Here is a 57,671-nt window from a genome sequence, read left to right on the forward strand (position 1 = left end):
ATGCTCTACACTGTGGTGAATGGAAAATAATCGTATGCCAAAGGGCGGAAAGGAGGTCTGTTATGGAGCAGGATCCCCGTGTGCGGCCGATGAGCCGCGAGGAGAACGCAGCCTATCGGGGCGTGACGGTCGAGGAGGACGGAGCGGAGGCGCCGCGCGGCGAGGACGGCATATACGGGCGCGCGCAGCGCGGCTCTGTGCGCTATGTCCGCATCGGCGGCGCGCCGCAGCGCTCTCTCCTAGGGAGTATCGTGTGGGCGGCGATCCTCGCGGCGCTGCTGACATTCGTCATCTTCATCGTGCTGCCCACGATGGCGATGGCGATTGTCGGCGTCTGCATCCTCGGCGCGATCGTCGGTCTCGTCGGCAGGAGCCGCGTGCTCGCATGGCTGACGCGCTATTTGTATGGGAGATAGGAGGAAGACGGCTGTGAAATCATGTGAAAAATGCGGAACCTCGATGGAGGAAGAGGCGCGGTTCTGCGCGCACTGCGGCGCGGCGCGGGACACGGGAGAAGAGCGGACGGAGGGAACGGTCCCCGCGCACGGAGAAGACGCGTCTCACGCCGCGCCTGCGGCCGCGGATGAGCAGGCGGAGAAGGATGCGGTACGAAAGGCGCAGCTGCAATTCATGCCTTACGGCAGTGCGTTGCTCATTATTGTGTCAGTATTTACGCCGTGGGTCTCGCTCGGGCACATGTTCGACGTCACGATAATGGACGTCAGCAAGTCGCTCATGCTCGGCATCATTGCGATCGCGTGCGCCGCGGCCTATGCGCTCGCGAAGCGGCGCAGGTACGCCGTCGGACTTGCGATGGCGCAGAGCTTTGTCCTTTTTGCGGCCGCCGCGTTTTTTAAATATGAGAGCATGATCTCCGAACTCAAACGCGGATTTCTCGGCGCGATGGCGGGGGCGGCGATTTCTCTCGACTGGGGCGCGGGCATATTCGTCGGCGGCGCGCTTTGCCTGGCGGTCGACAGCGTCTTTCTCGCGACGGCCGCTGAGGGCGAGCCCTTCCTGATGAACATCCTCATCGCGCGATGGAAGGAACTCGCGACGGAGAAAGTGAAACTCGCGTCGATTGAGGTTCCCGCGTGGGCGTACTCGATCGTTCTCGCCGCGTTGCTCTTCCTGTTGTTTTCGCAGTCGAAAGTCAGCCGGATCATGCATTGAGAAAATAGGCCGCGTGGGGCTTTACAAAGCTTTCGGCGTATGTTATACTCAGATAAATTCATTTAAAACGTGGAAAGAGTGGGTGAAAGCCCACTCTTTCATTCATGTAGGAAAGAAGCAGGGCGGTTTGTCGTCGTGCTTTCTTGTGCGGCGCGGCCGGGACGGAGAGAGGAATACGATGAACGCAAAGATTGAGGAGCGCGTCGAGGAGATTGTGCGCGGGCTCCTGCCGGCGCAGCCGGAACTGGAACTCGTCGATGTGGAATATGTGCGCGAACGCGACCGGTACCTGCGCGTTTACATCGACAAGGAGGCCGGCATCGACATCGAGGACTGCCGGACGCTCAGCGAGCGTCTCGAGGAGATCCTCGACCGCGAGGATTTTATCGCCGACGCCTATATCCTCGAGGTCTCCTCGCCCGGACTCGACCGCGTGCTGCGCAAGCCGCGGGATTTCGACCGCGAGCGCGGCAAGACCGTCGATGTGACGCTCTATGCGCCGCATGCGGGCAAAAAGAATTTTACGGGCGTGCTCGCGGGACATGACGAAACGGCGCTCATACTGGACGGCGATGTGCGCATCCCGATGGAGCAGGTATCGCAGGTGCGCCTGCACGTCGAGTTTTAGGGAGGATTTGGGTTTTGGCAAGAAAGATCACAAAGGGGCAGAACGCCGGGAAGGAGTTCCTTCAAACGCTGAAGGAGCTCGCGTACGAAAAGGGGATCGATGAAGAACTCCTCTTCGAGACCATCGAGGCGGCGCTGATCTCGGCCTATCGGCGCAATTTCGGCTCCGCGCAGAACGTACGGATATCGCTTTCGCGCGAGACGGGCGCATTCCATGTCTTTGCGATCAAGACGGTGGTAGAGCAGGCGGAGAACGGCATCACGGACATCTCGCTCGCGCAGGCGCGCGCGATGAACCCGGATTATGCGGTCGGCGATGTGATCGAGATTGAAATGACGCCCGCGAACTTTGGCCGCATCGCCGCGCAGACCGCGAAACAGGTCGTCATGCAGCGCCTGCGCGAGGCGGAGCGCGGCATCGTCTACGAGGCCTACATGAACCGCTCCGCCGACATCGTGACGGGCATCGTCCAGCGCGTCGAGGGCCGCAGCGTATACGTCGACATCGGCAAGGCCGAAGCCGTGCTGATGCCGACCGAGCAGATGCCGACCGAGACATATAACTACGGCGATACCATTCGCGCGTATATCATCGAGGTCAGACGCTCGCCGCGCGGCCCGCAGATCATGCTCTCGCGGACCCATCCGGGGCTGCTGAAAAAACTGTTTGAACTGCAGGTCCCCGAAATGCAGGAGGGCATCGTCGAGATCAAGGCGATTGCGCGCGAGGCGGGCAGCCGCTCGAAGGTCGCGGTCTGCTCTGCGGAGGAGCGCGTCGACCCCATCGGCGCCTGTGTCGGCCCGCATTTCATGCGCGTGCAGGCGGTCGTCGACGAACTCGCGGGAGAGAAGATCGATATCGTGAAATGGAGCGACGACCCCGCGGCCTATATCGCGAACTCGCTCAACCCGGCGAAGGTGATCTCGGTCGCCGTGAGCGAGACGGAGAAAATCTCCCGCGTCATCGTGCCGGATTATCAGCTCTCCCTCGCCATCGGCAAGGAGGGGCAGAACGCCCGCCTTGCGGCAAAGCTGACGGGATGGAAAATAGACATCAAGAGCGAATCTCAGGCGGCGCAGGAAGGGCTGAGTCCCGCAGAGGACGCGCACGAGGCGCCCGCGGCGCCGGAGCCCGCTGCGGAGGAGGCCTAAGCGGTGCCGGCGGAACGGCCCGAGCGGCTGTGCGTCGGCTGCCGGGAGAAGCATCCGAAGGCAGAACTCCTGCGTATTGTGCGCAGTCCGGCGGGTGAAATTTCCGTCGACGCGACGGGTAAGAGCCCGGGGCGCGGGGCGTATCTCTGCCCCCGCGCGGAATGCCTCCGGGCCGCGCGCAGGCATAACGGCCTTGCGTGGTCGTTCAAGGGGCGGGTCGCACCCGCCGTCTACGACGCCCTTGCCGAAGCGCTGCGGGCGCGTGCGGAGGACTAGCGTATGGACGCGCGGATGGAGAGCCGCATAGAGAATTTGCTGAGCATGGCGGCGCGCGCGCGGCGGATCGTCTCGGGCGCATTCATGGCGGAGGAAACGCTGCGCAAGGGGCGGGGGAAATACCTCCTTCTCGCCGCGGATGCGGCGGAAGAGACGAAGCGTAAATTTTTGGACATGGCCGAGCGGGACCGTGTCCCCCATGTGGAACTGATGACAACGGAACGGCTGGGACGGTGCCTCGGCAAAGAGTACCGCGCGGTTGCCGTACTGATAGATAGCGGGTTTGCAGAGAGGCTCGGCGCCTACCTGCATGAAATATCGACGGGGGTGGATTGATGTCGGAATCGAAATACAGAATCACCGATTTGGCAAAGGAATTCAAGACGGACAAAAATACCATTATTGATATCCTAAAGAGCAAGAACTACAAAGTAAAGAACATGTTCAGTGCGGTCGGTGAGGAAGAGCGCGCCGTTGTGAAGACGGAGCTTAGCCGCGTGGCGAAACCTGTGCGGAAGGAGTCCCTGCAGAGCAAAGCCCCCGCTCCGCAGCAGGAGCGCCCCGCGAGAAAGGAACCGCGCGCCCGTGCCGCGGCGGACAAGGCGGAGACGTCCGCATCCGAGACGGAGCGGCAGGTGCTGCGCGCGCGCACGAAGGCGCCGGGCGTCGTAATCGTGCGTGAGGCGCCGGCCAAGACGCGCGCGGAGGGCGCCGGACGTTCCGCGCGCGGCGCTGCCGGGAGGGCGGCGGGCGGCCGCACCGCGGGCGGCAGAATATCCGCCGCGGCAATCCCCGCGCCGCCGCCCTCGGAGAGCCGCGAGACCGGCCGTCGGCGCGGCGGCCGCGGCGGCGAGAATGCGGGCGGCGGAGACCGCGGCCGCGGCGGGCGCGGCGGCGCGCGCCGTGACCGCGAGGAGCGGACGGATCTGTCCCGGGCAGGGCGCGGCGGATCGCGCAAACAGCGCAAGGGCCGCACGCAGGCGGCGCCCGCGCCGAAGGTGGAGATCGCGCGCCCCAAGCACATTAAGCTGCCGGAGACGATTGCCGTCAAGGATCTCGCGTCCAAGATGAGCTATACGGCGTCCGACATCATCAAGAAACTCCTTCTCATGGGCGTCATGGCGAGCATCAATCAGGAGATCGACTTCGACACCGCAACGCTTGTCGCCGCCGAGTTCGGCGTAACGACCGAGGAACTGCCGCCGGATGTCGATCCGACGCTGATCCCCGAGATCGTCGACGATCCCAAGACGCTCAAAGAGCGTCCGCCCGTCGTCACCGTCATGGGACACGTCGACCACGGCAAGACCTCCCTGCTCGACGCCATCCGCAACACGTCCGTCAGCACGCACGAGGCGGGCGGCATCACGCAGCACATCGGCGCGTATCAGGTCGTCTGCAAAGGCAAGAAGATCGTCTTTCTCGACACGCCGGGACACGAGGCGTTCACGGCGATGCGTGCGCGCGGCGCACAGATCACGGACGTGGCGATTCTCGTCGTCGCGGCGGACGACGGCGTCATGCCGCAGACTGTCGAGGCGATCGACCATGCGAAGTCGGCGAACGTGCCCATCATCATCGCCATCAATAAGGTCGATAAGCCGGGCGCCAACCCCGAGCGCGTCAAGCAGGAACTCATGGAGTACGGCCTCGTCGCCGAGGAATACGGCGGCGAGACGATCATGGTGCCCGTTTCCGCAAAGCAGCGCACGGGCATCGACGACCTCCTCGAGAACATCCTGCTCGTCGCCGAGGTTGAGGAGCTGAAGGCCAACCCGAACCGAGAGGCACGCGGCGTCATCATCGAGGCGAAACTCGACAAGGGACGGGGCTCTGTCGCAACCGTGCTCGTGCAGAGCGGCACGCTGCGCATCGGCGACTCCATCGTCGTCGGCACGGCGTACGGCCATGTGCGCGCGATGATCAACGACCGCGGGGACAGCGTCAAGAAGGCGGGACCCTCCATGCCGGTCGAGATTTTGGGCCTCAACGACGTGCCGTCGGCGGGCGACATCCTCGCCGCCGTCGATGAGAAACAGGCGCGCTCCATCGCGGAGGCGCGCCTCGGCAACCAGCGCCGCGACCTCATCAAGTCCAAGAGCGTCACGCTTGACGCGCTCTTTAGCCAGATCCGGCAGGGCGATATCAAGGACCTCAACATCGTCGTCAAGGCCGACGTGCAGGGCTCCGTCGAGGCGCTGAACAGCGCGCTTCTCGGCCTTAACAAGAACGACGAGGTGCGCGTCAACATCGTCCACTCGGGCGTCGGCGCGGTCAGCGAGTCCGACATCATGCTCGCGACGGCGTCGAAGGCGATTGTCATCGCGTTCAACGTCCGGCCGGATGCGAATGCGCGCCGTCTTGCGGACACCGAGGATATCGACATCCGCACCTACCGCGTCATCTACGACGCGCTGAACGACGTCAAGGACGCCATGAGCGGCATGCTCAAACCGAAATACAAAGAGGTCGTTCAGGGGCGCGTCGAGATTCGTCAAGTCATGCGGTTCTCCAAGGCGCTCGTCGCGGGTTCCTACGTCCTGGAAGGAAAGATTTTCAACAACTCCAGGATTCGCATCCTGCGCGACAACGTCGAGCTGTTTGACGGGGAGATCGATTCGCTGCGCAGGTTCAAGGACGAGGTGAAGGAAGTCGCCGCAGGGTATGAGTGCGGCATCTCCATCGTCGAGTACAAAGATTTTCAAGAGGGCGACATCATCGAGGCATACACGATGGAGGAGATTGAGACCTCCATCGCGGAGGCGAATAAGGCTGCCGAGGAAAAACGCGAGGCGCAGGCGGCCGCCGCGGCCAAAGCGGAGACTGCGGCTGAGGAAGAGGAGTAGAGAGAGGAGCGTGACGGCTTGAGCAAGGTTCGCGTTGAAAAAGTCCGGGAACTGATGAAACAGGAGATCAGCGACATTATCCTGCATGATTTGAAGGATCCGCGCATCGGCTTCGTGACCGTCACATCCGTCTCCTGCACGGAGGATCTCCGCGAGGCGAAGATCTACGTCAGCGTCATGGGCGACGAGCAGAGCGTTCGGGATACCCTCGCGGGGCTCGGCCACGCGCTCGGATTCGTCCGCCGCGAGATCGGCAGGCGCATCCGCCTGCGCTTTACCCCCGAGATCAGCTTTGCCCTCGATACCTCGCTGGAGTACAGCGACCGTATCCGGCGCATTCTGGACACGATTCACGATGAGAAAGACGCGGACGCGCGGGAGGAGAGCCGATGAAAATCAATTTGACCGAAGCGGCGCGTCTCCTGCATGAGGCGCAGACCGTCATCCTGACGTCCCATATCCGCCCCGACGGAGACTCCGTCGGCTCGACCCTCGGGCTGATGCATTTCCTCCGCGGTATCGGCAAGGACGCGCGCGTCATGATCGACGACGAGATCCCGCGGATCTTTCGCGTTTTGCCGGGGATCGACCGTATCGAGCGCCCCGCGGAGGGGCGGCGTTATGCCGCCGACCTCCTCGTCGTCTGCGACGTCGAGATGAAACGCACGGGGGCGGTCGTGCCGTCGGTCGACGCGGCGCGTGTGCTCAACATCGACCACCATGTGACGAACGACGAGGCAGCGGAGTACCTCTATCTCGACCCGAGCCGCGCGGCGACCTGCGAGATCATGTGCGAGCTCATCCGCGCGATGGGCGGGACGATCTCGCTCGACGCAGCGACCTGCCTCTACACGGGCATCGCGACGGATACGGGATTCTTCCGGTTCTCCAACACGACCCCGCATACCATGCACACGGCGGCGGAGCTCATTGAGATAGGGGTAAAACCCAACGTCATCGCCGTCGCGATGGAGATGAAATCCTACGACGAGGTCATGGCGCAGGTGCGCGCGATTGAGAGCCTCGAGATGTTCTGCGACGGCAGGGTCGCCGCGGTCTTTATCGACGAGGCGCGCGCACGCGAGGTGAAGACGACCGAGGGACTGCTCGACAGCCTGCGCGTCATCGAGGGCACGCAGATCGTGTTCTTCATGAAATGGCTGGAGCCCGACACCTACCGCGTCAGCATGCGGTCAAAGGGCGTGAACGTCTCGCGCATCGCGCAGACCTTTGACGGCGGCGGACATATCCGCGCGGCGGGCTGCACCCTGCACGCGCCGTTTGACGAGGCGCGCAGGATGATCCTCGCCGCCATAGGGAAGGAATTAAACGCATAACATGGACGGATTCGTCAACGTATTGAAATCGCCGGGACTGTCGTCGCACGATGTCATCGATATCGTGCGGCGTCTTTTTAAGCAAAAACGCGCGGGACACGCGGGCACCCTCGACCCCGCGGCGGCGGGCGTTCTCCCCGTCGCGCTCGGACGCGCGGCGCGCCTCATCGAGTATCTTGAGGGCGCGGATAAATCCTACCGCGCGGAGATCTCCTTCGGATGCGCGACCGATACGGGGGACGTCTACGGCGCGGTGACGGAACGCCTTTCATCGTTTGATTTCCCGTCCGAGGAAGAAGTGCGCGCCGCGCTTGCGCGCTTTGTCGGCGTCATAGAGCAGCGACCGCCCGCGCATTCCGCGATTAAGATCGGCGGCCGGAGAGCCTATGATCTCGTACGCCGCGGGCGCACGGTTGACATGCCCGTGCGCCGCGTGGAGATTCGGGGGATTTCGCTCCTTCGATATGACGCGGCGCAGCGCGGTATCCTCATCGATGTGGACTGCGGCAAGGGGACATACGTCCGCACCCTCTGTGCGGACATCGGCGCGGCGCTCGGACTGCCCGCCCTGATGCGGTTCCTTCTGCGTACCCGCGTCGGCGCGTTCTCGGTCCGGGACGCCGATACGATCGAAGAACTCGCGGATGCCCGTGCGGCGGCGCTCCGCGCACCCGACGCCGTCCTCTCCCATATCCCGCGTTACGACCTCGACGCCGCGCGGGTCAAGGCGTTCTACAGCGGCCTCCCCACCGGGGAGCGCCGCCTACCGCTCGCGGAGGGCGTCTACCGCGTTTACGGCGGAGACATATTCCTCGGCGTCGGGCGCTATGATGCGCAGACGCAGGAGATGCGCCCGGAGAAAACCTTTCCGCCGATATGACGGGGAGTGCGTACCCGCGCTCGGACGATGCCCCGCGTAAAGACCCGCGCAGGCGCGGGCTCTATCGAGCCGCATTGTGCGAATGCCGCCGGGCTCTGCCTCGTCATGGCGGCATATTTTCTGCGGCAGGTGCCTTCCCAATATGATTGATATTGGGAAGGCGTTTTTTATTTAAAGATATCCGAAACCGCCCCGATAAGAGATTATCTTTTCCTTAAATATTTCTCCCGCGAATGCCCGCAGCCGCCGTCATTACTGGGAGACGAATATTATTAGGACTTTTGTGTCTGATTGTTGTATCGTGAGAATTATTGTAAAATAGAAAAGTAATATAGAGTCGAATGAGAGGAACCCATATGAAACGTCGGATCTGCGGAATGATGCTTTGCTCGTTGATTTGCTTCGGCGGCGGATACGTTCACGCCGCGCCGGGCGACGAGAGTCGGCAGGAACAGCTGGACGAGGCGCGGCGCCGGGAAGCCGAGCGCGAAGCGCGGCGCCTCGAGCCGTCGGTCCATCTGACGCCCGGAGACGAGGGGACGCAGCCCGCGGAGACAGAACCGAGCGGCCGAGCCTTTCCCATCCGTGAAATCGCGCTGCGCGGCTCCGACGGCGATCAATGGAACTTCCTCACGCGCATCACGAAACGGTACGAGGGCAGGGAACTGGATCTGAGCGCTGTGAACGCACTGCTGCGCGAACTCAATCAAAAGTTGAGATGCGCGTCGGCGGCAATCTGAATATCGAGAGCCTGCAGGAAAAAGACGACTACAGAGAAAAGAACTCCTCGTCGGGCTTTAACATCAGCGCATCCGTAACCGGCGGGAAGATCAATGTCAAAGATCCCGACATCGGCGCCTCCTACAGCAGAGGGAAGATCGACTCCCGCTGGAAGAGCGTCACGGGACAGGCGGGCATCTACGCGGGCGCAGACGGCTTCGACATCCGCGCAGAGAAGAACACCGACCTCAAGGGCGCCGTTATCGCAAGCGAAGCGACCCCCGAAAAGAACAAACTCACGACGGGAACCCTTACCTATGACAATATAGAGAACAGCGCCTCCTACAGCGCAGGCAGTAAGGGAGTCTCCTACCGTAAATTCGCAAACGGCGCGTACGGCGCAGGAGAAGGCTACAACATGAAAGGGCTGACGCCCGTCCTTTCTGTTCCCGCGAGAGGCGATGCAGACAGCACAACCAAATCTGCGATTGCCCCGGGGAGTATTGACGTGCGCGAAAACCCGCATCAAGACCTCTCCGCACTCAATAGAGACACGAGCAACGCGTTGAACGAGCTCGGGAGAATCTTTGACAAAAAGAAAATAGAAGAACAGCAGGAGCTGGCAAGCGTCTTTGGAGAAGAGGCGTTTAAACTCGCGCATAAACTCCCGAACGACGGCAAAGGAACGAAAATCCTTGTCCACGCGGCCATCGGCGGCATCATGAGCAGCATCACGGGGGCGGGCTTCACATCGGGCGCCGCAGGTGCGGGCCTCAACGAAGCCGTGATTAAAGAAATTGACAAGATTGCCAAGCATGATCCCGGCGCGGCACAAATCGTCAGTGCTATCGTCGGTGCAGCGGCAGCCAGAGCAGCCGGTGGGAACGCGGCAGCAGGCTCCGCAGCGGCGGCAAGCGGGACGAAGTGGAACTACTTTCTCATAGAGCACCCGGAGGCATTTGACTTTGATAAATTGGCGCAAAAAACGTTAAAAAGAAAAGATGGCAAAGAGCTTTCTGAAGATGAAGTCTTGAGACTGCTCCAAGGTGTATCTGATGTCTTTGCGGAACATGAACCAACCCTTTCAAACACTTTGAATGCTCAATCAGAAAGTGTAAAAAATTATAAGTATGCAGTTCAGTATCTAATGAACCAAGGTATAACTGGGGAAAGTGCAAATGAATTCTTAAAGGGGTATAACAAATATCTCCGAGAGCAGATGGACTGGGAATCATCTTATAATCCAATTGGAGAGTTTGATGGTAGGGGAAATTATGTACTAAAGCGGGCATACACTCATGGTATTCAAGCATATCGACCTCAGAAATTTTGGGGGATTGATCTCAAAACAATGGAGTTGATAGAACCTCCTGTAGGTGACAAAGATAATGATGGGAGTAATGTAAACCCAAAGGATACTCCCCCAAAAAAAGATACAGAATCCATTCATAACATTCTGGATGCCGCCGGTTTTATTCCCGGAATCGGAACGCCGGCAGGCTTGATAGACGCAGGCATATATACGTTTAAGGATGGGGATTATACGTCTGGGTTTATTGCTGCTGCGACAAGTATCCCCGGTCTAAAACAGGCAAAAGGTGTAGCGTCCATAGTAAAGAGAACGATGCCGATACTCACAAAAGCCGAAAAGATCGCAAAAGAAAGTAAGCTCCTGACGTCGGCAGGAAAATTCAGAGAAAAGGAGTTGGAAGAAGGCTACCTGACCTATGTTGCCAGAAAGGAAAAACAGGGCGCCCCTCCGCGCGATCGTATCGATTGGAAAGAAGCACGCGACTATTTCCTAAACGACTCGCCCATGGCACGAGGGAATAAATTCAATAACACGGCAAACGAAAAGGAATGGTATCCGTATAATGAAGTAAATTTGGAAAATAGGAAGCGGCTCGATTCCTATAATCCGGAGAAAGGAGAGATTGTATCGCGCAAAGCGACGGATCTGGAGATGATAGATATGAAGACCTTTGAATCTTATCTGCGGGAATTGAAGAATAAATACCCGCCCGGCACGAAGATACGGTCGAACAAATATGACCAGATAGACGGACAAGAACTGCACGGCACGCAGATCTTGGAGATTCCCGCATCCAATCGAAATTTTGAAAGGATTGATGAATATGTAGCGTTGGCAAGAGATAAATATGGCATTACAATTAGATTTCGGGAGGAATAGATCATGGAACGTTTTCCGAACACCGCAATGAGAGATGTTTTAAGCAGCATCAACTTCGTGGAGCGCTATCAGTCCCTCTGCGCACAATACGATTTCAGTGTAGAAGAGGGATTCGGAAATTATGATAATCAACGCGTACTAGAGATTCTTTCGGAGGTGGGGTATCAAAATGTAAAATTTTGGAAGAGCGAAAACTTCTTTCGCTCGACAAACAAGCACGGGATTTATGAGTTTCGGTATCACATAGAGACAAAATCCGGTATGATTGATTTGATGTGGTATGCTAGGAGAGACAAGAAGTATTATGCCGGTGATCGGCTTACCAATTTAGAGAACTTTCTGTTCAACCCGGAAAAAAGGCACACGAGACCCGTCTTTCGTAATTATGAAGAACTCAAAGATTTTCTTATCATCGGGCATCAGCTGCAAGAGGACATAACGGCGGCTTTCTTGAAGGCGCAAGGAATATCCGATTGATACCAATTTAATCCGAAAATCTATTTACCTGTCTCGGTACGGCAGCGTACTAGGCAGTATTGACGTGCGCGAAAACCGGGATCAAGACCGGGCCAGTCTCAGCAGAGACACGAGCAATGCGCTGACCGAGCTCGGGAGAATCTTTGACAAGAAGAAAATTGAAGAACAGCAGGAACTGGCAGGCGTATTCGGTGAGGAAGCGTTTAAACTCGCGCATAATCTCAAGGATGACGGCAAAGGAACGAAAATACTTGTCCACGCGGCCATCGGCGGCATCATGAGCAGCATCACGGGGGCGGGCTTCACATCGGGCGCCGCGGGGGCAGGCCTCAACGAAGCCGTGATTAAAGAAATTGACAAGATTGCCAAGCATGATCCCGGCGCGGCACAAATCGTGAGCGCCATCATCGGTGCGGCCGCAGCAAAGGCTGTTGGTGGAACAGCAGGAGCGGGCGCGAGTGCGGCCGCAAGCGGGACGAAGTGGAACTTGGAACTTGATTTCCATGCCATAGATATCAGAAAAAATAGTGAAGATACTATGTTAAAACAATTCGATGAAGAGTATCGTGCACAAAGTGAAGAAGGCGGTGATTACCCTGAAGAAGATATACCATTCGCTTTACATAGATTACAATCTGCGAACGATACAGCCAAGTTTCTAGGTCAAACACCGTTAGCCGCAGAATTGGTAGATGTCTTTTTAGATCAAGAATTTAGCGAACATGGTATTACAGATGTAGAGTATACAGAACATGGGTGTCCTGTCCTAACATTTGGCCATGATTCTGTTGTTAATCGTGTTTTAAGAGAAGCACCTTTTAATAAGGAACTCGTTAAAGATATGATGGAAACTGAAATATATAGAAATGGGCGTGTAGATATTCCAACAATTTTTACTTCATATAATTTTTATACTAAGGGACTTGATGCCGCTCTTGGCTTGGGGACGGCGGCAGTAATAGTTTCTTTACGTAAAGGTGAGGAGAAGGTAGAGGCAAAAATCGAAATAATGGATAATTGGAATCATGATCTGAAAGAAGCCTTTTTAGGTGGATTTTTCTTTAAGGATGCCTATGTTTTACAGCAATCAGGGGCAAGGTCGACGTTTGCATATAGAACAACTTATGATGTAGAGTATCCTCTAGATGAATTGAATTAAAATGGAGACAATAAATGAAAAATCGTATAGGGCTTATTTTTCTTATCATAGCATGTTTGCTGAGTGTTTCTATAGCCTTTTTATACCGATTTCCTTTTAGGATTCAAGACCCTTGGAATAGCCTATATGTGGGATTCTTTCGCTATGAGATGCCGTTTAGTCAGCATATGTTATGGGATAAGGGTAAATCGGTTTCATTGGAATCATTTTGTTTTTCTTATCGCTATGAGTATCCCAATATTTATACTTATGGTGCAAGTGGGTATACTAAACTGTGTATTTCCCCTTTCAGAGAGTACGTAGAAAAAGTCGTGAATAGCGTATATTATAAAAATAATCCAGAACTGTATGGGAGTAATGCATATAGTTCGTTAGAGGAATTACAATACGCATATGGAGATAAATTACGGATTAAAATAAATCTAAAAAACCTATCTAGTGAAGATCAAAATATTTTTCTTGAACTCAAAAAAGAGGTAGAGGAGACGCCGATGAAAATGGAGCGCTATTTGAAACGATATAATTACGATGAAAAAAAGGATAGGGAAGTGATAGAAGCGTTAAAATGGTTGTAGAAAAATATGAGAAAACATAATGAACTTACTTTGATTTAAACTTTGCAGGAAATAAATATCTATACAAAGCAAATAAAATAACAGATCAAACATATAAAATTTCCTAAGCCCTATTGATGCCAACGATCCCGACATCGGCGCCTCCTACAGCAAAGGGAAGATCGACTCCCACTGGAAGAGCGTCACGGGACAGGCAGGCATCTACGCGGGCGCAGACGGCTTCGACATTCGCGCAGAGAAGAACACCGACCTCAAGGGCGCCGTTATCGCAAGCGAGGCGACGCCCGATAAGAACAAACTCACGACGGGAACCCTTACCTATGACAATATAGAGAACAGCGCCTCCTACAGCGCGGGCAGCAAAGGGATTTCCTACCGTAAATTCACAAACGGCGCGTACGGCGCAGGAGAAGGCTACAACATGAAAGGGCTCATGCCCGTTCTTTCCGTTCCCGCAAGAGGCGATGCAGCGAGCACAACCGAATATCATAAAGATAAAGACCGTCTCGCCGCCAAAAAATTTTATAGGAAAACAATCGAATATGCCGCCATGGGGGCGGCTTTTTCTTTTGCCGTATATCTTAAATGCCCGCCGTATCCTTCGGCGAGAGGTTTTGAGAATCACCCTCCCTGTGATATAATGGCAGGGACTGCGAAGGAGGAAAATATATGAAGATAGATGACGTCATGCACGGATTTCGGCTGCTGCATTCGGAGGCAATCAAAGAGGCGAACGGGACGGGACATACCTTCCGGCACGAGAAGACGGGGGCGCGTCTTTTTTTCCTAGAGACGGCGGACGACAATAAGGTCTTTTCGATCAGTTTCCGCACGCCGCCGACGGACGACACGGGCGTGGCGCATATCATCGAGCACTCGGTGCTCTGCGGGTCGCGCAAATATCCGCTGAAGGAGCCGTTCGTGGAGTTGGTGAAGGGCTCGCTCAATACGTTCCTCAACGCGATGACGTTCCCGGATAAGACGATGTACCCCGTGGCGAGCCGCAACGCGCGCGATTTTCAAAATCTGATGGACGTCTATCTCGACGCGGTATTTTACCCCGCGATGCGCGAGAATCCGCAGGTGCTCATGCAGGAGGGCTGGCATTACGAACTGGACGATGCCGAGGCGCCTCTGCGTTACAGCGGCGTCGTCTACAACGAGATGAAGGGCGCGCTCTCCGCGCCCGACGACCTGCTCGGCAGCCGCATCATGGCGGCGCTCTATCCCGACACGACGTACGGCTATGAATCGGGCGGCGACCCGGACGCGATCCCCTCGCTCACGCGCGAGATGTTCCTCGACTTCCACGCGCGCTATTACCATCCGTCGAACAGCTATATCTATCTCTACGGCGACGTCGATATCGAGGAGAAACTCGCGTATCTTGACAGCGCCTACCTCTCGCATTTCGACCGGATCCCCGTGCCCTCGCGCATCGAGCGGCAGGCACCATTCGCATCGCGCGCGGTCAAAGAACATTTCTATCCCATCGGCGCGGAGGATTCGCTTGAGGAAAATGCGTTCCTCTCGCTCAGCTGGGTCATCGGCGATACGACGGATATGAAACGCGTGACGGCGCTCCAAATCCTCGACCATGCGCTGCTCAGGATGCAGGGGGCGCCGCTGCGGCAGGCGCTGATCGACGCGGGGCTCGGGCGGGACGTTGATTCGAACTATGAGAGCGACGTTCTCCAGCCGTTCTTCAGCATCGTCGTGAGCAAGTCGGAGACGGCGCGCGCAGACGAATTCGTCCGCGTGGTAAAGGAGACGCTGACGCGCCTTGCGGACGGCGGGCTGGATCATACACTCATTCGGGCGTCGCTCAACACGCTGGAGTTCCGTCTGCGCGAGTCGGATTTCGGCAGCTCGCCCAAGGGGCTCATCTACGGCATCCGCATGATGAAGACGTGGCTCTACGACGGCGCGCCCGAGACATACCTGCGCTATGAGGATGTGCTTGCCGCGTTAAAAGAAGGTCTGGAGCAGGGCTATTTCGAGCGGGTCATCCGGGAGGCGTTCCTTGAAAACCCGCACGAAGCACTCGTGACGCTCGCGCCGAGCCGTACGGTCGGCAGAGAGCGCGAGGCGGCGCAGGAAAAGATCCTCGCCGAGAAAAAGGCGGCCATGTCCGCTACGGAAATCGAAGGCGTGATCCGCGACTGTGCCGCGCTCAAGGCGGCGCAGGAGGCGCCCGATACGGAGGAGGCGCTCGCGTCGATCCCCATCCTCGCGCGGTCGGACATCCGCCCCGACGCGGAGCCCCTGCCGCTCGAGGTGCGCGACATTGCGGGGACGGAGGCACTCTTCTCAGATATTGAGACGAACGGCATCGTCTATCTGAATTTCTACTTCCCGATGGCGGCGGTGGCACAGCGCGATCTGTCGTACGCGTACCTCCTCGCGGAGATGTTCGGTTCGGTCGATACGGCGCGGCGCGGCTACGCGGAACTGGCGGTGCAAAAGAGCCTCTATACGGGCGGCATCGGCGCCGACATCGTCGCCTATACGCGCGCAGGGGAGCCGGATTCTCTCATGCCGCGGCTCAAGGTGCGCGCGAAGGCGCTGCGCGAGAATCTCCCGCGGCTCCTCGATCTCCTCGCGGAGATGATGACCGAGAGCGATTTCTCGGGCGCAAAGCGCGTGCGCGAGCTGATCGACGAAGAGAAGACGGGCATGGAACTGTCGCTCCAGCGCGCGGCGAATCAAGTGGTCGCATCGCGCATCGCGGCGTATCTGACGCCGTCCGGACGCTACGCGGAGGCGGGCGGCCTGCCGTTCCACGACTTCCTCGCCTCGTTCAAGGAGGATTTTGAGGCACGGCACGCGGAGATGCGGGAGGTATTCGCGCGCATCCTGCCGCAGATCTTTAACCGCAATCATCTCATGGTTGGCATCACGGCGCCCGCGGCCGTATATGACGAGATTGCGGCGCATCTTGCAGCGTTCCAAGAAAAACTCTCGGCGGCGCGGTTCCCGGATGCGCCCTATACGTGGGAGATTGCGGCGCGCAACGAGGGCCTCACGACGCAGAGCCGCGTGCAGTACGTCGCGAAGGGGGCGAATTTCATCAAGCTCGGGCACCGCTATACGGGCGCGCTCCGCGTACTCGAGACGCTCCTGCGCTACGATTATTTCTGGACGCGCATCCGCGTGCAGGGTGGGGCGTACGGCGCGATGACGCAGTTCAACCGCAACGGGTTCATGGTGCTCGCGTCCTACCGCGACCCGAACCTCGCGGAGACGCTGCGCGTATTCGACGAGACGGCGGACTATATCCGCGCGTTCGACGCGTCCGACCGCGAGATGGACAAGTTCATCATCGGCACGATGAGCGGCGTCGACGCGCCGCTGACGCCGCAGATGAAGGGGGATACCGCGGCGACATTCTATCTGCGCGGCATTACGCAGGAAGATCGGCAGCGTGCGCGCGACGAAATCCTGACGGCACGGCAGGCAGATATCCGCGCGCTCGCGCCGCTCGTAGCGGACGCCATGCGGGCCGACGTGCGTTGCGTCCTCGGCGGCGAGGAGAAGATACGCGAGAACGCGGCGCTCTTCGGAGAGGTGCGCCCCGCGCTGCGCGCCTGAGCGTCTGCAAAGTCTTTGACATTTCCCGCGGGGCGTGGGATAATGGCGGCAGATGATTTTGAGGAGGAGTATTCCATGAAGAAGCCTATTTTCCGCGGTGCGGGCGTCGCCATCATCACGCCCTTTACCGAGACGGGCATCAACTATCCGGAACTCGGGCGCATCATTGAAGACCAGATTGCGGGCGGAACGGACGCCATCATCATCACGGGCACGACGGGCGAGTCCTCAACGACCTCGGACGAGGAACATAAGGAGGCCATCCGCTATACCGCCGCGCAGGTGAAGGGGCGCGTTCCCGTCATCGCGGGGACGGGCTCGAACGATACCGCGTACGCCGTGCAGCTCTCGCAGTATGCGGAGCGCGTCGGCGCGGACGCGCTGCTCCTCGTGACGCCGTATTATAACAAATGCACGCAGAACGGCCTCATCGCGCACTATGCGAAGATTGCGGACAGCGTCGGCATTCCCTCCATTCTCTACAATGTGCCGTCGCGCACGGGGGTGTGCATTCGGACGGAGACGTATGCCGCGCTCGCAAAGCACCCGCGCATCGTCGGCGTCAAGGAGGCGAGCGGCGATCTCTCGGCGATCCTGCGCCTGCGCGCGGCGGTCGGGGACGAGCTCGTCCTCTATTCGGGCAACGACGATCAGATCGTGCCGATCCTCTCGCTCGGCGGGCAGGGGGTCATCTCCGTGCTCTCGAACGTCGCGCCGCGCGTCGCGCACGATATCTGCCAAAATTATTTCGACGGCAATGTCCTCGACGCCGCGCGGCTTCAGATTTCGTACGCCGACCTCATCGACGCGCTCTTCTGCGAGGTCAATCCCATCCCCGTCAAGACTGCGATGCGGATGCTCGGCTACGATACGGGCGGCCTCCGTATGCCGCTCTCGGAACCCGAACCCGCGCACGCCGCTCAAATCGAGGCAGCGCTGCGGGCGCATGATTTAATTAAATAAAAACGTTTGACAGACGCCCCCATTTCATGTAAGATATGCAAAACATATGAAATGGGGGCGATTTAGTATGATATTCAAAAAATATATTGCCGCGGGGCTTCTCGGGGGCGCGGCGCTTCTTGCTGCAGCGGGATGCGGGGGCGTAAATCAGGCGCAGGAACAGCATGTGTGGCGTGTGGGGACGGATGCGAGCTATGCGCCGTTCGGGTTCCAAGACGAGAAGTCCCACGAGTACGTCGGCTACGACATCGACATCATCCGCGCGATTGCGGAGACGCAGGGGCATGAGGTCGCGATCAAGAACCTCAACTTCGACGGGCTGATTCCGGCACTCCAAACGGGCGACCTCGACATCGCGATATCGGATATGACGATCAGCGAGGACCGCGCCAAGACCGTAGATTTTACGGATTCGTACTATAAGGCGGGGCTGAGCATCGTCGTGCGTGCGGATGAAACGCGTTACGACAGTTTTGACGATCTGCGCGGCCAGAAGGTCGGCGTGACGATCGGCTCGACGGGCGCCGAGGTCGGCGCGACCATTCCCGCGGTGCAGCTGCGCGAGTACAGCACCATCGCCGACGCGTTCCTGGATTTGCAGAACGGCGGCGTCGACGCCGTTGTGAACGATACGCCCGTAGACGAATACTATGTGCAGAACAAGGGCAAGGGCATCGCGAAGGTCGTGCCCGCGCAGATCAATCAAGAAGACCTCGGCATTGCCGTCAAAAAGGGGAACGCCGCTCTGCTCGAACAGCTCAATGCGGGGCTGCGCACAATTAAGGAAAACGGGACGTATGCGAAAATCTACCGCAAATGGTTCGGCAAGGAGCCGCCGGCTGAGTGAGCGGCGCAGCGAGGGGGGAACGTCTTTGAACGCGATAGAGCAGCGGCTTGCAGAGCGCGACGTACTGATACTGGACGGCGCGTTCGCGACGGAGCTGGAGGCGCGCGGGTTCTCCGTGAACGATGCCCTGTGGTCGGCGAAGGCACTCTTTGAGCGCCCCGATCTCGTGCGGGACATTCATCTCGACTACCTGCGCGCGGGGGCGGACGTCGTGACGAGCGCGAGCTATCAGGCGACGGTCGAGGGCTTTATGAAAAAGGGCTTTACGGAGGAAGAGGCCGCCGCGCTCATTGTAAGGTCTGTGGAAATCGCGCGCGAGGCGCGCGATATTTACTGCTTGACTATCCTTGCCGACGAATACCACGCGCAGGAGGCGCGGGAAGAGGGCTGTGCGGAGCAGCGGGGAACTATCGGAGGGGAGCCGCTCGTCGCTGCGTCCGTCGGCCCCTACGGCGCATATCTTGCCGACGGCTCGGAGTACCGCGGCGATTACGGCATGGATGAGGACGCGCTCACGGTATTCCATGCGGAGCGCCTCACGCTTCTCGCGGAGGGGCAGCCCGACCTCCTCGCGTGCGAGACGCTGCCGTGCCTCACGGAGGCGCGGGCGATCGTGCGGGCGCTGCGCGAAAAGGAGATACATATTCCCGCATGGTTCTCGTTCTCCTGCCGCGACGGGGCGCATATCTCCGACGGCACGCCGATCGCGGACTGTGCGCGCTTCCTCGCTGATGTGCCGGAGGCCGCGGCGGTCGGCGTGAACTGTACGGCGCCGCAGTACGTTGAATCATTGATTCGGACGATCCGCGCGGAGACGGACAAGCCGATCGTGGTCTACCCGAACTCGGGAGAGAACTACGATGCGTCGGATAAGACGTGGCACGGCAGCGCGGAGGATTTCGCCGCCGGGGCGCGGCGCTGGCGCGCAGCCGGCGCGCGGCTCATCGGCGGGTGCTGCCGCACGTCGCCGCGCGACATCGCGGGCATCGCCGCGTGGGCGAAAGCATAGCGAAATTGATAAGAGGATTGCCGCATTGAGGATTCTTTGGATGCGGCAATCTTTTTGTCTGTCGGGAGGGCGTATGGGGATATGAAAAATATGCGGGTTTTATCCTATTTGGATTGATTCGCAGGATGCTGCCGCCGTTCCCCATAATCCCAGGCATGACAATAGATTATCCGAATTTTTCATTAACGGTTATTGCTATTCATTTTGTTAGAGGGTATAATAGAAATTGAGTTTTTATACAGCGATAAAATGTATGATTGGATTGAGATGACCTTATGAATTTTGATATGAACCTGGTGTTCAATTCGTTCCCGCTGCTGCTGGTCGGCGCGGGAGTGACGATACAGATCACGGTGCTCTCCACGACGATCGGCTTTATCGTCGGTCTGATCGTGGCCGTGGCGCGGATATCGAAACTGCGTCCGCTCCCTATGCTGGCGGAGGTCTATGTGGAGTTCTTCCGCGGGACGCCGCTGCTCGTGCAGATATTCCTCTTTTACTTCGCGCTGCCCGTGGTCACGGGACAGCGCATCGATCCTTTCATCGCTGCGATTTCGGCCTGCGGCATCAACTCCGGCGCGTATGTGGCGGAGATTTTTCGCGCGGGCATTCAGTCCGTCGACGCGGGACAGATGGAGGCGGGGCGCTCGCTCGGCATGACGTGGATGCAGACGATGCGCTACGTCATCGTGCCGCAGGCGTTCAAGCGCGTCATTCCGCCGCTCGGCAACGAGTTCATCGCGATGCTGAAGGATTCGTCCCTCGTCTCGGTCATCGGGTTCGAGGAGCTGACGCGCCGCGGGCAGCTCATCATCGCCAAGACCTACGGTTCGATGGAGATTTGGCTGAGCGTTGCGGTCATCTATCTCGCGATGACGCTCACCATCTCGCGCCTGGTCGCGTATCTGGAACGGAGGTGTCGGGTCAATGATTGAAATCAAGGGACTGCGCAAATCATTCGGCCGGGACGAGGTCCTCAAAGGAATCGACCTCTCCGTTGCGGAGAAGGAGGTCGTCGTCATCATCGGTCCCTCGGGCTCAGGCAAGAGCACGCTGCTCCGCTGCATGAACCATCTCGAGGAGCCGACGGCGGGCGAGGTCGTCGTGGACGGCATCACGCTCTCGAGCGAAGCGAATATCAACAAGGTGCGCGAAGAGGTAGGCATGGTGTTCCAGCGCTTTAACCTCTTTCCCCATATGACGGTGCTCGAAAATATCATGCTCGCCCCGCGCAAGGTGCGTCATACGGAACGCGTGCAGGCGGAGCAAACGGCGCGGCGGCTGCTCGCGCGCGTGGGGCTGGCGGAAAAGGCGGACGCCTATCCGGACAATCTCTCGGGCGGGCAGCAGCAGCGCGTCGCGATTGCGCGGGCGCTCGCGATGCACCCGAAGGTGATGCTCTTTGACGAGCCGACTTCGGCGCTCGATCCCGAGATGGTCGGCGAGGTGCTCGACGTCATGCGGGCGCTTGCGAACGACGGCATGACGATGGTCGTTGTCACACACGAGATGGGATTTGCCCGCGAGGTGGGCGACCGCCTGCTCTTTATGGACGAGGGGCGCATCGTCGAGTCGGGCGTGCCGCGGGACGTGTTCGAGCATCCGCAGGAGGAGCGCACGCAGATATTCCTTTCGAAGGTGCTGTAGTCGATGCGTCTGCGCGGTATCATGATGCTTCTCACGGCGTCCTTCTTTTGGGGGACGACGTTCGTGGCGCAGATTGTGGGCATGGAGGGGCTCGGGCCTTATACGTATGCGGCGCTGCGGTTCGCGCTCGGCGTCCTGTGCCTCTTGGCGCTATGGCTCGCATACGGCGGCAAGCGCGCGCAGATGCGGCGGGCGGGGACCTATCGCTCGGGTTTTCGCGCAGGCGTCTCGGTGGGTCTGGCGATGTTTGTCGGCGTGACGCTGCAGCAGGTCGCTATGATCTATACGACGGCGGGCAAGACGGCGTTCATTACGACGCTCTACATCGTCCTCGTGCCGATCGGGGCGATGCTGCTCGGGCAGCGTATCCGCCTCGTCAACTGGCTGGGCGCGGTCTTTGCCTTTGCCGGAGTATACTTCCTCTCGGCCTACGGCGAGATGGAGCTCAATGCGGGCGATGTGCTCGTATTCATCAGCGCGTTCTTTTGGATGACGCAGATTCTCCTCATTGACCGTTTCGCGCGTGCGGTGGACGGGATCGAGCTCTGTCTTTCGCAGCTGATCGTCTGTACGATCGGCAGCATCGTGCTCGCTGCGCTCTACGAGACTTGCACGTGGGCGGCGGTGCGCGGGGCGGCGGCGCCGATCCTCTACGGGGGGATCCTTTCCTGCGGCGTCGCCTATACGTGCCAGATCCTTGGGCAGGCATATGTGCGTCCCGCGCAGGCGGCGGTCATCCTGTCGCTGGAAGCGGTCGTTGCCGCTGTCGCGGGCCGTCTCGTCCTCGGGGAGGTCATGGCGCCCGTGCAGATCGCGGGCTGCGCGCTGCTCCTGGCGGGCGCGCTCATTACGCAGATGCCCGAGGATACGTTTTCGCGTCAATCGCCGCACACGCGGTGACGTCATAAGGAGTCTATTATGCCGACAGAGGGAATTGTCAAACCGAAAATCACCATCAAAGTGGTCGGCGTCGGCGGCGGCGGCAACAATATCGTGCGCTGCGTGCGTGAGAAATACAACCTCGATCTCACGCTGATCGGCATCAACTCGGATATGAGGCAGCTTCACGCGCTCTATAAGGAGGGCATCTCCGTCCTGCCCCTCGGCGAGAAACTGACGAACGGGCGCGGTACGGGCGGACGCGTCGAACTGGGGGAACAGGCGGCGCGCACGGAGGAAAAGAAGATCCGCAGCACCCTCGAGGGAGCCGATCTCGTCATCATCGCGGCGACGATGGGCGGCGGGTTCGGGACGGGGGCGGCGCCCGTCGTCGCGGAGATCGTTCACGATCTCGGCATTCTCTCGATCGGCGTCGTCACGACGCCTTTTGCCTTCGAACTGCCGCGCAAAATGGCCACGGCGCAGGAGGGCATCGTGCGGATGCAGGCGCTCACCGACGCGTGCATCACCGTCCGCAATGAAAACCTCATGAAAATCGCGCCGAACCGCAGCATGTCCTTTGTCGAGGCGTTTGCGCTTGCCGACGAAGTACTGCGCCAGACGGTCGGCTGCGTGGCGGAGTTGATTCTGACGACGGGCGTCATCAACGTGGACTTTTCCGATGTGACGACGATCTTCCGCCAGAGCGCGTCGAGCGACGCGCTGCTCGCCATCGGGGTCGACGATACGCCGCAGAAAGCCATCCGCAGGGCGATCGAAAGCCCGCTCATTGACCGCAGTATTACGGGAGCCCGCGGCGTCGTGCTGAACCTTACGGGTGATCCGAAGATGAGTCTGCGCGATGTCGACGAGGCGGTGCATTTCATTCATAAGAGCGCGCATCCCGAGGTCAATATCATCGCGGGGCTCGCCGTGCAGCCGGAGATGGCGGGCAAGGTGCAGGCGACCGTGATTGCGACGGATTTCGACGACGGCAGCGCCGTCCGTAAACAGGAGGACGCGGCGCCGCCCGAGAGCGCGGTGCCGGCCGATACGTTCGATTTTGATATGCCGTCGTTTATGCAGAATCCGCCGCCGTCCAAGCCGGGGATCGGCGGCGCCTTTGCCATTCCTCCGTTCCCGCCGCATCGGACATAGACGCCGGTTTCGTCGCGTATGTGAAAGGAGGAACGCGGATGAAGGAACTCCTGCATGAGATGCACGCGTGGATGAACGGCTATATGCGTTCCTATCACACGGACGATGCGGAGGTCATGCGCGGGATCCGGCTCAAGGAGATCCACACGGGCTATGTGACCGCGAATGCGCGGGCGCTCGCGCGGCACCTCGGCTGCGGCCTGCACGACACGGCGCTCGCGGAGATCATCGGGCTCTTCCACGACGTGGGGCGGTTTCGCCAGTACGCCGTCTATCGGACCTTTAACGACGCGCAGTCGGAGGATCATGCGGAACTGGGGCTGAAGGTGCTTGACGGGCTCGATTTTATGGATCGGCTCAGTGCGGCGGACGCCGATCTCGTCCGCTTTGCGGTTAAGTATCACAATAAAAAGGAAATTGCGGCGACCGACGATCGGCGCAGGCTCTTTTTTGCAAAACTTATCCGCGATGCGGATAAACTGGATATTTACCGTGTTCTGCTGCCGTTCCTAACGCCCGAGGGGGCGGATAAAGCGCCGAACTTCGTGCCGTCGGATGCGGCGCAGGAGGTCAGTCCGGACTTTATCGCGGACTTTGCGGCGGGGCGGCAGGCGGATTACTATCGGCTCAGGACGCACGGCGACCGCAGGATTGTGCGGCTGATGTGGATCTACGATATCAATTTCGTATGGACGCTGCGGCGCATCCGCGACCGCGGCTATATCGACGCGTTTATCGAGAGTCTGCCCGCACAGGCGGGTATCGCCGCAGGCGTTGCGCGGCTGCGCGCCTATGTGGCGCGGCGCTGCGGCGAAGAGGACCAAGCGGAATTATACGGATAAGAGGGACAACGAAATGGCGGAAACATCGAAAACATCGAATTTTATCCGAAACATCATCGACGAGGATCTGCGGAACGGGAAGCACGCCACGGGCATTCATACCCGGTTCCCGCCCGAGCCGAACGGGTATCTCCATATCGGACACGCCAAATCCATCTGCCTCAACTTCGGCGTCGCGGAGGACTATAACGGCCTCTGCAATCTGCGCTTTGACGATACGAACCCGACGAAAGAGGATGTCGAGTACGTGGACTCCATTCAGGAGGATATCCGCTGGCTCGGCTTCTCGTGGGGAGACCGGCGGTTCTACGCGTCGGATTATTTCGAGCGCCTCTACGAGTACGCCGTCCGCCTCATCGAAAAAGGACTCGCCTATGTGGACGACCTCACGGCGGATGAGATCCGCGCCTACCGCGGCACGCTGACCGAGCCGGGCAGGGAAAGCCCGTACCGCAATCGCAGTATAGAGGAAAATACGGACCTCTTCCGGCGGATGCGGGCGGGGGAGTTCCCGGACGGGGCCCGCGTCCTGCGGGCGAAGATCGATATGGCGTCGCCGAATCTTGTCCTGCGCGACACGGTGATCTACCGCATCGCGCATGCGCATCATCATCGGACGGGAGACGCGTGGTGCATCTATCCGATGTACGACTTTGCGCATCCTCTTTCGGATGCGATCGAGGGCATCACGCATTCGCTCTGTACACTCGAGTTCGAGGAGCACCGCCCGTTCTATGACTGGCTGCTCGAGGCGCTCGGTTTTCCGGCTGAGACCCGCCCGCGCCAGATCGAGTTTGCGCGGCTGAATCTCTCGGGCGCGATTACGAGCAAGCGCAAACTGCGCCGTCTCGTGGAGGAAGGATATGTGCGCGGATGGGACGATCCGCGGATGCCGACCATCTCCGGGATGCGCCGTCGCGGGTACCCGCCCGCCGCCGTCCGCGCGTTCTGCGAGGAGATCGGCGTCGCGAAGAGCAACAGCACGGTGGACAGCGCCATGCTCGAGCATGCAGTACGCGACGAGCTCAACCGCAACGCGCCGCGCATCATGGCGGTGCTGCGTCCCGTCAGGCTCGTCCTCACGAACTACCCGGCGGGCGAGACGGAGTATCTCATGGCGGAAAACAGCCCGACACACGGTGGGCACCGCTATGTGCCGTTCGGACGGGAACTCTATATCGACGCCGAAGACTTCATGGAGGAGGCGCCGAAGAAGTTCTTCCGTCTAAAGCCCGGCGGAGAGGTGCGCCTGAAACATGCCTATATCGTCAAATGTGAGGAAGTCGTCAAGGATGCAGAGGGCCATATCCTTGAGCTGCGCTGTACCTACGACCCGGAGACGCGGAGCGGCGGCGCCACCGCGCACCGCAAGGTCAAGGGTACGATCCAATGGGTCTCGGCGCAGCATGCGCTCACGGCGGAAGTGCGCCTCTACGACAGCTTGCTGCGCAGCGCTGCGGAAGAGGAGGAGGAATCCGACGATTTCACTGCGGCGCTGAATCCGCACTCTCTCGAGATCCTCACGGACGCGAAGGTCGAGCCGAGCGTTCGCCTCACGGCGGCGGGGACGCGCTATCAGTTTCTGCGCGTCGGTTACTTTGCCGTCGACCCGGACACGACGCCGGATCACATGGTGTTCAACCGCATTGTCGGCCTGAAGGACTCGTGGAGCAAGGCGAAGTGAGTTCCCGTCGGCAATGACGATATCTTCCGTCGCAGAGAAAACGGTATGAGGAGGTTTGCCGTGGCAAAGATTCCCAAGGGGCTGTCCGATAAAGATATGATGCGGGGGCACGAAGCGGAGGAAACGCTTGCCGAGACCCTGCTGCGCAAGGAAAAAGAGGCAGAGGAGCGCGCCCGCGCGAAAGCGGAAAAAGAACCTCCCGCCGACCTTGCCCGCGCGGGGCTGACCTCCGCGCAGACTGAAGAACTTGGCCGGGCACTGACGGAACTGAAGCTGACGCTCGCACAGGAGCATGTGACGAGTTACCGGCTGAAGATACGGCGCAGCGGCCGACAGGTGATCATCACGGCGACGTGATGAGTTTCTCTGGATGAGAAGAAGGATGTGTAATGATGGAAACAGCAACGACTGCGGCGATCGTGATATTCGTCGCCGCATATGCGCTCATCATCTCCGAGAAGGTGCACCGCACCATCGTCGGCCTTTTCGGCGCGATGCTCATGATTCTCTTTGGGATACTAGACCAGGAGACGGCCGTACATCACATTGACTTCAATACGATTGGGCTGCTCATGGGCATGATGATTATCGTCAATATCACGAGCGAAACGGGGCTCTTTAACTTCCTCGCGATATGGGCCGCGCAGAAGGTAAAGGCCCGGCCCATCGCCCTCCTCGTTGTCCTCTCGACCATCACAATGGTGTGCTCGGCGCTGCTCGACAACGTGACGACGGTGCTCCTCACCGTACCTATCACGTTCAGCATCACATCGCAGCTCAAGGTCGATGTGATGCCGTATCTCATATCGCAGATTCTCGCTTCGAATATCGGCGGGACCGCAACCCTCATCGGCGATCCGCCGAATATCATGATCGGCAGCGCGGTAGGGCTGGACTTCATGGATTTTGTCGCAAATCTGACGCTCATCTCCATCCTTATCTTTATCATTGTGCAGTTTATCCTCATTGGGCTCTATCGGAAGGGCATGCACACGCAGCCGGAGCTGCAGGACAAGATCATGCGCCTGCCCGCCGACGCGCAGATCACGGATCATGCGCTCCTCAAGAAATGTCTTGCCGTTATTGCGCTGACGATCACGCTCTTCGTCCTGCACGGCAGTCTCGGCCTCGAGTCCGCGACGGTGGCGCTCTTCGGCGCGGCGCTGCTCCTCCTCATCACGGCGACGCGCGACGAGAACACGATCGTCAAGGTCCTTTCCAAAATTGAGTGGCCGGCCATCTTCTTCTTCGGCGGGCTCTTTATCCTTGTCGGCGCGCTCGTTGAGACGGGGGTGATCCGCATGCTCGCCGCGGAGGCGATCAAGGTGACGAACGGAAATGAGGATGCGACCGCGATGCTCATTCTCTGGATGAGCGCGATCGCCTCCGCGTTCATCGACAATATCCCGTTCGTTGCGACGCTCATCCCGCTGATCCAGGATATGGGCCGGATGGGCCTCGGCGATCTTACCCCGATGTGGTGGTCGCTGGCGCTCGGCGCGTGTCTCGGCGGCAACGGCACGCTCATCGGCGCGAGCGCGAACGTCGTCGTCGCGTCCATGTCGGCACAGCGCGGGCGTCCGATCTCATTCCTCGGGTTCATGAAGATCGCGTTCCCCGTGATGATCCTGACGATCATGATCTCGAGCGTGTACGTCTATCTTCGCTATCTCTGAGCAAAGTGCGCCTCTCGTGCGCGTGTTTGCGGGGCGGCTTGTATCAAGGCCTTTACGGCGGAGGTGCGGCGGCCCCGTTTTGCTGTTCCCGGATGCGGCCGCGCCCGCGGACGGCGAGGGTATTTTTTGAATAAAGATCGTGAGGAGGCGGAACGATGATCCTGCACACGGGGATGCGCACGGATATCCCGGCATTCTATACGCCGTGGCTGATCAATCGGTTGCGCGCGGGCACCGTTTCCGTACGGAATCCGTTTGACCCCGCGCAGGTGACGCGGTACCGTATCGATCCCGCGGTCGTGGATCTCATCGGGTTCTGTACGAAGAACCCCGCGCCTATGCTCCCCCATATGGAACTTCTCGCTCCGTTCGGCCAGCTTTGGCATGTGACGATCACAGCGTACGGGCGCGACGTCGAGCCGTATGTGCCGCCGTGGCGGGCGGTTGCCGCATCGTTTCGCCGGCTCTCCGAGATCGTCGGCGTGCCGCGGATCGCATGGCGCTACGACCCCGTCTTTATCAATGAAACATATACGCCGGACTTTCATCGGCGCGCATTCGCCGAGATCGCGGAGACCCTCGCGGGGACGACCGAGACGGTGATCATCAGTTTTATCACGCGTTATGCGAAGACCATGCGGAACTTTCCGGGCGTGCGCGCCGTGATGCCCGCGGATCGGATGGAACTTGGCGCGCACATCATAGAGACGGCGCGCGCGCACGGCATGACGGTCTATCCGTGCGGCGGGGGAAAAGAACTCGCCGCATGCGGCGCGGACTGCGGCGGCTGCATGACGCAGCGCATCTATGAGCGGGCGCTCGGGAGGCGCATGCGGTTCCCGCAGTATACGCGCCGGCGGAAGGAATGCGACTGTTATCTCGGCGCGGACATCGGCGTCTATGACAGCTGCGGCCATCTCTGCCGCTACTGCTATGCGACGTCTCATGAAGCGCGCATGCGGCGCAATATCCGCACGCACGACCCCATGTCGCCCTTCCTCCTCGGCCGGGCGGCGCCGGGCGATCGTGTACATACGCCGCGGCAGGAGAGCTGGCTCGACGTGCAGGAAGCGCTATTTTAGACGGTTTCATAAAAAATGCTTGCACTCTATGAAAAAACTCTGTATAATACAGAGCGTTGAAATCCTTTCCTCTTGACCTGTTAGTCGTTCGGCGAACGAGTGAAGCACTGTTTATTTGTTCAGTGTTTCGGTCGTACCTAATCTCAATGAACGCTCTCTAGTTCGGCGGATGGAGCGTCAAAAATTTTATGTTTTAAGGGAGATTGTGGAAGAATGGCTTTTGAAGACAAGACCATCGTATGCAAAGAATGCGGAAATAATTTCGTATTCACGTCAGGGGAGCAGGAGTTCTATGCGGAGAAGGGCTTCGAGAACGAGCCCGCGCGCTGCCGCGACTGCCGCGACAAGCGTCGCCGCAGCCGCGACGAAAGCAGCGGGGAACGTCAGATGTTCCATGTGGTCTGCGCCGAGTGCGGAAAGGATACGGAAGTTCCTTTCGAGCCGAAGACGGATCGTCCGGTGTACTGCCGCGACTGCTTCACTGCGAAGCGGCCCGCGCGTTTCTAAGCGTATATAAGGGGACTCAGCGTTTCCTTTGGGGGAGAGGGACTGCTGCAAGCGTATTTGCAGCGTCCCTCTTTCGTTTTATCCACATAAGGAGGTTTCCCAATGAAACTGAAAAAATTAGCGATGATCTTTACGGGCACACTTCTGAGCCTCGCTATGGTCGGCTGCGGCGGATCCGGCGATCAGGCCAAGCAGGAGGCAAAGGTGCTCCGCGTAGGCGCGACGATCGACTTTGCCCCGTTCGAGTTCCAGGACGAGGGACAGAAGGACTATCAGGGCTTCGATATGGACCTCATCCGCGCCGTCGCAAAGGAGATGGGGCGCGAGGCGGAGATCCAGAACATCGGGTTCGACGGGCTCATCCCGGCGCTGCAGGCAAAGAATATCGACGTCATCATCAGCGGCATGACGATCAACGACGAGCGCAAGGAAAAGGTCAATTTCTCCGCGCCGTACTACCAGTCGGGGCTCACGATGGTCGTGCGTTCTGATGAAGAGAACATCAAGTCGTTCAACGATCTCAAGGGACATAAGGTCGCCGTGCAGATCGGGACGACGAGCGCCAATATGGTCAAGAGCCTTGAGGGCGTTACGGTAACCGAACTGAACACGCCGGCAGACTGCTTTATGGAGCTGAAGGCGCGCGGCGTGGACGCGGTCGTCAACGATCGCCCCGTCAACGATTACTACATCAACCAGTCGCAGGCCGTCGGCGTGAAGTCGCTCTCCGATATGCTCTCGGCCGAGGAGTACGGCATCGCGATGTCGAAGGATAACCCCGACCTCCAGAAGGAGATCGACGCGGCGCTGAAGAAACTGCGCGATAACGGCGAATACGACAAGATCTATCAGAAATGGTTCGGCACGGGCAAATAACCCGGCGGATGACCATATAAAATCGGGCTGCGGCACCAATGCCTTTGGGCAAAGAGCCGCAGCCCGTTTTTATTGTAAAATACCGTATTATGCGCCTAACGCTCCATTGCGCTTACGATCACCGCCATATCCTCCGGCAGGGGCGCTTCGATGGTCAGTGATTCCCCCGTGCGCGGATGCCGTAGGGAGAGACGCGCCGAATGCAGGGCGTGGCGCGCGATTTCATCCGCGGATCCGCCGTAGAGATCGTCGCCGAGCAGGGGATACCCGAGGTGGGCGAGGTGCACGCGGATCTGATGCGTGCGCCCCGTCTCAAGGGAGAGGCGCAGCAGAGAACGCGCGCCGTCCGTCGCTTCCGTCCCATAATGTGTGCGCGCGGGCTTTCCCTCGGGCGCGACGCGGCGCAGGATAATGCTCGGCAGCACGCGCGCGATCGGGGCGTCGATTGTTCCTGCGGGCGGCGAGAGCGTTCCTTCCGCGAGCGCGAGATATTCCCGCCGCACAGCGTCGCAGTGTTTTGAAAAATAATACTGCACCTCCGGACGCTTGGCGATGAGGAGCAGTCCCGTCGTATTGCGGTCGAGACGGTGGCACGGGTGGAAGCCGCGCATATCGCCGCGCGCGGCATAGAGCCCCAGCACGGCGTTTGCAACGGTGCCGCAGCGTTCCTTTGTCGTCGGATGGACGAGCATGCCGGCAGGCTTGTTGAGGATGAGCAGATCGCTATCCTCGTAACGGATATCGAGGGGGAGCCGCTCGGCTGCGAAGGACGGGACGACGGGCAGGGCGTAGGAGAGCACGTCGCCCGAACGGACTGTGGTGCGCGCGGCAACGGCGGGGGCGCCGTTTTTGCAGAAAGTGCCGCTGTGCTTGATGCGCTTCCATAGGCCGCCGGAGATGCCGCAGTTTCGCGTGAGATACGATTTCGCGGATACCTCCGCACCCTCCGGCAGAGAGACACGCGTCTCCGTCATTCGCCCGATGCGCGGCGTGTGCGGCGCAGAGCGAAGATGAGGCGGAAGGAAACGGAAAGAATGATGGCGATGACGGTCGCGAGCGCCATGCCGCGCAGCGTGACCGTACCGAGCGTGAGACTTGCCGTCGAGACGCCGACGCCCATGACGATGGAGGTCAGCAGGAGGTTCATCGGATTGTTGTAATCCACCTTTGCCTCTACGAGGATACGGATGCCGGAGGCCGCGATGACGCCGAAGAGGAGCATTGAGACGCCGCCCATGACAGGCGTTGGGATGCTCTGGATGAGCGCCGCGAGTTTGCCGAGGCAGGAGAGCAGGATGGCAAAGACGGCGGCGCCGCCGACGACCCGTGTGGAGTAGACCTTTGTGATCGCGAGCACGCCGATGTTCTCCCCGTACGTCGTATTCGGCGTCGAACCGAAGAACCCGGAGAAGATCGTCGAGATGCCGTTGCCGAGGAGCGAGCGGTCGAGCCCCGGGTCTTTTGCGAGATTGCGCCCGACGATGTTGCCCGTCACGATGAGATGGCCGATATGCTCCACGACCACGACAATCGAGGCGGGCAGGATGATGAGAATGGCGCGCAGGTCGAATTCCGGCGTGTAGAGCGTCGGGATGGCGAACCACGGCGCGCGCTCCACATTTGAGAGATCGACGATCCCCGCGGCAAAGGCGAGCACATAGCCGAGAACGACGCCAATCAGGATGGGGATGATGGAGAGAAAGCCGCGGAATGCGACGGATGCAAAGATGGTGATCGCCAGCGTCGCGATAGAGACGAAGATGACGGTGGGATCCGTTTTGTCCCCCGTGAGTCCCGCCATACCCGCCGCGGTCGGCATGAGTTCGAGGCCGATCACCGCGACGATTGCGCCCATCGAGGCGGGTGGGAAGATCACATCGATCCAGCCCGTACCCGCCGTATGCACGAGCAGGCTTACGAGACAGAACACAGCGCCGACCACGATGAATCCGCCGAGCGCCGCCTCGTAGCCGTATTCCGAGAGGACGAGAAAGACGGGCGAGAGGAAGGCAAAGCTCGAGCCGAGATATGCGGGGATCTTTCCTTTGCACAGGATCAGATAGAACAGCGTGCCGATGCCGTTGAAGAGCAGCACCGTTGCGGGATTCACGTGGAAGAGAATCGGAACGAGCACCGTCGAGCCGAACATCGCGAAGAGATGCTGTAGGGACAGCGGGATCGTCTTGAGAAGCGGCGGGCGCTCCGTCGTATCAATCGCCTTTTGTGACATCATGGGATCACTCCGTTTCAGATGGATGATGCGAAGGGAAAAGACATACCTTTCCCAACAAAATAATCTAGCACAGAATATGCGGCTTGTCGAATTTATTTTATCATAATAAAAATCAGCCATTCCCGCTGTGAACGGCTGATCGGCATGTCGGCATACGGCGCCCGCTAAAGGCTTTGACTGGCACGCCGTTTACTCCCTGATAAGCACCTTCTCTATCTCGGCGACATACATCGTATGATAGTCGCGTTCCGGATAGTAAATGCGCGGATCCTCTTTGGGACGCGCAGCGTCGGGAGTGGAGGTAAAATATTTTTCCTCGAGCGGCTGTGCGTAAAGCTTCTTCGCGAAAATACTGAGCCGCGCTTCCTCGAAGTACGTATAGCCGTCCCGTTCCGCCGGCGTCAGGCCGCTCTTTGCAATCTTATCCTCGTCCCGCCCGGAAACGGTGCCGAAATAGTTCATCATGGGCTTCATCGACCGGTCAAAGACGGATAGCGTCATATGCGGCTGCGCATCGACAAGCTCTTTGGTGTAGCGTGTGGGGCGAATAAAAATAAACGCGACGGGACGCGCCCAGAGAACGCCGAAACCACCCCATGAGGCGGTCATGCCGTTTGTCTTTCCGCCGTTTGCAGCGCTGACCAGCAGCCAGTCCTGACCGATCAGCCGGAACACGTTATCTTTCATCTCAAGCGGATTGATTTCCTTTACGGACATGATGCGCCTCCTCGTCAATATGTTTATGCATCGGCTTTATATTATTATAGCACAGACTGTAAACCGCGCGCATTGCTGGGGAAGCAATACAAAAGCCGCCCCGACGGGACGGCTGAAAAATCGATGGTGCTCACTGAGGGATTCGAACCCCCGACCCCCTCCATGTGACGGAGATGCTCTACCAACTGAGCTAAGTGAGCGAAGATGAAAAAATCCGCAGCATTGCGGACAAAAGGAACAAAATGGTGGGGTTAACAAGATTCGAACTTGTGACCTCCTCGATGTCAACGAGACACTCTAACCAACTGAGCTATAACCCCGAGATTGCCGCTCGTCTCCAAACGACAAGACGGATTATAACAGACGAAGCGCGGATATGTCAAGCCTGAATCTATGAAAATGCTGCGGCACGGGCGCGGTCTTGTCAAAGAATGTCACGCGGAGGAGGAAAAGGAACGAAAAGCTGACGAGGGAAATCATTAAGACAAATAGAAAAGAGGACGCACTTTTACGGTCGTTATGGGGGATTGGACCCGACAGGCGTCGGGAATTTTGTATTTCGTATAAAGCATTGAACCGCATGTATATACTCCATGGGATTGCTTGTAACTTGTATTGCTATTTTTCCGATACTCTGGTATAACATGATAGGTATAATAGCCGCGTGAAGGAGGGGGATGCTGTGCTGGAGGTCGAAGGGGCGGCGTTCTCCTATGGGAACGGCGACGAGGCGGCGCATGCATTGGAAAATGTGTCGCTCTCCGTTGTGCGCGGTACGGTGCATGCGCTGATCGGGGCATCCGGCTGCGGAAAGTCGACGCTGCTCCGTCTCGCGGCGGGGCTGCTGCGTCCGATGCGGGGGACGGTGCAAGTAGACGGGGCGGAGGTAAATCCGGAGCAGCTGCGTATCGGGTTCCTCCCCCAAAACTACGGGCTGCTCCCATGGAAAACGGCGCGTGAAAATATCCTCCTCGGCGTGCGGGTCAAAGGAGCGGGAGGGCAGTCTTGGGCGGAGGCTTTCGAGGAAATCGTCTCCGATCTCGGGCTCTCCGATCTTCTTGACCGCTATCCGCGCGAGCTTTCGGGCGGGCAGCAGCAGCGTGTGGGACTTGCGCGCGTATTCCTGCTCTCTCCCGATTTCCTGCTGATGGACGAGCCGTTCTCGGCGCTCGACGCGATTACGAGGGAGTCTATGCAGGAGGTGTTCCTCTCGCTGTGGGAGAAGCATGCGGTCACGACGCTCCTCGTTACGCATTATGTTGAGGAGGCGCTCGCACTCGCGGGACGTATTTCGGTGATGGGCGGCCGTCCCAGCACGGTTGTCGAGACGTTCGAGAACCCTTTTGCAGGAAATCTCGCCTGCAGCGCGTCACGGCCGTTCTTTGAGATGGGCCGGCTCCTTCGGGCGAAGATCGCGGGGGCAAGCGCATGATGCGAAGACTTTCTCCGTGCATGTTCGCAGCCGGTATCGCGATCTGCCTCATTTTATGGGCGCTGGCGGCGCACCTGCTGAATATGCCCGTGATCCCGCCGCCCGGGCAGGTATTCGTACGGCTCGGACAAAAATTCTCAGATACGATCGCCGTGCATGCGGCGTACAGCCTCATGCGGATTGCCCTCGGGCTTTGCGCTGCCGTCGCCGTCGGCTATCCGCTCGGCGTTTTGATGGGATATTTCCCGCGGGTGAACCGCGTGCTCGCCCCCGTCCTTTACCTCGCTTATCCGATTCCGAAGATTGCGCTCCTTCCGGTCGTCATGCTGCTTTTCGGCGTGGGGGAGACGGGAAAAATTCTGCTCATCTTCCTCATCATCGTTTTTCAAGTCGTCGTTGCCGTGCGCGATGCGGTCGCGGCAATCCCTGCGGAGACGTACGATTCGCTGCGCGTGCTCGGCGCCTCGTTCGGACAGGTTGTCCGTCATATCGTTCTGCCCGCGTCGCTTCCTAAATTTATCACTGCCGTACGCATCGCGATGGCGACGGCAATCTCCGTGCTGTTTTTTACGGAAACTTTCGGCACGAAGTACGGCATCGGTTACTACATCATGGACGCGTGGCTGCGGGTCAACTATCTCGATATGTATGCGGGCATCGTCCTTCTGAGCGCGATCGGCCTTTTGCTCTTTGCGCTGCTGGATGCGGCGGAATATTTCCTCTGCCGATGGAACCGCTGAAGTCATATCTGTATACCTTTACAACATCCATCGAAAAATGGTAATATGAGCGTGGATTTTTTGCCGTGCGGACGGAATCCGTACGGCTTTTTCTGTAAAAAGGATGGTACGCAAAGATGAACGAGCTTCTCTACAGAATCCCTGCCAATACGCCGCGCGAAGAGGTGATCGCCATGCTCCGGGAGCATCCGGAGGTGCACTTCGTCTCTCTCGTGGGCATCGATATGGCCGGCAATGATACGGATGAGAAGATCCCCGTACGGATTTTCATCGAGGACATCGACAAGTTCTATAACGGAACGGCCGTGCAGACGGACGGCTCCTCCGTGGTGCTGCCGAAGATCGCGACGATCAACAACGCGAAGGTGGATCTGCCGATTGACCCCGCGGTCAACTGGTTCGTCGACTACGACCGGGAGAGTCTCGATACGGTCGGCACGCTGCGCATTCCGTCCTTTATCATTCACGAAGGCAAACGTGTGGATTCGCGTGCGGCGCTTGTAGATACGCTCGCCTATGTGAAACGGGAACTGCTCGATTTTTTTCATGCGAATCCAGAGATTTCGGGCATCCCGAGCCTCAGCGGCGCGGATATCGCGGATATCCGGTTCACATCGGCGACGGAACTGGAGTTTTGGGTCAAGACGCCGCTCGAGGACAATGACTCCATCGAGGAGATGTCCGCCTCGCAGGTGATGAACGAGCAGTACTGGGAACGCACGCACGGCGCGGTGCGCACGGCACTCGAGGAATGCCTCATCGAGCTGGATAAATACGGTTTCCACATGGAGATGGGGCACAAGGAGGTCGGCGGTCTCAAGGCTCAGATCGACGAAAACGGGAACATGACGCACGTCTGCGAGCAGATCGAGATCGACTGGCAGTACGACCACGCCGTGCAGGCGGCGGACAACGAACTCTTCGTCCGTACCATTGTGCGCGAAATCTTTCGCCTGCACCGCCTCGAGGTCAACTTCAAGGCGAAACCGCTCATCGGACTTGCGGGCAACGGCGAGCATACGCATCTGAGCATTGCGGCCGTGACGGCGGACGGCAAGATGCACAGTCTCTTTGCCGCGGACGATCAGCAGGCCAACTATATGAGCGCGGTCGGTTACGGCGCGCTCATGGGACTGCTCAAGAACTACGAGGCGATCAATCCTTTTGTGTCGGCGACGAACGACTCGTTCAACCGGCTCAAGCCGGGATTTGAGGCGCCGGTCTGCATCGTTACCTCTTTCGGCCACACGCCCGCGATTCCATCGCGCAACCGCACGGTGCTCGTCAGTCTCATCCGCGACCTCAAGAATCCGATGGCGACGCGCTTTGAACTGCGCGCGACCAATCCGTACTCGAATACCTATCTCGTCCTTGCCGCTTGCTATCTCGCCGTTCTCGACGGCATCAAGCACACGGCGGGGCGCACAGCGGAGGAACTGCTCGCCGAACTCTCCAAGCAGCCAGGCGAAGAGGGGCGCTACCTTGAGCGTGACCGCGCCTATCGGAGCGAAGAGGACGTGTTTGAGTTCTACACGCCCGAAGAGCGTGACGCACGGTTCGGCAAGCCGCCCGCGACCGTGTGGGAGAACATGCTCGGCTTTGATCTCTATCCGGAAAAGGTCGCCGTGCTGACGGCGGGCAACACGCTCCGCCCGCAGATCATCGAGTCGTTCCGCACGGGAGCGCTCCTGCGTTGGAAGATCGAACTCATCAGCCGCATCATTCCGGAGTACCGCGATCTCGTGCGCCGTATGAAGGAGATTAAGAGCGACTTCGTCACGGACCGGGATGCCTACATGTGGAACAAGATTCACGACCTGCGCATCTATCTTGCAAAGGATACCATCGACGACAAGGCGCTCTTTAGCCTGCTCATCAAGGCGCTGAACGAAGGGGACTATGCCGCAGCGTCTGCCCTCCAACTCGAGATGTACGCGAAGATTGAGGAACTTAAGGAGCTCTATGATTGCTACAAGAAAAACATGATTTAGACGTGAATCGAGATCTTGGCGCCTAGCTGTGTCATTTCGAAAAATCCTGCGGTCGACGTAGCCCTTAACTACGCCTTCCCTTGGATTTTTCTTATTCCTTGCTATGCATCCAAGCTTTCAATTCACTTAGGTATCCTACTAGAGCGGGATTTTGGAGCATCACTGTGTCATTCGGTCGGACACTGCGGTTGACGTAGGTGTTTAGACTGTTGCACGAATATATTGCGGTGCGGCAATCTTTTTGTATTTTGATGGATTCATGCCGGCCTTTTAGGGACGGCACATTGTTGCGCTATGTAACTAGTTGCGGCAGCGTACCTTTTGAGAGACAATGACGCAATTTTTATCTAAAAGGTCAAAAAATCAAAAATAATATTTGACTTTTTGACTTATAGTGATATAATAACTCCATAAAGACAAAAACGATACGTGGAGGAACACATTATGGAACAGGATAAATACACGGCCCGCACGCTCGCGGCGCTCCAATCGGCGCAGCAGATCGCGGCGATGCGGTACCATCAGGAGATCACGTCGATCCATGTGCTGCTCGCGCTGGCGAAGGAACCGGAGGGGCTGCTCGCGACGATCTTCTCCGTCTGCGGCGTTGATCTGCCGATGCTTAAGGCGCGCCTTGAAAAGGAGCTCGCCTCTATCCCCGCCGTTCGCGGAACGAACCGCCTCGGCATGGGGATGGATATGGTACGCGTGCTCGGGCGCGCCGAGGAACTGGCGCAGTCGATGAAGGACGAGTACGTCTCGACGGAGCACTTGCTGCTCGCTCTCGTCACCGACGGCAGCGACGAGGTGCAGAAGATCGCGCGCGAGTTCGGACTGACGAAGAGCAGTGTACAGGACGCGATCAAGAAGAACCGCAAGCAGAACGTGACGAGCGACAATCCCGAGGAGGGCTATCAGTCGCTCGAAAAATATGGACGCGACATGACCGCGGCGGCGCGCGCGAATAAACTCGATCCCGTCATCGGGCGCGACGAGGAGATTCGCCGTACGATAGAGATTCTCTCGCGGCGGACGAAGAACAACCCCGTGCTCATCGGCGAGCCCGGCGTCGGCAAGACGGCGATCGTCGAGGGGCTTGCCCGCCGCATCGTGGCGGGCGACGTCCCGGAGTCGCTGAAGAATAAGACGCTCTACGCGCTCGATATGGGCGCGCTCGTCGCGGGCGCGAAGTTCCGCGGCGAGTTCGAGGAACGCCTCAAGGGCGTCCTCAATGAAATCGCAAAATCCGAGGGACAGATCCTTCTCTTCATCGACGAGGTGCACACGGTCGTCGGCGCGGGTGCCGCCGAGGGCGCGATGGACGCAGGCAATCTGCTGAAGCCGCTGCTCGCGCGCGGCGAACTGCGCTGTATCGGCGCAACGACGCTCAACGAATACCGCAAGTACATCGAAAAGGACACGGCGCTCGAGCGCCGATTCCAGCCCGTTATGGTCGGCGAGCCGAGCGTGGAGGATACCATCTCCATCCTGCGCGGCCTCAAAGACCGCTACGAGGTACATCACGGCGTGCGCATCCGCGACGCGGCGCTCGTCGCTGCGGCGACGCTCTCCGACCGCTACATCTCCGACCGGTTCCTGCCGGACAAGGCAATCGACCTCGTCGACGAGGCGGCGGCAAAGCTGCGCACGGAGATCGAGTCTATGCCGGGGCCGCTCGACGAGATTTGCCGCAAGATCCTTCAGCTCGACATCGAGGAGGAAGCCCTCAAGAAGGAGTCCGACGAGGCGTCGAAGGAGAAACTCGCGCAGCTTGTCGCGGAGAAAGAGCAGCTGCACGCCGAGGAGGAAAAACTCCGCGCAAAATGGGAAAGTGAGAAGCAGTCGATCCTGCGGGTTCGCGCCATCAAGAAGGAAATGGACGAGGTGCGCGGCGAGATGGAGGCGGCGGAACGCGGTCAGAACCTCGCGCGCGCTTCTGAGCTGAAGTACGGCAAAATGCCCGAACTCGAGAAGAAACTCGAGGAAGAGGAAGCGGCAATCGCCGCGCAGGGCGAGGGCGAGCGGATGCTCAAAGAGGAGGTCGGCGAGGAGGACATCGCGCGCGTCGTCAGCCGCTGGACGGGCATCCCCGTCACGAAGATGATGACGGGCGAGCGCGAGAAGCTGCTCCGCCTTGAGGATGTGCTCCACGAGCGCGTCGTCGGGCAGAACGAAGCCGTGACCGCCGTCAGCGAGGCGATTCTACGTGCGCGCGCGGGCATCAAGGACCCGAACCGTCCCATCGGTTCGTTTATCTTCCTCGGCCCTACGGGCGTCGGCAAGACCGAACTCGCAAAGACACTCGCGGAGGCGCTCTTTGACGACGAGCGGAGCATGATCCGCATCGACATGAGCGAGTATATGGAGAAACACAGCGTCTCGCGGCTCATCGGCGCGCCTCCGGGCTATGTCGGCTACGACGAGGGCGGCCAACTCACCGAGGCGGTACGCCGCCGCCCGTACAGCGTCATCCTGCTCGACGAGATCGAGAAGGCGCACCGAGACGTGTTCAACGTCCTGCTGCAAATCCTCGACGACGGGCGGCTCACGGACGGCAAGGGACGCGTCGTGAACTTTAAGAACACCGTCATCATCATGACGAGCAATCTCGGCTCGCATGAGATTTTGAGCAAGGATTATGCGGAGGCATCGAAGGCGGTGCGCGCGCTCCTCAAGGAGTATTTCCGCCCCGAGTTCCTCAACCGCGTGGACGATACCATCGTGTTCAAGGCGCTCGCAAAGGACGATGTGAAACGCATCGCGGCCATTATGCTCGCGGCGTTCGGCAGGCGGCTTGAACGGCAGGTGGATATCGAGCTCACATGGGACGATGCCGCGCTGACTGCACTCGCCGACGAAGGCTTTGATCCCGACTTTGGCGCGCGTCCGCTGCGCCGTCTGCTCACGCACACGGTCGAGACCGCGCTCTCGAAGAAGATCATCGCGGGCGAGATCCGCGGCGGCGATACCGTTGAGATCGGTTATGACGGGAAGGAATTCACGTTTAAGAGTTTGTAAGTATATGGTTGGGGGCCGTTTCGGAAGAGACGGCCTCTTTTTAGGTGGGTTTGCATAGAGAGCGATAAAGCAAAGCGCTATAATAAATGAAAAAAGGGGGCCGCTTTACGGCGGCTTGCTTGCACAAATATGCTGCAAAAATATTTTTTGCAGCTTTTTGTCGCATTTCTTCTCCATAAAAACCGCACGGCTGCGCGGGCGGTTTTTATTTTCAGAATACCGAAGGAGAGGCATAACAAAACGAAACCGTCACATGAAAAATCATGTGACGGTCCCGTTTATCATTCTATGATTTACAGCGCGAGGATCCGGCCGCGCAGTTCTGCGAGCTGTTCATCGGAGGGGACGTAGAGCATGCGCACTTTGTCAAGGACGAGTTCGCAGCCCGCGCCCTTCAGTTCGTCTTCGATCTGCTGGATACTCTGACCGCCCCAGCCGTAGGAGCCGAACGCGAACGCCCTGCGTCCCTTCGGGGCGAGGCCTTTCATGTAGCAGAGGAAGCCGCCGATGGTGGGCAGCATGTTGTTGTTGAGCGTCGGTGAGCCGACGGCGAGGCAGCGGCTCGTGAGGACGTCGGTCATGATGTCGGCGTGTGTGTTGCACTTGATGTCGTAATAGCCGACGGACATGCCCTTGTCGATGAACGCCTCGGCGATGGTGTGCGCCATCATCTCGGTGGAGTGCCACATGGTGTCGTAGACGACGACGGCGCGATCCTCGGTCTCGCCCGTGGACCACTCTTTATAGCGCTTGATGATCTCCGGAATGTGCGAACGCCAGATGATGCCGTGTCCCGTGGCGATCAGCTTCATATCGAGTCCGTGCAGCGCTTTGAGGGCGGCCTGCGCCTGGTTGCCGTAAGGGAAGAGGATGTTCGCGTAGTATTTCTTCGCCTCCTCGCAGACGATGCCGAGATCGTTCTCGTCGTCATAGCGTTTGCCGGTGGCGAGATGCTGGCCGAAGGCGTCGTTTGAGAAGAGGATCTTTTCCTCGGGACAGTAGGTCACCATGCTGTCCGGCCAGTGGAGCATTGGGGTCGGAATGAACTGCAGGGTTCGTTTGCCGATGGAAATAGAGGATCCCGCCTTAACGGTCTCGTAGGGGAGGTCGCCGTAGTATGCCTTGAGCCCCTTGAGCCCGTTCGGCGCGCTCGTGATCACCTTCGCGTTCGGAGCGAGACGCGAGACGATCGGAACGGTGTGCGAGTGATCCGGTTCGACATGATTCGAGATGATAACGTCGATGCGTGACGGATCGACGACGGATGAGATCCGCGCGAGCAGTTCGTCGTCAAAGCCTTTCTTCACGGTGTCGATGAGCGTAATCTTCTCGTCAAGGATGAGGTATGCGTTATAACTGGAGCCGCGCTGCGTGTCGTAGCCGTGGAAGCTGCGCATGGACCAGTCGATCGCTCCGACCCAGTAGATGTCGTCTCGGATTTTGATGGCATTCATGAAAAAACGCTCCTTTCGATCATAGGGATATTTATATTATTTATAGAGATTATCTATAAATAAGAACTATATTTATAGATGTATTCTAGCTGAAAATTATTCCTTTTGCAATAGCAAATTATACGGTCCGATCGCCGGCCGGAAAGCGGCCGGCAGGCCCGGTTTCTTGACAGGCGATTTTGTATCATGTATAATATTTATAACGAAAGTCGTGTAAAATTGGGAGAAAATGACTAGAAAAGAAAGGACCTTCATGTTGGAAAAAATTCTGGTCTTTGATACCGAGACAACGGGCTTTCGGAGCGACGATGAGGTGCTGACTCTCGCCGTTGTGGACGGTACGGGCAGGACCGTGGTGGACGGTATGTATGCGCCCGCGCGCAAAAGCGCATGGCCGGATGCGGAGAAGATCAACCGGATCTCACCCGCGATGGTCGCCTCCTGTGCGCCGATTCTCTCGCATCAAGCGGAGTTGGAGCGGCTCTTCAACGATCCGGAGACGCTGCTCGTCGGTTATAATATCGAGTTTGATATACGGCTGCTTGGCCAGTCGGGGATCCGCATTACGAATCCGAACAAACACGACGTCATGCTTGCATTCTCAGACTTCCGCAAGGTGCCGGACGCGCGGCGCGGCGGCTATCGTTGGTGGAAGCTCACGGAGTGCGCGGACTACTATCGCTATAACTGGGGGACGACCGAGGCGCACGGCGCGCTCGCGGATACTTTGGCAACGCTGTACTGCTATCAAAAGATGCGGCAGCCCGTATATGAGGAACAGAGTCTCTTTTAAAAATCTTTACCATATCCGTTCGACGGGAGCATAAGGGGACGGCGCATCATGGGAAAGACAAGGGCGGAGAAGAATCGGGATCTGGAACGCGGCCTTCGACGTGTGAAGACGCAGCGTGCCTCCTACCAGCGCAAGATCATCGGTACGGCGGTGATATGCTTCATCATTCTCATTATTGTCTGCGCGCTGCTCCCTGCCGATAACGCGGCCTACGAGAACCGATGGGAAAAGCCTATGAATGAAAGGCAGTCGCAGATCCTTCAAAGCTTGGAGGAGAATTTTAAATAGGATTGATAGGAGAGAAACCGCGTATTCTATGAAGAATCGCGGTTTTTTATTGGAGGAGTTGTTTGCATGAAATTCCAAGAGGTAATCCTCGCGCTGCAGGAGTTCTGGTCGGGCCGGGGGTGTATCCTTGCGCAGCCGTATGACGTCGAAAAGGGCGCGGGCACAATGAGTCCATGGACATTCCTGCACGTTCTCGGCCCCGAGCCGTGGAACGTCGCCTATGTCGAGCCGTCGCGGCGGCCGGCGGACGGGCGCTATGGGGATAACCCGAACCGTCTCTACCAGCATCATCAGTTCCAGGTCATCATGAAGCCCTCGCCGGACAATATTCAGGAACTCTATCTCGAAAGTCTTGCGCGGCTCGGCATCAAAGCGGAGGAGCATGACATCCGCTTCGTCGAGGACAACTGGGAATCGCCGACGCTCGGCGCGTGGGGACTCGGCTGGGAGGTTTGGCTCGACGGCATGGAGATTACGCAGTTCACCTACTTCCAGCAGGTCGGCAGTCAGGATGTGAAGCCCGTCTCCGTGGAGATCACCTATGGGCTCGAGCGTCTCGCGATGTACATCCAGGGCGTGGAGAATGTCTACGACATCGCGTGGACGGACGATGTGACCTACGGCGACGTGTTCCGGCAGAATGAATTTGAACAGTCGACCTATGCGTTTGATCTCTCGGATGAGGCGCTGCTCTTTGAGCTCTTTGATAAGTATGAGGCGGAGGCGATGCGCATCATCGGCGCAGGGCATGTGCATCCGGCACACGACTATGTGCTGAAATGCTCGCATACGTTCAACCTGCTCGATGCGCGCGGCGCGATCAGCGTCTCGCAGCGCACGGCGTTCATCGGACGCGTGAGGAGACTTGCGCGGCTCTGCGCGGAGGCGTATCTGGCACAGCGCGCGGCGCTCGGCTATCCGATGCTGAAGGAGGGGGCGAAAGTATGAGCAAAGATTTGCTGCTTGAAATCGGCACGGAGGAGATTCCCGCGCATGCGATGCCCGGTCTTTTGCGCGATCTGGAACGGCGCGCGGGCGAGATGCTCGCGGAACAGCGGATTTCCTATGATACGGTGCGTACGCTCGGCACGCCGCGCCGTTTGGCGCTCATCGTTGCGGGGCTGGCGGAACGGCAGGCCGATATCGATACGGAGACGCGCGGACCCGCCGTTTCGATCGCATTTGACGCGGCCGGCAGCCCGACGAAGGCGGGCGAGGGGTTTGCGCGCGGACAGCATGTGGCACCCACGGATCTCATTCGACGCGACGGATATGTTTATGCCACCGTTCATGAAGCGGGTGCGGCGACGGAGGAGATTCTGAAGGACCTGCTGCCGGCGCTGATCCGTGCGATCCCGCTGCCGAACAGTATGCGTTGGGGCGATCTCGATTTCCGTTTTATCCGGCCGATCCGCTGGATCGTCGCGCTCTATGGCACGGAGGTCGTGCCTTTTACGATCGCCGCCGTGACGAGCGGCAATCATTCGCGCGGACATCGGACGCTCTCTCCTATGGACTTTACGGTCGGATTGCCGGCAGACTATGAGGCGGCATGTGAGAAGGCCGGCATCATCGTTGATCCGGAGCGGCGGCGCACGATGATCTGCGAGCAGATTGCGGCGGAAGCAAAAGCCTGCGGGGGAACGGCGGAGATCACGCCCGATCTCCTCGAGGAGGTGCTCTATCTCGTCGAGTACCCGATGGCCCTGAGCGGGTCCTTTGAGGAAAAATATCTCGCGCTGCCTGCCGAAGCGGTGATTACGCCGATGCGCGATCATCAGCGCTATTTCCCCGTGAAGGGGGAGGGCGGGCGCCTCCTGCCCGTATTCGTCACCGTGCGCAACGGCGGCGGGGCGCATCTCGATATCGTGGCGCACGGAAACGAGCGCGTTCTGCGCGCGCGGCTCGCGGACGCGCAGTTCTTCTTTGACGAAGATCGCAAGAAAACGCTTGCGGAGCACCGTGAGAAACTGCACGCAGTCGTATTCCAGCAGGGGCTCGGTTCGATGTATGAAAAGACGGAGCGCCTCGCGCAGCTTGCCGCGGTTGTCGTCGAGGACATGACGGTAGGCGACGACGCGGCGTATGAGGCGATGGCGGAGGATGCGCGCCGTGCGGCGGCACTCTCGAAGGCAGACCTTGTGACGGGCATGGTGACCGAGTTCACCGAGCTGCAGGGTACCATGGGGCGGGAGTACGCGCTCCTCGACGGGGAAAAGCCCGCAGTGGCGCGTGCCATCGACGAGCAGTATATGCCGCGCTTCGCGGGCGACGAACTCCCAGAGAGCGCGCTCGGTTTTGCCCTCAGCGTTGCGGATAAAATCGATAATATCGTCGGCACATTCAGCCGCGGCAAAATTCCGACGGGGTCACAGGATCCGTTCGGCCTGCGCCGGCAGGCGCTCGGGCTCGTCAACATGCTCATCGCGCACGAGAGCGGTATCCTGCTCTCCGATCTTGTCGACGAGGCATGCGACCTTTACGGACTGGACGATGCGGCGCGGAGCAAGATGCAGGCGGATGTCGCCGCGTTCATCCGCCTGCGTTTGAGGAATGTGCTCACGGAGCGCGGCGTGCGCTATGATGTGCAGGAAGCCGTGCTGAACGATGTGGACTTCGTCGCGGACGTCCCTGTGCGTGCCGCCTATGTGGAGCGCACACTCGCCGCAGACGATGCGGCGGGGCTCGTACAGGCCTTTGTCCGCGTCTCTAATATCGCGCGCACGGCCGCGCCGGGGGCAGTGGATCCCGCGCTCTTTGCGGTGGACGAGGAACGCGCCCTGCTTGCCGCGTATAACGATGCGGCGGAACTGCGGGCCTCGGGGGCGGATGAGTCGGAGACGCTTGCAGCCGAGCGCCGCCTTGCCGCCGCTATCGATGCGTTCTTCGACGCGGTCATGGTCATGGATAAGGACGAGCGCGTCAAAACGAACCGTTTGGCCCTGCTCAAGTTGATTGACGATTATCTGCTTGAAACTGCGGATTTCAGCAAGATTGTGCTCAGTTGAAGATGGGCCGCCGCACTTCTTGTTTGTGCGGCGGCTCTATTTTTATTTTTAACTGGCAAAACGCCTCATAGTATGGTATTATGACGACGTTAAAATGATAGAGTTTTTCATTATAAGATAGGTCTGTCATTTTGGGGAGGTGGAGCTGTGGACATCACAGAAAAAGAAAAATGTATTTCATGGGGCGCATCCTTTGGGATTCATGTTTGCCTCTTGATTGCGGCGGCCGCGATGGGACTGTTCACCGTTGCGGCGACGCCGGAGAAACGCCCGATCGATGTGGAGATTTACGATGCGGCGGCGCCGGCGAGCGATCCGGCGCCGGCGGCGCAGGCCGCGGCGCCGCCTCCGCCGCCGAGTATAGATGATATCCAGTTCGAAAAGCCGAAACAGGAGGTCGAACCCCGGCCGCAGCAGGAACAGCCGCGCGAGACGCCGCGGCAGACTGTGGCGGCCGGTAACAGCAATGCCCCGGTCAATAGTACGGGGACGAGCAACACATCAAGCAGCAGCACCGGCAGCACCGGCGGCGGGGGAGACGGCAATAGTTCGGGGCGCGATGCCGCCGCTGCACAGCGGCCGAAGGTGCCGCCGAAGTTCCTCTCGGGAGCGACGCCGGTCTATCCGCCCGATCTTGAGCGCAAGGGGATTACGGGAACCGTGGGGGTTTCTCTCATCGTCGGCGCGGACGGCAGCGTGCAGAGCGCGAGTGTGTCGAGCCCCTCGGGACAGCCCGCGCTCGATCAGGCGGCGCTGAACGCGGCGTATACCTATCGCTTTGCGCCGGCGCGCAACATCTATGACGAGCCGGTCGCCTGCCGCATCAATCGGTCGTTCTCTTTCTCATAAGGACTTTTGCGTCATTAAAGTTTAATGTCCGGTTCAACTCCTCTTAACAACAGACACCTATACTAGCACCATGCAAGAAGTGACGGAAGCGTCCCGATCTCTCGGGGATTTCCGTAGAAAGGTGTGGTCTAAGATGAAGAGATCGACAAAGAAAAACATGATTGGCATGATGCTCGGCGCTTTTATTCTCAGCGGCAGCGTCGGTTCATTGGCATACGCGCACAGCAATGAACAGGCCGGGCATATGCCGCAGCAGACAGAGATGAAGACGGATCAGCATCCCGATGTCCGAATGCCGTCCGAAGATCAGGCGAAATATGTGTCCGAGGTTTTCGGTGTCAGTGAGGCGGACGTCAAGCAGGAGATTGCGAAGAAGACGGATCTCTTCGATATCGGGCAGGCCGCAATGCTTGCGAAACTTTCCGGAAAGCCCTTCCCGAGCGTGATGCAGATGAAGGCGAAGGGGATGGACTGGCCGGAGATCGTGGACGCTCTCGGCATTACGGAGAAAAATCTTCAGGCCGGTCTCCTCGATATGGCGGTGCTGCATATCAGCATGCGCGGCGATGTGGATGAAAATACGGCGCGCGACCTCCTGCAGAAGGGGTACGAGCCGCATGATATCGAGATGGCGGGGGTCATTGCCAAGGCCGCGCATAAGGACATCCGGTCGGTACTCGACCGCAAGCGGGACAATAACAGTTGGGAAAATGTTGCCGATGAGTTCGGCGTCGATAAGAATCTGCTGAAGTCCGATCGGCCGGATTTCCCGCCGATGCGCAATATGCCGACAAAAAATAAGTCTGCCAACTAAAACAAGATAGATCTTTCGCGAGGCTTTGCATTCCGTTTACGGGATGTAAAGCTTTTTTATATGGGGCGAGATCCGGTGAACGAGCGCAGGGAGCGGCCGTTTGAGATATATTGAGAGAGATGAGCGCACAGAGGACGAGAAGCGTCGAAAAGACGTTTGTTATTTTCGGATGGGGAATTATCATATGTTTTCCGCACAGATTAAATATTTCTTGACAAAAAACGACAATTATATTAGGATAATTAAAAATTATAAATAAATTCTGGAATGGGTGTCCTTTGGACTTAATAGGGAATTCGGTGTGAAACCGAAGCAGTCCCGCCACCGTAAGGAAGAGTAAAGCTGCAATATGTCACTGAGGGGAGTATCCCTTGGGAAGGCGCAGCCGAGCGATGATGCCGAGCCGGGAGAACTGCCTGTTTGACGCTCGCCGTTTGACCCACGAGCGATGGGGAGGAGAGCCGCGCATGCTCTAAATAGCGGAGCGATACGACGGCTTTTTCCTATGGGAAAAAGCAGCTTTATTTTGCATAACATTATGGCCTTTATAGGGATGAGAACCGCAGTTCACAGAAACCGAAGGAATCAGCGGGGATAAGGAGGCGCCCATCAATGAAAAAAAGATATCTGATCGTTGCTTTGTCCGCAGCGTTGACGTCCGTATGGGGACACGGAGTCGCCAATGCGGGACATCATGAAAATCCGACGGCAACGCGGCAGGCACAAAAGACATCGGAAACCTATACCCTATCGGATATTGTGGTAACCGCCTCACGCGCGGATCAGGCGATCAAGGAAACGCCGGCGGTTATATCGGTCATTACCCGCGAAGATATTGACCGCATGAATGCGACCACGCTGCGTGAAGCGCTGGCTTCGCAGGCGGGCATTCTCGTCAACGGCGGCAATACGGGGGCGGCCGTCAGCATACGCGGCACGACGGAGCGTCACAATCTCATCCTGATTGACGGGAAAACCTTTGCGCATGATCTGGACCGTAAATTCAGCTATGGCGCGGAACTGGACCGCATTCCTCTCGACAATGTGGAACGCATTGAGATTGTCCGCGGAAGCTACAGTACGATGTATGGATCCGAAGCCATTGGCGGCGTCATCAATATTATCACGAAAAAGAAAACGCCGCGGGAGACATCTTTTTACTGGCATAAGACGACGGGCGAAGACAGGAGCGATACGAAGGGCTTTTCGATCTCGGGAGACGCAAACAATCGTCTGCATATTCGTGCGGGTGCGGCACAGCGAAAGACAAAACCGAATTATGACAGAGAAAATTTGCCTTATCAGTACAGCGGCACGACGAACACATATTACCTAAACGCCTCCTATGATCTGGCGGCGGGGCGCACGCTTTCTTTGGCGCTTGATTATCTGAATCAGGATTATAAGCAAAAGGACCTTGATTATTTCGACAATCCGCAGAACAGTTTTTACGATCACGATCGGTGGAATATGTCGCTCGAATATAAAGGATCCGGCAAAAGTACGGATTATTTTCTGCGCGCGTATCGCAGCGTCTATGAAAAAACGGCTTATCGGAAGACCCCGGACGGCACGCCGAAGAGATCCGTATATACCGCGTACATGAAGAGCCAGCTGTACGCGTTGGAAGGCCAATACCGCCGGTACTGGGGAAAGAATACGTTTACCGTTGGGGCCCAGTATCGTCAAGATAAGCCGATCGGCAATCGCCAAAAAGCCGGCGGCACATATATCGGGCAGGAAAAGGTCAACGGTTTTTCCGTTCCGCTCTACGAGGTTTCGCTGACGCAGCGGAGCCTTTACCTCCAGAACGAGTGGCGCCCCACGGAAAAATGGCTCTTTCTGGTCGGTGTGCGTTACGATATGCACAACAGATTCGCAAACAAATTATCGCCCAATGCGGGCGCGGTCTATTTCATCGGCCCTCACGACCGTATCAAAGCGAACTACGGCAAGGGGTATGCCGTTCCCGGCGTAAACGAACTCTATCTGGAATGGGGCGGTATCTACGGCGACCCGCATCTAAAACCAGAGGAATCACAGAGTTTTGATATTTCCTATGAAATGGAACGCGGGCATTACCAACATAAATTCATATTCTTTTACAATGATATTAAGAACTTTATTGATCTGTATAATCGTGACCCGAACGATCCTTTCGGCAAGTGGTACTATCAAAATATTGCGGAGGTGAAGCTGCATGGGTTCGAATACGAGAGTAAACTGCGGATGAACGAGAACTTCGATGCGCGTTTAGGCATGATGATTCTCCGGAGCAACGACGCCGTGATAGACGGACAGAGTTTTTATGCCCCGACTTACCGCAGCCATACGAAGATCGATCTGGGGGTCACATATCATAAGAATGATTGGACGGCGACTCTTTGGGGCGACTACATCGGAAAAAACAAGGACAGCAAGCGTTCGCCCGTCTATCAAATATGGAACCTCGTGATCAACAAAGAGATCGGACGGCACTTTACGGCATCGGCCGGCGTCTATAATTTGTTTGATAAAAGAATCACACGGCGCTATGAATTCGGACGGTCATTTCGCTTTACGCTGACGGCGAAGATATAAGAACCCGGGGCGGGAATGAGAGTAAGATATCTAAAATCGCGAATAAAGCGTTGTATATCAGCGCCCGCAACACAAAACCAACCCGTTGGATATTGTGGAAGGCCGGAAAGCGCTGCGCACCCGCGGGGGCTTTCGCAGGAAGGTGTGGTATAAAATGAAGAGCACAATGAGAAAAAACATAATCGGCATCGTGCTCGGCGTGCTCGTCGTGAACGGAAGTTTCGGTGCGGCCGCATATGCGCACAGCAACGAACAGACTGCGCGTCAAACGCCGTCCCAACAAGGGGAAATGAAGACCGATAAGGGGCACCCTATTGTCCGTATGCCGGCAGATGAACAAGCAAGGCATGTCGCGCAAACATTCGGTGTCAGTGAAACGGAAGTGAATCGGGAGATAGAGAAGAAAACGGATCTCTATGATATCGGATATGCCGCAATGCTCGCAAAGATATCGGGAAAGTCCTTCAGCGACGTCATACGGATGAAGACGAAAGAGAAAGACTGGCAGGAGATCATAGATGCTCTCGGCATCACAAAGGAAGCCTTTTATGCGCAAGTGACCGAGATGGTGGTGATGCATATCAATATACGCAGCGGCGTCGACGGAAATACGGCCCGCGCCCTCCTGCAGAAAGGTTATGGACCGCATGATATCGAGATGGCGGGCATTATTGCAAAGGCCGCGCATAAGGACATCCGGGCGGTGCTCGACCGCAGGCGGGACAATAACAGTTGGGAAAATGTTGCCGATGAGTTCGGCGTTGATCAGAATCTGCTGAAGTCCGATCGGCCGTTTCCTGCCGATGCGCAATATGCCGACAAAAAATAAGTCTGCCGAATAAAACAAGATAGATTCTTTCGCGAGGCTTTGCATTCCGTTTACGGGATGCAGGGCCTTTTTTGCGCTGCATAGAGGCGGGGCGCCATATGTCTCCGTGATTGACAAATGCGGCGGCCGCCTCTAAGATAGTGCCGAGAGGTGACGGAAACGATGCGGGTCAAGATGTGCGGGATGAAATCCCTTGCGGCGGCACGCGCGGCGCAGGAGGCGGGCGCGGACTATATCGGATTTGTTTTTGCCAAGGAGAGCAGACGGTACGTTGCGCCTGATACAGCGCGTGAGATATGCGCTGCAATCGGCGGTGTGGAGAAGGTCGGCGTGTTTGTGGATGCTGCGCCCGAAGAGATGAATGAGATTGCCGCATATTGCGGGCTGGACTATATACAGCTCCACGGGCATGAGCCTGCGGAGGCGGCACGGCGGGTGAACCGTCCCGTCATCAAGGCGTATCGGTACGGCGATGATTTCGATGCGGCGGCGGCGAACGGCTATCCTGCCGAGATCATTCTCATCGACAGCTATGTGCCGGGCGCGGCGGGCGGAACGGGCACGGTGTTCAGATGGGAGGCCGCGGCACGTGAGGTCGCGCGCGTAACGAAGCCCGTGCTCATCGCGGGCGGTATCGTTGCAGAGAATGTCGGCACAGCGATGGAGATATTTCATCCCTTCGGCGTTGATGTCTCGGGCGGGCTTGAGGAAAACGGGGAAAAGTCGGCGGAAAAAATTCGGATGTTCATGGACGCTGTGCGTACGGCAAAGATATAAGACGGGCGCACGATTGACAAATATACGTAACTCCACTAAGATAGAAGAGCGCGTCATACGGCGCGCCGTCAGAGAATCTGCAGAGGAGGTGCGCGCGTGCGCGATCTATTGGCCGAAATCGTTGCAAAGAAACGGGACATCGTCGTCGCGGCAAAGCGTGGCGTGCCGCTCGAGAAACTCAAGAAGGACATACGCTGCGGGACGTTCCGCATGGCGGAGCATTTTCGCAGGCACGGCTGGGGGCTGATCGCGGAGTGCAAACTCCGGTCGCCCGCAAAGGGGCGGCTGACGACGGCGCACACGGTGACGGAGCTTGCCGATATATATGCGGCGGCGGGCGCGGCGGTCCTCTCGGTGCATACCGACCCGCATTTCCTCGGGAGCAACGACGACTTTGCCGCGGTACGCGCGCGTGTGGATACGCCGCTCCTGCGCAAGGACTTCATCATCGACCCGTATCAAGTCTATGAGGCGCGTGCGCTCGGCGCGGATGCCGTTCTTCTCATCGTGCGTATCTTGACGCCCGCACAGCTGAAGGAGCTGCTTTTCCTCACATGGAGTCTCGGCATGGACGCGCTCGTGGAGGTGCATGACCGCGCCGACCTTGCGGCGGCGCTCGAGACGCCGGCCGAGTTCATCGGCATCAACAACCGTAACCTCGTGACGTTCGAGACGAGCGTACAGACGACGATTGACCTCCTGCCGCATGCGGATAAAGAACGGACCATCATCAGCGAGAGCGGCATTTTTACGATCGAGGACGCCATACGGGTACGCGATGCGGGCTGCCGCGGCGTGCTCGTCGGCGAGGGGCTTGTCAAAGCGCCTGATGTCGGGGCATTTGCAAAAGAACTGAGTGGACTTGGGGCAAAGGAGCAATGATCTATGAGTAAAAAGGGAAGATTCGGCGCCTACGGCGGACAGTATGTGCCGGAGATCGTCATGCCCGCGCTGAACGAGCTCGAGGCGGCTTATCTCAAATATCGTGAGGACGAGGAATTCCGCGCGGAGTTCCGGAAGTATCTGACGAACTACGCGGGACGTCCGACGAATCTCTATTTTGCCGAACGCCTGACGAAGCACTACGGCAAGGCAAATATCTACCTGAAACGCGAAGACCTTCTGCACACGGGCGCGCACAAGATCAACAATGCGCTCGGGCAGGCGCTGCTCGCACAGCGCATGGGCAAGAAGCGCATCGTCGCCGAGACGGGCGCGGGGCAGCACGGCGTCGCGACGGCGACGGTCGCGGCGCTCTTTGGCATGGAGTGTCACATCTTCATGGGAGAGCTCGACGCCCGTCGCCAACGGCTCAATGTGTTCCGCATGCGGCTTCTCGGGGCGACGGTCATTTCCGTATCGAGCGGCACGGGCACGCTCAAGGATGCGACGAGCGAGGCGATCCGCTACTGGGCGACGAACATCACGGACACCTACTACGTCATCGGCTCCGCCGTCGGCCCGCATCCCTATCCGGAGATGGTCCGCGATTTTCAAAAGGTCATCGGCGAGGAGATTCGCGCGCAGGCGGCGGAGGAATTTCACGCAAAGCCCGACTACCTCGTCGCGTGCATCGGCGGCGGCAGCAACGCCATCGGGACGTTCTATGATTTCCGTAACGATGCGGACGTCAAGAAGTTCTGTGTGGAGGGCGGCGGACGCAGCGATGCGGACGGCGACAACGCCAAGACGCTCAGCGGCGCGGGAACGCCCGGCATCCTGCACGGCGCATACAGCTATCTTCTCCAGGACGATGACGGACAGGTCGTCGAGGCGTACAGCATCTCGGCGGGGCTCGACTATCCGGGCGTGGGTCCCGAGCACTCCTTCTTTAAGGACCAAGGCATCGTGACCTACGTCTCCGTGACGGATACGGAGGCGCTTGCCGCATTTCAAAGGCTCTCGCGCATCGAGGGCATTATCCCCGCGCTTGAGAGTTCGCATGCGCTCGCCTACCTCGAAACACTGATGCCGGAGACGAAGCCGGGCGAGAACGTCGTCGTTTGTCTTTCGGGACGCGGCGATAAGGATGTCCAGATGGTCGCCAAGGAGCTGGGGGAGGAGATCGCATGAGTGCACGGCTGAATGAAAAACTGGCGCAGCTCCGCGCGGCGGGGCGCAAGGGCCTCTACATCTACATCACCGCGGGCTGCCCGAGTGCTGAGGCAACTGTCGACATCGTGCGCCGCGCCGAGGAGGCGGGCGCGGATGTGATTGAGCTCGGACTGCCGTTTTCCGACCCGATGGCGGACGGCCCCGTCATCCAAGAGGCAAGCGTCATTGCGCTGAAGAACGGCATGACGCTGAAAAAAGCGCTCGAAGTCGTCAAGGAGATTCGGAAATACTCCGAGATCCCGCTCATCGGCATGGGCTATATCAATATGGTACATCACTACGGCTTTGAAAAGTTCGTCGAAGACTTCGGCGCGGCGGGCATGGACGGCGTGATTCTCCCCGACGTCCCGCATGAGGAGTCCGCGGAGATGCGCGCCGTCTGTGCTGCGCATGACTTCACGCTGACCGAGTTCATCACGCCCGGCACGACCGAGGAGCGCATGGCGGAGACGTGTAAGGACGCGGCCGGATTCGTCTACTGTGTCTCAAACTACGGCGTCACGGGCGTCAAGGAAATCGACTACTCCGTCATCGGCCGCGTCTGCAAGGCCGCGCGCCGCTATACGGATGTGCCGCTCGCCATCGGATTCGGCATCGGGACCCCCGATGCGGCCGTCCGCGCCGCCCGGCAGGCGGACGGCGTCATCGTCGGCAGCGCCGTCGTGAAGTGCATCATCGAGGGCGACATCGACGGCGGTATCCGTCTCATCGCCGACATGAGGAAAGCGTTGGACGACGCGTAACGATAGCAATAAAGGGGCATCCGCTCATCTCTGAACGGGTGCCCCTTTGTTGTGGATGATAAATATTTTGTATTGAAATACATTAAAAATAAACAAAAAAGGAACAGGAAATTTTGAATAAATATTGAATTATAAGCTGGAGGAGGATTCGCATGACAAAACCGTATCTTGCTCATATTCGACGGAATTCCTCGGGAATAGAACAGACAATTTATGCGCATTTACATCGTGTTGCCGACCTTATGTCGGCATCTGCCGCAAAGATGGGGCTTTCCTCGACGGCACGGCTCATCGGTATACTGCACGATTTAGGGAAATGCAGCGAGGCGTTTGCGGACTATCTTTCTTGGAGTCATGCGCATCCCGGGGACTACAGCCGTCGGGGAACGGTAGACCATTCCTCGGCGGGCGGGCAGCTGCTCATGCAGCGTTACGGCGGAAAAAGTGATGACAAACAGCTTGTCATTGAAATTGCGGCGCTTGCGATATTTTCTCATCACACGGGACTTTTGAATTATATTGGTGAACATGGGCTGATGAATGCTTCCGGCAGAGAAGATGCCTATACATTTTCACGTCGGATGGATAAGGCGGATATACTGACTGGCGTTAACCTTGGATATTTTTTTGAAAATATTATCTCGGAAGAGGAGTTGGATAACCTCTTTGCAGAGGCGGTCCATGAGCTATCTGCATTGGAGGAGCAGATACAAAAACAGAAATCGGATGAGGAGTATTTTTTCTACTGGGGGATGGTCGTTAAGATTCTTTTTAGTATGCTCGTAGATGCGGATCGATTGGACAGCGCGGAGTTTGAATTGGACGATAGCCTGACATGTGCATGGGATACGGAGAGCCTTTGGGAGGAGTTCTCCGCAAAGCTCGAAAAGAAGATTGTGGGTTTTCCCATATCGCGGGAAGAAAAGGCGAAGAAGATTGCAACGCTACGCCAAAGGATCAGCGACGACTGCCTGCATGCGGCGGAGCAGACGCCGGGCATCTATCGGCTTACCGTTCCGACGGGCGGCGGCAAGACGCTTGCAAGTATGCGGTTTGCACTCGCACATGCAAAGCGCCGGCATAAGAAGCGAATTATCGTTGTGATACCTTACACATCTATCATCGACCAAAATGCGAAGGAGATTCGTGAGATATTTGACAGGGACGAGGCGATCCTAGAGCACCACTCCAATGTCGTCTCAGAGGAGGATAACGGGGAAGATACGGAGTGTATGGATTGGCGGCGCATCCTAACGGAGCGCTGGGATGTCCCCGTGATATTTACGACGCAGATGCAGTTCCTCAATACGCTTTTTTCCGGCGGAAACAGTTCCATAAGAAGACTGCACGCGCTGCAGGACAGTATATTGATATTTGACGAGATACAGACGCTGCCTGTGAAATGCACATATCTGTTCAACTTGGCAATCAATTTTCTCAAGGATTTCTGCCGGACGACGACGGTGCTGTGTACGGCGACGCAGCCGCCGCTGGAACAACTGGATTTCCCGATTGGTGCGGGGAAGAACGCCGAGCTGACAACGGATATATCGGAGACGTTCGAGGCGTTTCGCCGCGTGCACATCGAAAATTGCTGCCGCGACGGAGGCAGCTCTGTGGAAGATATTGCCGCGGCGATTTGCAGGAGCGCGGAGGAGGAAGGCGATGTGCTCTGCATTGTGAATCTCACAAAGCAGGCGAGAGAACTCTATCAGGCGGTATCCGAGATAGCGCAGGACTCTGATATAGAGATTCGCACGGTACACCTAAGCACGAAGATGTGCCCCGCACATCGTAAGAAAGTCCTCGCAGAAGTACGGGAGGAACTCAGGTGCCGCAAAGAACATCCCGAGAGACGGCTCATCTGCATCAGTACGCAGCTCGTCGAGGCCGGCGTGGATGTTTCGTTCCCCGTCGTCTATCGTGCGCTCGCAGGATTTTCCTCCATTGCGCAGGCGGCGGGGCGGTGTAATCGACACGGCGAGTTGGCGCAGGGGATTGTGCGCATCTTCGCATTTACTGATGAAAATCTCAGCCGACTTGAGGATATACAAGCGGGACAAAAAATTGCGCGCGTACTGCTGTTTGAGAAGGAGGCAGATGTGCTTCTCTCGCCTCAGGTTATGGATGAATACTTCCGTAAATTTTATAAAGAGCAAATAGAAAGCCGCATGCGCTATCCGCTGCATGACGGGAATACCTTGCTGGATCTCTTATCGGTCAATCGTGCGGGGGTGGGCGTATGCAATCAACGCGGAGACAAGTTAAATACCGGTTTTGCTCACGCATTTCATGATGCAGGCCGGGCATTTGAAGTCATAGATTCTCATGCAGAGGCCGTACTGGTGCCTTACGGCGCAGGAAAGGAGCTGTTGCTTGCATTTGATGCGAAAAGTGAGGATAAGAGACTGTTTTATAGGAATATGAAACGAGCGCAACAGTACATGGTGAACCTTTTCTCTTATGAAATAAAAAGATTTTCCGGTATGGGCGCCGTCTGGAGGACAGAGAGCGGGGTGATTGCGCTGCGCGAGGAATATTACGATAAGGCATTGGGCGTGCAGTTCGAGGAGCAGCAGAATGCGTACTGCATGATTTAAGGAGGTGATATGATGAGAAATGGAATCGAGTTCCAAGTATATGGAAGGATGGCGCTGTTTACTGACCCCATCACGAAGATTGGCGGTGAACGATCCTCGTACTCTGTGCCGACCTATCAGGCGCTCAAGGGCATCACGGAGAGCATCTATTGGAAACCTACGATCTTTTGGGTGATTGACGAGGTGCGGGTGATGCATCGCATAGCCACACAGTCGCGCGGGGTAAAGCCGTTAAAGTACGGCGGCGGTGGAAATGACCTCTCCGTCTACAAATATCTGAGCGACGTTTGTTATCAAGTGCGTGCGCATTTTGAGTTCAATACGCATCGCAAAGAGCTTGCGGGCGACAGGGATGAGCACAAGCACCACAATATCGCAAAGCGTATGGTGGAGCGCGGCGGACGCCGCGACATCTTCCTCGGCACGCGGGAATGTCAGGGCTATGTCGAGCCTGTGGCGTACGGCAGCGGGGAGGGGTACTACGACCATGCAGGCGAGATGCCGCTCGGCACGATG

The 57,671-nt window shown here is 58.1% G+C and carries 54 protein-coding genes, 2 tRNA genes and 1 riboswitch (2 of these 57 only partly in view); of the genes, 50 read left to right on the plus strand and 6 right to left on the minus strand.

Annotated elements, in window-relative coordinates; translation table 11 throughout:
• The 32 genes from HMPREF9161_RS09070 to HMPREF9161_RS09220 all read left to right on the plus strand — a co-directional run.
• Window positions 1–30: the 3' end of a hypothetical protein gene (locus HMPREF9161_RS09070; protein WP_009729366.1), read on the plus strand. It extends 1,515 nt beyond the left edge of the window; the window shows 30 of its 1,545 coding nt (coding positions 1,516–1,545); its start codon lies off the left edge, out of view; the stop codon is at window positions 28–30.
• A 32-nt stretch (window positions 31–62) separates the two neighbouring features.
• Window positions 63–416 (plus strand): hypothetical protein, encoded by a 354-nt coding sequence (locus HMPREF9161_RS09075; protein WP_009729367.1) that lies wholly within the window; start codon window positions 63–65, stop codon window positions 414–416.
• Between the two features lie 13 nt (window positions 417–429).
• Window positions 430–1,173: a zinc ribbon domain-containing protein gene (locus HMPREF9161_RS09080; protein WP_009729368.1), complete on the plus strand. Its 744-nt coding sequence runs from the start codon at window positions 430–432 to the stop codon at window positions 1,171–1,173.
• 178 nt (window positions 1,174–1,351) lie between these two features.
• Window positions 1,352–1,801: a ribosome maturation factor RimP gene (rimP, locus tag HMPREF9161_RS09085; RefSeq protein ID WP_037348883.1), complete on the plus strand. Its 450-nt coding sequence runs from the start codon at window positions 1,352–1,354 to the stop codon at window positions 1,799–1,801.
• A 14-nt stretch (window positions 1,802–1,815) separates the two neighbouring features.
• Window positions 1,816–2,952, plus strand: coding sequence for a transcription termination factor NusA (gene nusA / locus HMPREF9161_RS09090; RefSeq protein WP_009729370.1), 1,137 nt, complete (start codon window positions 1,816–1,818; stop codon window positions 2,950–2,952).
• 3 nt (window positions 2,953–2,955) lie between these two features.
• The gene (rnpM, locus tag HMPREF9161_RS09095) at window positions 2,956–3,228 is read left to right on the plus strand and encodes an RNase P modulator RnpM (RefSeq protein WP_009729371.1); all 273 of its coding nucleotides are present in this window, start codon (window positions 2,956–2,958) and stop codon (window positions 3,226–3,228) included.
• Between the two features lie 3 nt (window positions 3,229–3,231).
• Complete coding sequence (locus tag HMPREF9161_RS09100; RefSeq protein ID WP_009729372.1) at window positions 3,232–3,564, plus strand: ribosomal L7Ae/L30e/S12e/Gadd45 family protein; 333 nt, start codon at window positions 3,232–3,234, stop codon at window positions 3,562–3,564.
• Window positions 3,564–6,074, plus strand: coding sequence for a translation initiation factor IF-2 (gene infB, locus HMPREF9161_RS09105; protein WP_009729373.1), 2,511 nt, complete (start codon window positions 3,564–3,566; stop codon window positions 6,072–6,074). The genes HMPREF9161_RS09100 and infB overlap by 1 nt, the downstream gene beginning before the upstream one ends.
• Before the next feature lie 18 nt (window positions 6,075–6,092).
• Window positions 6,093–6,467: a 30S ribosome-binding factor RbfA gene (gene rbfA, locus HMPREF9161_RS09110; protein WP_009729374.1), complete on the plus strand. Its 375-nt coding sequence runs from the start codon at window positions 6,093–6,095 to the stop codon at window positions 6,465–6,467.
• Window positions 6,464–7,411 carry a bifunctional oligoribonuclease/PAP phosphatase NrnA gene (locus tag HMPREF9161_RS09115; RefSeq protein ID WP_009729375.1) on the plus strand — a complete coding sequence of 316 codons (948 nt, stop codon included), beginning with the start codon at window positions 6,464–6,466 and terminating at the stop codon, window positions 7,409–7,411. The genes rbfA and HMPREF9161_RS09115 overlap by 4 nt, the downstream gene beginning before the upstream one ends.
• 1 nt (window position 7,412) lies before the next feature.
• Window positions 7,413–8,291, plus strand: a complete 879-nt coding sequence (truB, locus tag HMPREF9161_RS09120; RefSeq protein ID WP_009729376.1) for a tRNA pseudouridine(55) synthase TruB — start codon at window positions 7,413–7,415, stop codon at window positions 8,289–8,291.
• A 356-nt stretch (window positions 8,292–8,647) separates the two neighbouring features.
• Window positions 8,648–9,031, plus strand: a complete 384-nt coding sequence (locus HMPREF9161_RS09125) for a POTRA domain-containing protein (protein ID WP_009729377.1) — start codon at window positions 8,648–8,650, stop codon at window positions 9,029–9,031.
• The gene (locus tag HMPREF9161_RS09915) at window positions 9,010–11,202 is read left to right on the plus strand and encodes a hemagglutinin repeat-containing protein (protein WP_009729378.1); all 2,193 of its coding nucleotides are present in this window, start codon (window positions 9,010–9,012) and stop codon (window positions 11,200–11,202) included. The genes HMPREF9161_RS09125 and HMPREF9161_RS09915 overlap by 22 nt, the downstream gene beginning before the upstream one ends.
• 3 nt (window positions 11,203–11,205) lie before the next feature.
• Complete coding sequence (locus HMPREF9161_RS09135; protein WP_009729379.1) at window positions 11,206–11,679, plus strand: hypothetical protein; 474 nt, start codon at window positions 11,206–11,208, stop codon at window positions 11,677–11,679.
• A 64-nt stretch (window positions 11,680–11,743) separates the two neighbouring features.
• Window positions 11,744–12,838 (plus strand): hypothetical protein, encoded by a 1,095-nt coding sequence (locus HMPREF9161_RS10100; protein ID WP_009729380.1) that lies wholly within the window; start codon window positions 11,744–11,746, stop codon window positions 12,836–12,838.
• A gap of 14 nt (window positions 12,839–12,852) precedes the next feature.
• Window positions 12,853–13,413 (plus strand): hypothetical protein, encoded by a 561-nt coding sequence (locus HMPREF9161_RS09975; RefSeq protein WP_009729381.1) that lies wholly within the window; start codon window positions 12,853–12,855, stop codon window positions 13,411–13,413.
• A gap of 421 nt (window positions 13,414–13,834) precedes the next feature.
• Window positions 13,835–14,086 (plus strand): hypothetical protein, encoded by a 252-nt coding sequence (locus HMPREF9161_RS10105; protein WP_037348727.1) that lies wholly within the window; start codon window positions 13,835–13,837, stop codon window positions 14,084–14,086.
• Window positions 14,083–17,004, plus strand: a complete 2,922-nt coding sequence (locus tag HMPREF9161_RS09150; RefSeq protein ID WP_009729382.1) for an insulinase family protein — start codon at window positions 14,083–14,085, stop codon at window positions 17,002–17,004. The genes HMPREF9161_RS10105 and HMPREF9161_RS09150 overlap by 4 nt, the downstream gene beginning before the upstream one ends.
• Window positions 17,005–17,079: 75 nt before the next feature.
• Window positions 17,080–17,967, plus strand: coding sequence for a 4-hydroxy-tetrahydrodipicolinate synthase (gene dapA / locus HMPREF9161_RS09155; RefSeq protein WP_009729383.1), 888 nt, complete (start codon window positions 17,080–17,082; stop codon window positions 17,965–17,967).
• 67 nt (window positions 17,968–18,034) lie between these two features.
• A complete protein-coding gene (locus HMPREF9161_RS09160) occupies window positions 18,035–18,814 on the plus strand; it encodes a basic amino acid ABC transporter substrate-binding protein (RefSeq protein WP_009729384.1) in 780 nt (259 codons plus the stop codon).
• Between the two features lie 25 nt (window positions 18,815–18,839).
• Window positions 18,840–19,823 carry a homocysteine S-methyltransferase gene (gene mmuM, locus HMPREF9161_RS09165; protein WP_009729385.1) on the plus strand — a complete coding sequence of 328 codons (984 nt, stop codon included), beginning with the start codon at window positions 18,840–18,842 and terminating at the stop codon, window positions 19,821–19,823.
• A 275-nt stretch (window positions 19,824–20,098) separates the two neighbouring features.
• Window positions 20,099–20,758 carry an amino acid ABC transporter permease gene (locus HMPREF9161_RS09170; RefSeq protein WP_009729386.1) on the plus strand — a complete coding sequence of 220 codons (660 nt, stop codon included), beginning with the start codon at window positions 20,099–20,101 and terminating at the stop codon, window positions 20,756–20,758.
• Window positions 20,751–21,470 (plus strand): amino acid ABC transporter ATP-binding protein, encoded by a 720-nt coding sequence (locus HMPREF9161_RS09175; RefSeq protein ID WP_009729387.1) that lies wholly within the window; start codon window positions 20,751–20,753, stop codon window positions 21,468–21,470. Before HMPREF9161_RS09170 ends, HMPREF9161_RS09175 begins: the two co-directional genes overlap by 8 nt.
• A gap of 3 nt (window positions 21,471–21,473) precedes the next feature.
• Entirely contained in the window at window positions 21,474–22,370 is an 897-nt protein-coding gene (locus tag HMPREF9161_RS09180) for a DMT family transporter (protein WP_009729388.1), read from the plus strand.
• An 18-nt stretch (window positions 22,371–22,388) separates the two neighbouring features.
• The gene (locus HMPREF9161_RS09185) at window positions 22,389–23,507 is read left to right on the plus strand and encodes a cell division protein FtsZ (protein WP_009729389.1); all 1,119 of its coding nucleotides are present in this window, start codon (window positions 22,389–22,391) and stop codon (window positions 23,505–23,507) included.
• Window positions 23,508–23,545: 38 nt separating this feature from the next.
• Window positions 23,546–24,349, plus strand: a complete 804-nt coding sequence (locus HMPREF9161_RS09190) for an HD domain-containing protein (RefSeq protein WP_009729390.1) — start codon at window positions 23,546–23,548, stop codon at window positions 24,347–24,349.
• Window positions 24,350–24,362: 13 nt separating this feature from the next.
• Window positions 24,363–26,033 (plus strand): glutamine--tRNA ligase/YqeY domain fusion protein, encoded by a 1,671-nt coding sequence (locus HMPREF9161_RS09195; protein ID WP_009729391.1) that lies wholly within the window; start codon window positions 24,363–24,365, stop codon window positions 26,031–26,033.
• Between the two features lie 60 nt (window positions 26,034–26,093).
• Entirely contained in the window at window positions 26,094–26,390 is a 297-nt protein-coding gene (locus HMPREF9161_RS09200; protein ID WP_009729392.1) for a hypothetical protein, read from the plus strand.
• A 32-nt stretch (window positions 26,391–26,422) separates the two neighbouring features.
• A complete protein-coding gene (locus tag HMPREF9161_RS09205; RefSeq protein ID WP_009729393.1) occupies window positions 26,423–27,709 on the plus strand; it encodes an ArsB/NhaD family transporter in 1,287 nt (428 codons plus the stop codon).
• A gap of 155 nt (window positions 27,710–27,864) precedes the next feature.
• Complete coding sequence (locus HMPREF9161_RS09210) at window positions 27,865–28,791, plus strand: DUF1848 domain-containing protein (RefSeq protein ID WP_009729394.1); 927 nt, start codon at window positions 27,865–27,867, stop codon at window positions 28,789–28,791.
• 213 nt (window positions 28,792–29,004) lie between these two features.
• Entirely contained in the window at window positions 29,005–29,298 is a 294-nt protein-coding gene (locus tag HMPREF9161_RS09215) for a zinc-ribbon domain containing protein (protein WP_009729395.1), read from the plus strand.
• 102 nt (window positions 29,299–29,400) lie between these two features.
• Window positions 29,401–30,174 carry a basic amino acid ABC transporter substrate-binding protein gene (locus HMPREF9161_RS09220; protein ID WP_009729396.1) on the plus strand — a complete coding sequence of 258 codons (774 nt, stop codon included), beginning with the start codon at window positions 29,401–29,403 and terminating at the stop codon, window positions 30,172–30,174.
• A 95-nt stretch (window positions 30,175–30,269) separates the two neighbouring features.
• Here HMPREF9161_RS09220 and HMPREF9161_RS09225 read toward each other — a convergent pair whose 3' ends face one another.
• The 5 genes from HMPREF9161_RS09225 to HMPREF9161_RS09245 form a co-directional block, all read right to left on the minus strand.
• Window positions 30,270–31,148, minus strand: coding sequence for an RluA family pseudouridine synthase (locus tag HMPREF9161_RS09225; RefSeq protein ID WP_009729397.1), 879 nt, complete (start codon window positions 31,146–31,148; stop codon window positions 30,270–30,272).
• Entirely contained in the window at window positions 31,145–32,404 is a 1,260-nt protein-coding gene (uraA, locus tag HMPREF9161_RS09230; RefSeq protein ID WP_037348888.1) for a uracil permease, read from the minus strand. The genes HMPREF9161_RS09225 and uraA overlap by 4 nt, the downstream gene beginning before the upstream one ends.
• Before the next feature lie 192 nt (window positions 32,405–32,596).
• A complete protein-coding gene (locus tag HMPREF9161_RS09235) occupies window positions 32,597–33,124 on the minus strand; it encodes a flavin reductase family protein (RefSeq protein ID WP_009729399.1) in 528 nt (175 codons plus the stop codon).
• 124 nt (window positions 33,125–33,248) lie between these two features.
• Window positions 33,249–33,324, minus strand: a tRNA-Val gene (locus tag HMPREF9161_RS09240).
• A gap of 43 nt (window positions 33,325–33,367) precedes the next feature.
• Window positions 33,368–33,444: transfer RNA gene (locus tag HMPREF9161_RS09245), tRNA-Val, on the minus strand.
• Between the two features lie 362 nt (window positions 33,445–33,806).
• Between HMPREF9161_RS09245 and HMPREF9161_RS09255 the strand changes: the two genes are divergently transcribed.
• The 4 genes from HMPREF9161_RS09255 to clpB all read left to right on the plus strand — a co-directional run bounded on the left by HMPREF9161_RS09255 (window position 33,807) and on the right by clpB (window position 40,305).
• Window positions 33,807–34,556, plus strand: a complete 750-nt coding sequence (locus HMPREF9161_RS09255) for an ATP-binding cassette domain-containing protein (protein WP_009729400.1) — start codon at window positions 33,807–33,809, stop codon at window positions 34,554–34,556.
• On the plus strand, window positions 34,553–35,296 hold the full coding sequence (locus HMPREF9161_RS09260; RefSeq protein ID WP_009729401.1) for an ABC transporter permease: 744 nt from the start codon (window positions 34,553–34,555) through the stop codon (window positions 35,294–35,296). Before HMPREF9161_RS09255 ends, HMPREF9161_RS09260 begins: the two co-directional genes overlap by 4 nt.
• A 116-nt stretch (window positions 35,297–35,412) precedes the next feature.
• Complete coding sequence (locus HMPREF9161_RS09265; protein ID WP_009729402.1) at window positions 35,413–37,287, plus strand: hypothetical protein; 1,875 nt, start codon at window positions 35,413–35,415, stop codon at window positions 37,285–37,287.
• Between the two features lie 444 nt (window positions 37,288–37,731).
• Complete coding sequence (gene clpB, locus HMPREF9161_RS09270) at window positions 37,732–40,305, plus strand: ATP-dependent chaperone ClpB (RefSeq protein WP_009729403.1); 2,574 nt, start codon at window positions 37,732–37,734, stop codon at window positions 40,303–40,305.
• A gap of 293 nt (window positions 40,306–40,598) precedes the next feature.
• Here clpB and HMPREF9161_RS09275 read toward each other — a convergent pair whose 3' ends face one another.
• Window positions 40,599–41,759, minus strand: a complete 1,161-nt coding sequence (locus tag HMPREF9161_RS09275) for an FprA family A-type flavoprotein (RefSeq protein ID WP_009729404.1) — start codon at window positions 41,757–41,759, stop codon at window positions 40,599–40,601.
• Window positions 41,760–42,012: 253 nt separating this feature from the next.
• Between HMPREF9161_RS09275 and HMPREF9161_RS09280 the strand changes: the two genes are divergently transcribed.
• The 14 genes from HMPREF9161_RS09280 to cas5c form a co-directional block, all read left to right on the plus strand.
• Window positions 42,013–42,552 carry a 3'-5' exonuclease gene (locus HMPREF9161_RS09280; RefSeq protein ID WP_009729405.1) on the plus strand — a complete coding sequence of 180 codons (540 nt, stop codon included), beginning with the start codon at window positions 42,013–42,015 and terminating at the stop codon, window positions 42,550–42,552.
• Between the two features lie 48 nt (window positions 42,553–42,600).
• A complete protein-coding gene (locus tag HMPREF9161_RS09285; protein ID WP_009729406.1) occupies window positions 42,601–42,840 on the plus strand; it encodes a hypothetical protein in 240 nt (79 codons plus the stop codon).
• Window positions 42,841–42,906: 66 nt separating this feature from the next.
• On the plus strand, window positions 42,907–43,788 hold the full coding sequence (gene glyQ, locus HMPREF9161_RS09290) for a glycine--tRNA ligase subunit alpha (RefSeq protein ID WP_009729407.1): 882 nt from the start codon (window positions 42,907–42,909) through the stop codon (window positions 43,786–43,788).
• Window positions 43,785–45,848 (plus strand): glycine--tRNA ligase subunit beta, encoded by a 2,064-nt coding sequence (gene glyS, locus HMPREF9161_RS09295; RefSeq protein ID WP_009729408.1) that lies wholly within the window; start codon window positions 43,785–43,787, stop codon window positions 45,846–45,848. The genes glyQ and glyS overlap by 4 nt, the downstream gene beginning before the upstream one ends.
• Before the next feature lie 147 nt (window positions 45,849–45,995).
• The gene (locus tag HMPREF9161_RS09300) at window positions 45,996–46,697 is read left to right on the plus strand and encodes an energy transducer TonB (RefSeq protein WP_009729409.1); all 702 of its coding nucleotides are present in this window, start codon (window positions 45,996–45,998) and stop codon (window positions 46,695–46,697) included.
• A 133-nt stretch (window positions 46,698–46,830) separates the two neighbouring features.
• On the plus strand, window positions 46,831–47,511 hold the full coding sequence (locus HMPREF9161_RS09305; RefSeq protein ID WP_009729410.1) for a hypothetical protein: 681 nt from the start codon (window positions 46,831–46,833) through the stop codon (window positions 47,509–47,511).
• Window positions 47,512–47,763: 252 nt separating this feature from the next.
• A riboswitch (cobalamin riboswitch) is annotated at window positions 47,764–47,946 on the plus strand.
• Window positions 47,947–48,123: 177 nt separating this feature from the next.
• Window positions 48,124–50,091 (plus strand): TonB-dependent siderophore receptor, encoded by a 1,968-nt coding sequence (locus HMPREF9161_RS09310; protein ID WP_009729411.1) that lies wholly within the window; start codon window positions 48,124–48,126, stop codon window positions 50,089–50,091.
• A gap of 166 nt (window positions 50,092–50,257) precedes the next feature.
• Window positions 50,258–50,920, plus strand: coding sequence for a Tat pathway signal sequence domain protein (locus HMPREF9161_RS09315; RefSeq protein ID WP_232213528.1), 663 nt, complete (start codon window positions 50,258–50,260; stop codon window positions 50,918–50,920).
• A 162-nt stretch (window positions 50,921–51,082) separates the two neighbouring features.
• Entirely contained in the window at window positions 51,083–51,697 is a 615-nt protein-coding gene (locus tag HMPREF9161_RS09320; RefSeq protein WP_009729413.1) for a phosphoribosylanthranilate isomerase, read from the plus strand.
• Window positions 51,698–51,793: 96 nt separating this feature from the next.
• Window positions 51,794–52,579, plus strand: coding sequence for an indole-3-glycerol phosphate synthase TrpC (gene trpC / locus HMPREF9161_RS09325; RefSeq protein ID WP_009729414.1), 786 nt, complete (start codon window positions 51,794–51,796; stop codon window positions 52,577–52,579).
• A gap of 3 nt (window positions 52,580–52,582) precedes the next feature.
• Complete coding sequence (gene trpB / locus HMPREF9161_RS09330) at window positions 52,583–53,770, plus strand: tryptophan synthase subunit beta (RefSeq protein WP_009729415.1); 1,188 nt, start codon at window positions 52,583–52,585, stop codon at window positions 53,768–53,770.
• Window positions 53,767–54,555 carry a tryptophan synthase subunit alpha gene (gene trpA, locus HMPREF9161_RS09335; protein WP_009729416.1) on the plus strand — a complete coding sequence of 263 codons (789 nt, stop codon included), beginning with the start codon at window positions 53,767–53,769 and terminating at the stop codon, window positions 54,553–54,555. The genes trpB and trpA overlap by 4 nt, the downstream gene beginning before the upstream one ends.
• A gap of 152 nt (window positions 54,556–54,707) precedes the next feature.
• Entirely contained in the window at window positions 54,708–57,155 is a 2,448-nt protein-coding gene (locus HMPREF9161_RS09340) for a CRISPR-associated helicase/endonuclease Cas3 (protein ID WP_009729417.1), read from the plus strand.
• Window positions 57,156–57,167: 12 nt separating this feature from the next.
• Window positions 57,168–57,671 carry the 5' portion of a type I-C CRISPR-associated protein Cas5c gene (gene cas5c, locus HMPREF9161_RS09345; protein WP_037348733.1) on the plus strand. Its footprint extends 216 nt past the window's final position, so 504 of the gene's 720 nt are visible here — the first part of the coding sequence; it begins with the start codon at window positions 57,168–57,170; its stop codon lies off the right edge, out of view.

Source organism: Selenomonas sp. F0473, assembly GCF_000315545.1.
In the GTDB taxonomy this organism is placed as follows: Bacteria; Bacillota; Negativicutes; order Selenomonadales; family Selenomonadaceae; genus Centipeda.

What these genes read in the sequence shown, in the direction of transcription:
- HMPREF9161_RS09075 (WP_009729367.1), top strand. Translation starts at nt 63, where the DNA reads ATGGAGCAGGATCCCCGTGTGCGGCCGATGAGCCGCGAGGAGAACGCA.
- rimP (WP_037348883.1), top strand. Translation starts at nt 1,352, where the DNA reads ATGAACGCAAAGATTGAGGAGCGCGTCGAGGAGATTGTGCGCGGGCTC.
- HMPREF9161_RS09100 (WP_009729372.1), top strand. Translation starts at nt 3,232, where the DNA reads ATGGACGCGCGGATGGAGAGCCGCATAGAGAATTTGCTGAGCATGGCG.
- infB (WP_009729373.1), top strand. Translation starts at nt 3,564, where the DNA reads ATGTCGGAATCGAAATACAGAATCACCGATTTGGCAAAGGAATTCAAG.
- HMPREF9161_RS09115 (WP_009729375.1), top strand. Translation starts at nt 6,464, where the DNA reads ATGAAAATCAATTTGACCGAAGCGGCGCGTCTCCTGCATGAGGCGCAG.
- truB (WP_009729376.1), top strand. Translation starts at nt 7,413, where the DNA reads ATGGACGGATTCGTCAACGTATTGAAATCGCCGGGACTGTCGTCGCAC.
- HMPREF9161_RS09125 (WP_009729377.1), top strand. Translation starts at nt 8,648, where the DNA reads ATGAAACGTCGGATCTGCGGAATGATGCTTTGCTCGTTGATTTGCTTC.
- HMPREF9161_RS09915 (WP_009729378.1), top strand. Translation starts at nt 9,010, where the DNA reads ATGCGCGTCGGCGGCAATCTGAATATCGAGAGCCTGCAGGAAAAAGAC.
- HMPREF9161_RS09135 (WP_009729379.1), top strand. Translation starts at nt 11,206, where the DNA reads ATGGAACGTTTTCCGAACACCGCAATGAGAGATGTTTTAAGCAGCATC.
- HMPREF9161_RS09975 (WP_009729381.1), top strand. Translation starts at nt 12,853, where the DNA reads ATGAAAAATCGTATAGGGCTTATTTTTCTTATCATAGCATGTTTGCTG.
- HMPREF9161_RS10105 (WP_037348727.1), top strand. Translation starts at nt 13,835, where the DNA reads ATGAAAGGGCTCATGCCCGTTCTTTCCGTTCCCGCAAGAGGCGATGCA.
- HMPREF9161_RS09150 (WP_009729382.1), top strand. Translation starts at nt 14,083, where the DNA reads ATGAAGATAGATGACGTCATGCACGGATTTCGGCTGCTGCATTCGGAG.
- dapA (WP_009729383.1), top strand. Translation starts at nt 17,080, where the DNA reads ATGAAGAAGCCTATTTTCCGCGGTGCGGGCGTCGCCATCATCACGCCC.
- HMPREF9161_RS09160 (WP_009729384.1), top strand. Translation starts at nt 18,035, where the DNA reads ATGATATTCAAAAAATATATTGCCGCGGGGCTTCTCGGGGGCGCGGCG.
- HMPREF9161_RS09170 (WP_009729386.1), top strand. Translation starts at nt 20,099, where the DNA reads ATGAATTTTGATATGAACCTGGTGTTCAATTCGTTCCCGCTGCTGCTG.
- HMPREF9161_RS09175 (WP_009729387.1), top strand. Translation starts at nt 20,751, where the DNA reads ATGATTGAAATCAAGGGACTGCGCAAATCATTCGGCCGGGACGAGGTC.
- HMPREF9161_RS09180 (WP_009729388.1), top strand. Translation starts at nt 21,474, where the DNA reads ATGCGTCTGCGCGGTATCATGATGCTTCTCACGGCGTCCTTCTTTTGG.
- HMPREF9161_RS09185 (WP_009729389.1), top strand. Translation starts at nt 22,389, where the DNA reads ATGCCGACAGAGGGAATTGTCAAACCGAAAATCACCATCAAAGTGGTC.
- HMPREF9161_RS09190 (WP_009729390.1), top strand. Translation starts at nt 23,546, where the DNA reads ATGAAGGAACTCCTGCATGAGATGCACGCGTGGATGAACGGCTATATG.
- HMPREF9161_RS09195 (WP_009729391.1), top strand. Translation starts at nt 24,363, where the DNA reads ATGGCGGAAACATCGAAAACATCGAATTTTATCCGAAACATCATCGAC.
- HMPREF9161_RS09205 (WP_009729393.1), top strand. Translation starts at nt 26,423, where the DNA reads ATGATGGAAACAGCAACGACTGCGGCGATCGTGATATTCGTCGCCGCA.
- HMPREF9161_RS09210 (WP_009729394.1), top strand. Translation starts at nt 27,865, where the DNA reads ATGATCCTGCACACGGGGATGCGCACGGATATCCCGGCATTCTATACG.
- HMPREF9161_RS09215 (WP_009729395.1), top strand. Translation starts at nt 29,005, where the DNA reads ATGGCTTTTGAAGACAAGACCATCGTATGCAAAGAATGCGGAAATAAT.
- HMPREF9161_RS09220 (WP_009729396.1), top strand. Translation starts at nt 29,401, where the DNA reads ATGAAACTGAAAAAATTAGCGATGATCTTTACGGGCACACTTCTGAGC.
- HMPREF9161_RS09225 (WP_009729397.1), bottom strand. Translation starts at nt 31,148, where the DNA reads ATGACGGAGACGCGTGTCTCTCTGCCGGAGGGTGCGGAGGTATCCGCG.
- uraA (WP_037348888.1), bottom strand. Translation starts at nt 32,404, where the DNA reads ATGTCACAAAAGGCGATTGATACGACGGAGCGCCCGCCGCTTCTCAAG.
- HMPREF9161_RS09235 (WP_009729399.1), bottom strand. Translation starts at nt 33,124, where the DNA reads ATGTCCGTAAAGGAAATCAATCCGCTTGAGATGAAAGATAACGTGTTC.
- HMPREF9161_RS09260 (WP_009729401.1), top strand. Translation starts at nt 34,553, where the DNA reads ATGATGCGAAGACTTTCTCCGTGCATGTTCGCAGCCGGTATCGCGATC.
- HMPREF9161_RS09265 (WP_009729402.1), top strand. Translation starts at nt 35,413, where the DNA reads ATGAACGAGCTTCTCTACAGAATCCCTGCCAATACGCCGCGCGAAGAG.
- clpB (WP_009729403.1), top strand. Translation starts at nt 37,732, where the DNA reads ATGGAACAGGATAAATACACGGCCCGCACGCTCGCGGCGCTCCAATCG.
- HMPREF9161_RS09275 (WP_009729404.1), bottom strand. Translation starts at nt 41,759, where the DNA reads ATGAATGCCATCAAAATCCGAGACGACATCTACTGGGTCGGAGCGATC.
- HMPREF9161_RS09280 (WP_009729405.1), top strand. Translation starts at nt 42,013, where the DNA reads ATGTTGGAAAAAATTCTGGTCTTTGATACCGAGACAACGGGCTTTCGG.
- HMPREF9161_RS09285 (WP_009729406.1), top strand. Translation starts at nt 42,601, where the DNA reads ATGGGAAAGACAAGGGCGGAGAAGAATCGGGATCTGGAACGCGGCCTT.
- glyQ (WP_009729407.1), top strand. Translation starts at nt 42,907, where the DNA reads ATGAAATTCCAAGAGGTAATCCTCGCGCTGCAGGAGTTCTGGTCGGGC.
- glyS (WP_009729408.1), top strand. Translation starts at nt 43,785, where the DNA reads ATGAGCAAAGATTTGCTGCTTGAAATCGGCACGGAGGAGATTCCCGCG.
- HMPREF9161_RS09305 (WP_009729410.1), top strand. Translation starts at nt 46,831, where the DNA reads ATGAAGAGATCGACAAAGAAAAACATGATTGGCATGATGCTCGGCGCT.
- HMPREF9161_RS09310 (WP_009729411.1), top strand. Translation starts at nt 48,124, where the DNA reads ATGAAAAAAAGATATCTGATCGTTGCTTTGTCCGCAGCGTTGACGTCC.
- HMPREF9161_RS09315 (WP_232213528.1), top strand. Translation starts at nt 50,258, where the DNA reads ATGAGAAAAAACATAATCGGCATCGTGCTCGGCGTGCTCGTCGTGAAC.
- HMPREF9161_RS09320 (WP_009729413.1), top strand. Translation starts at nt 51,083, where the DNA reads ATGCGGGTCAAGATGTGCGGGATGAAATCCCTTGCGGCGGCACGCGCG.
- trpB (WP_009729415.1), top strand. Translation starts at nt 52,583, where the DNA reads ATGAGTAAAAAGGGAAGATTCGGCGCCTACGGCGGACAGTATGTGCCG.
- trpA (WP_009729416.1), top strand. Translation starts at nt 53,767, where the DNA reads ATGAGTGCACGGCTGAATGAAAAACTGGCGCAGCTCCGCGCGGCGGGG.
- HMPREF9161_RS09340 (WP_009729417.1), top strand. Translation starts at nt 54,708, where the DNA reads ATGACAAAACCGTATCTTGCTCATATTCGACGGAATTCCTCGGGAATA.